50 protein-coding genes, 3 pseudogenes and 1 riboswitch (2 of these 54 only partly in view) are annotated in these 57,671 nt (G+C 69.2%); of the genes and pseudogenes, 35 read left to right on the top strand and 18 right to left on the bottom strand.

The window, feature by feature from the left end; genetic code table 11:
* A protein-coding gene (locus BLU62_RS14840; protein WP_074850249.1) for an LLM class flavin-dependent oxidoreductase crosses the window boundary here: on the bottom strand, nt 1-833 show its 5' portion. The gene continues 202 nt to the left of window position 1, outside the view; 833 of the gene's 1,035 nt are visible here — the first part of the coding sequence; it begins with the start codon at nt 831-833; the stop codon falls past the left edge of the window.
* 245 nt (nt 834-1,078) lie between these two features.
* Between BLU62_RS14840 and BLU62_RS14835 the strand changes: the two genes are divergently transcribed.
* The 6 genes from BLU62_RS14835 to BLU62_RS14810 all read left to right on the top strand — a co-directional run bounded on the left by BLU62_RS14835 (nt 1,079) and on the right by BLU62_RS14810 (nt 7,086).
* Complete coding sequence (locus BLU62_RS14835; RefSeq protein ID WP_074850248.1) at nt 1,079-1,441, top strand: hypothetical protein; 363 nt, start codon at nt 1,079-1,081, stop codon at nt 1,439-1,441.
* On the top strand, nt 1,438-2,421 hold the full coding sequence (locus BLU62_RS14830) for a hypothetical protein (protein ID WP_074850247.1): 984 nt from the start codon (nt 1,438-1,440) through the stop codon (nt 2,419-2,421). Before BLU62_RS14835 ends, BLU62_RS14830 begins: the two co-directional genes overlap by 4 nt.
* Complete coding sequence (locus tag BLU62_RS14825) at nt 2,418-2,678, top strand: hypothetical protein (RefSeq protein ID WP_074850246.1); 261 nt, start codon at nt 2,418-2,420, stop codon at nt 2,676-2,678. The genes BLU62_RS14830 and BLU62_RS14825 overlap by 4 nt, the downstream gene beginning before the upstream one ends.
* A 10-nt stretch (nt 2,679-2,688) precedes the next feature.
* A complete protein-coding gene (locus BLU62_RS14820; protein ID WP_074850245.1) occupies nt 2,689-3,678 on the top strand; it encodes a dienelactone hydrolase family protein in 990 nt (329 codons plus the stop codon).
* A 77-nt stretch (nt 3,679-3,755) separates the two neighbouring features.
* A complete protein-coding gene (gene glmS / locus BLU62_RS14815; protein WP_074850244.1) occupies nt 3,756-5,618 on the top strand; it encodes a glutamine--fructose-6-phosphate transaminase (isomerizing) in 1,863 nt (620 codons plus the stop codon).
* A gap of 10 nt (nt 5,619-5,628) precedes the next feature.
* Nucleotides 5,629-7,086, top strand: coding sequence for an NAD(P)H-hydrate dehydratase (locus BLU62_RS14810; protein WP_074850243.1), 1,458 nt, complete (start codon nt 5,629-5,631; stop codon nt 7,084-7,086).
* Here the strand turns inward: BLU62_RS14810 and BLU62_RS14805 are convergent.
* Nucleotides 7,043-7,354 (bottom strand): hypothetical protein, encoded by a 312-nt coding sequence (locus tag BLU62_RS14805; RefSeq protein WP_244278189.1) that lies wholly within the window; start codon nt 7,352-7,354, stop codon nt 7,043-7,045. The genes BLU62_RS14810 and BLU62_RS14805 overlap by 44 nt on opposite strands.
* Nucleotides 7,351-7,500, bottom strand: coding sequence for a hypothetical protein (locus tag BLU62_RS33845; RefSeq protein WP_244278187.1), 150 nt, complete (start codon nt 7,498-7,500; stop codon nt 7,351-7,353). The genes BLU62_RS14805 and BLU62_RS33845 overlap by 4 nt, the downstream gene beginning before the upstream one ends.
* Before the next feature lie 168 nt (nt 7,501-7,668).
* Here BLU62_RS33845 and alr point away from each other — a divergent pair.
* The 8 genes and pseudogenes from alr to groL all read left to right on the top strand — a co-directional run bounded on the left by alr (nt 7,669) and on the right by groL (nt 15,002).
* Nucleotides 7,669-8,825: pseudogene (gene alr / locus BLU62_RS14800) on the top strand (alanine racemase).
* Nucleotides 8,822-9,964: an alpha/beta fold hydrolase gene (locus BLU62_RS14795; protein ID WP_074850242.1), complete on the top strand. Its 1,143-nt coding sequence runs from the start codon at nt 8,822-8,824 to the stop codon at nt 9,962-9,964. Before alr ends, BLU62_RS14795 begins: the two are co-directional and overlap by 4 nt.
* Nucleotides 9,961-10,470 carry a tRNA (adenosine(37)-N6)-threonylcarbamoyltransferase complex ATPase subunit type 1 TsaE gene (tsaE, locus tag BLU62_RS14790; RefSeq protein WP_074850241.1) on the top strand — a complete coding sequence of 170 codons (510 nt, stop codon included), beginning with the start codon at nt 9,961-9,963 and terminating at the stop codon, nt 10,468-10,470. The genes BLU62_RS14795 and tsaE overlap by 4 nt, the downstream gene beginning before the upstream one ends.
* Nucleotides 10,467-11,204, top strand: a complete 738-nt coding sequence (gene tsaB / locus BLU62_RS14785; RefSeq protein WP_074850240.1) for a tRNA (adenosine(37)-N6)-threonylcarbamoyltransferase complex dimerization subunit type 1 TsaB — start codon at nt 10,467-10,469, stop codon at nt 11,202-11,204. Before tsaE ends, tsaB begins: the two co-directional genes overlap by 4 nt.
* Complete coding sequence (gene rimI / locus BLU62_RS14780; protein WP_074850239.1) at nt 11,201-11,710, top strand: ribosomal protein S18-alanine N-acetyltransferase; 510 nt, start codon at nt 11,201-11,203, stop codon at nt 11,708-11,710. Before tsaB ends, rimI begins: the two co-directional genes overlap by 4 nt.
* Entirely contained in the window at nt 11,707-12,753 is a 1,047-nt protein-coding gene (tsaD, locus tag BLU62_RS14775) for a tRNA (adenosine(37)-N6)-threonylcarbamoyltransferase complex transferase subunit TsaD (RefSeq protein WP_074850238.1), read from the top strand. Before rimI ends, tsaD begins: the two co-directional genes overlap by 4 nt.
* A gap of 212 nt (nt 12,754-12,965) precedes the next feature.
* Complete coding sequence (gene groES / locus BLU62_RS14770; protein WP_004019185.1) at nt 12,966-13,265, top strand: co-chaperone GroES; 300 nt, start codon at nt 12,966-12,968, stop codon at nt 13,263-13,265.
* Nucleotides 13,266-13,385: 120 nt separating this feature from the next.
* Nucleotides 13,386-15,002, top strand: coding sequence for a chaperonin GroEL (gene groL, locus BLU62_RS14765; protein WP_074850237.1), 1,617 nt, complete (start codon nt 13,386-13,388; stop codon nt 15,000-15,002).
* 115 nt (nt 15,003-15,117) lie between these two features.
* Here the strand turns inward: groL and BLU62_RS14760 are convergent, their stop codons facing one another.
* Nucleotides 15,118-15,414, bottom strand: coding sequence for a WhiB family transcriptional regulator (locus BLU62_RS14760; RefSeq protein ID WP_074850236.1), 297 nt, complete (start codon nt 15,412-15,414; stop codon nt 15,118-15,120).
* A gap of 417 nt (nt 15,415-15,831) precedes the next feature.
* On the opposite strand from BLU62_RS14760, the gene BLU62_RS14755 reads away from it, so the two are divergent.
* The 3 genes from BLU62_RS14755 to BLU62_RS14745 all read left to right on the top strand — a co-directional run bounded on the left by BLU62_RS14755 (nt 15,832) and on the right by BLU62_RS14745 (nt 18,420).
* A complete protein-coding gene (locus BLU62_RS14755; protein ID WP_074850235.1) occupies nt 15,832-16,707 on the top strand; it encodes a hypothetical protein in 876 nt (291 codons plus the stop codon).
* Nucleotides 16,708-16,826: 119 nt separating this feature from the next.
* A complete protein-coding gene (locus tag BLU62_RS14750) occupies nt 16,827-17,414 on the top strand; it encodes a sigma-70 family RNA polymerase sigma factor (RefSeq protein ID WP_074850234.1) in 588 nt (195 codons plus the stop codon).
* Nucleotides 17,398-18,420 (top strand): anti-sigma-D factor RsdA, encoded by a 1,023-nt coding sequence (locus tag BLU62_RS14745; protein ID WP_074850233.1) that lies wholly within the window; start codon nt 17,398-17,400, stop codon nt 18,418-18,420. The genes BLU62_RS14750 and BLU62_RS14745 overlap by 17 nt, the downstream gene beginning before the upstream one ends.
* Before the next feature lie 92 nt (nt 18,421-18,512).
* On the opposite strand, the gene BLU62_RS14740 is transcribed toward BLU62_RS14745, so the two are convergent.
* On the bottom strand, nt 18,513-18,902 hold the full coding sequence (locus BLU62_RS14740; RefSeq protein WP_074850232.1) for a DUF5319 domain-containing protein: 390 nt from the start codon (nt 18,900-18,902) through the stop codon (nt 18,513-18,515).
* A 145-nt stretch (nt 18,903-19,047) separates the two neighbouring features.
* Between BLU62_RS14740 and guaB the strand changes: the two genes are divergently transcribed.
* From guaB to BLU62_RS14725, 3 genes are all read left to right on the top strand, one after another.
* Complete coding sequence (guaB, locus tag BLU62_RS14735) at nt 19,048-20,559, top strand: IMP dehydrogenase (RefSeq protein ID WP_074850231.1); 1,512 nt, start codon at nt 19,048-19,050, stop codon at nt 20,557-20,559.
* 83 nt (nt 20,560-20,642) lie between these two features.
* Complete coding sequence (locus BLU62_RS14730) at nt 20,643-21,797, top strand: GuaB3 family IMP dehydrogenase-related protein (protein ID WP_074850230.1); 1,155 nt, start codon at nt 20,643-20,645, stop codon at nt 21,795-21,797.
* A gap of 142 nt (nt 21,798-21,939) precedes the next feature.
* Complete coding sequence (locus BLU62_RS14725; protein WP_244278181.1) at nt 21,940-23,781, top strand: GMC family oxidoreductase N-terminal domain-containing protein; 1,842 nt, start codon at nt 21,940-21,942, stop codon at nt 23,779-23,781.
* 92 nt (nt 23,782-23,873) lie between these two features.
* Here BLU62_RS14725 and BLU62_RS14720 read toward each other — a convergent pair whose 3' ends face one another.
* From BLU62_RS14720 to BLU62_RS14710, 3 genes are read right to left on the bottom strand one after another with little or no spacing between them, the layout of a single operon-like run.
* Nucleotides 23,874-24,476, bottom strand: coding sequence for an energy-coupling factor transporter transmembrane component T family protein (locus BLU62_RS14720; protein WP_074850229.1), 603 nt, complete (start codon nt 24,474-24,476; stop codon nt 23,874-23,876).
* Entirely contained in the window at nt 24,473-25,147 is a 675-nt protein-coding gene (locus BLU62_RS14715; RefSeq protein ID WP_074850228.1) for an energy-coupling factor ABC transporter ATP-binding protein, read from the bottom strand. Before BLU62_RS14715 ends, BLU62_RS14720 begins: the two co-directional genes overlap by 4 nt.
* Nucleotides 25,148-25,175: 28 nt before the next feature.
* Nucleotides 25,176-25,802 (bottom strand): biotin transporter BioY, encoded by a 627-nt coding sequence (locus tag BLU62_RS14710; protein ID WP_074852918.1) that lies wholly within the window; start codon nt 25,800-25,802, stop codon nt 25,176-25,178.
* A 49-nt stretch (nt 25,803-25,851) separates the two neighbouring features.
* Here BLU62_RS14710 and guaA point away from each other — a divergent pair, with 49 nt between their 5' ends.
* Complete coding sequence (gene guaA / locus BLU62_RS14705) at nt 25,852-27,444, top strand: glutamine-hydrolyzing GMP synthase (protein ID WP_074850227.1); 1,593 nt, start codon at nt 25,852-25,854, stop codon at nt 27,442-27,444.
* 60 nt (nt 27,445-27,504) lie between these two features.
* Here guaA and BLU62_RS14700 read toward each other — a convergent pair whose 3' ends face one another.
* Together BLU62_RS14700 and BLU62_RS14695 are read right to left on the bottom strand one after the other, a co-directional pair.
* Nucleotides 27,505-27,735 (bottom strand): hypothetical protein, encoded by a 231-nt coding sequence (locus BLU62_RS14700; RefSeq protein WP_074850226.1) that lies wholly within the window; start codon nt 27,733-27,735, stop codon nt 27,505-27,507.
* Nucleotides 27,732-29,114 (bottom strand): PspC domain-containing protein, encoded by a 1,383-nt coding sequence (locus BLU62_RS14695; protein ID WP_074850225.1) that lies wholly within the window; start codon nt 29,112-29,114, stop codon nt 27,732-27,734. Before BLU62_RS14695 ends, BLU62_RS14700 begins: the two co-directional genes overlap by 4 nt.
* Before the next feature lie 151 nt (nt 29,115-29,265).
* Here BLU62_RS14695 and BLU62_RS14690 point away from each other — a divergent pair, with 151 nt between their 5' ends.
* The 3 genes from BLU62_RS14690 to BLU62_RS14680 all read left to right on the top strand — a co-directional run bounded on the left by BLU62_RS14690 (nt 29,266) and on the right by BLU62_RS14680 (nt 33,194).
* Nucleotides 29,266-30,543 (top strand): ATP-binding protein, encoded by a 1,278-nt coding sequence (locus tag BLU62_RS14690; protein WP_074852917.1) that lies wholly within the window; start codon nt 29,266-29,268, stop codon nt 30,541-30,543.
* Entirely contained in the window at nt 30,540-31,268 is a 729-nt protein-coding gene (locus BLU62_RS14685) for a LuxR C-terminal-related transcriptional regulator (protein WP_074850224.1), read from the top strand. Before BLU62_RS14690 ends, BLU62_RS14685 begins: the two co-directional genes overlap by 4 nt.
* Nucleotides 31,269-31,424: 156 nt before the next feature.
* Nucleotides 31,425-33,194 carry an HNH endonuclease signature motif containing protein gene (locus tag BLU62_RS14680; RefSeq protein WP_074850223.1) on the top strand — a complete coding sequence of 590 codons (1,770 nt, stop codon included), beginning with the start codon at nt 31,425-31,427 and terminating at the stop codon, nt 33,192-33,194.
* A gap of 38 nt (nt 33,195-33,232) precedes the next feature.
* Here BLU62_RS14680 and BLU62_RS14675 read toward each other — a convergent pair whose 3' ends face one another.
* Complete coding sequence (locus BLU62_RS14675) at nt 33,233-34,507, bottom strand: serine/threonine-protein kinase (RefSeq protein WP_074850222.1); 1,275 nt, start codon at nt 34,505-34,507, stop codon at nt 33,233-33,235.
* Between the two features lie 79 nt (nt 34,508-34,586).
* Between BLU62_RS14675 and BLU62_RS14670 the strand changes: the two genes are divergently transcribed.
* The 4 genes from BLU62_RS14670 to BLU62_RS14655 all read left to right on the top strand — a co-directional run bounded on the left by BLU62_RS14670 (nt 34,587) and on the right by BLU62_RS14655 (nt 39,799).
* The gene (locus BLU62_RS14670) at nt 34,587-35,618 is read left to right on the top strand and encodes an Rv2578c family radical SAM protein (RefSeq protein ID WP_074850221.1); all 1,032 of its coding nucleotides are present in this window, start codon (nt 34,587-34,589) and stop codon (nt 35,616-35,618) included.
* 472 nt (nt 35,619-36,090) lie between these two features.
* Entirely contained in the window at nt 36,091-36,858 is a 768-nt protein-coding gene (locus BLU62_RS14665; RefSeq protein ID WP_074850220.1) for a hypothetical protein, read from the top strand.
* Entirely contained in the window at nt 36,858-38,495 is a 1,638-nt protein-coding gene (locus BLU62_RS14660; RefSeq protein WP_074850219.1) for a DNA polymerase Y family protein, read from the top strand. Before BLU62_RS14665 ends, BLU62_RS14660 begins: the two co-directional genes overlap by 1 nt.
* Nucleotides 38,496-38,542: 47 nt before the next feature.
* Nucleotides 38,543-39,799: an IS1096 element passenger TnpR family protein gene (locus tag BLU62_RS14655; protein WP_074852916.1), complete on the top strand. Its 1,257-nt coding sequence runs from the start codon at nt 38,543-38,545 to the stop codon at nt 39,797-39,799.
* A 4-nt stretch (nt 39,800-39,803) separates the two neighbouring features.
* Here BLU62_RS14655 and BLU62_RS14650 read toward each other — a convergent pair whose 3' ends face one another.
* Nucleotides 39,804-40,886 (bottom strand): alanine racemase, encoded by a 1,083-nt coding sequence (locus BLU62_RS14650; RefSeq protein WP_074850218.1) that lies wholly within the window; start codon nt 40,884-40,886, stop codon nt 39,804-39,806.
* Entirely contained in the window at nt 40,883-42,823 is a 1,941-nt protein-coding gene (locus BLU62_RS14645; protein ID WP_074850217.1) for an SDR family oxidoreductase, read from the bottom strand. The genes BLU62_RS14650 and BLU62_RS14645 overlap by 4 nt, the downstream gene beginning before the upstream one ends.
* A 177-nt stretch (nt 42,824-43,000) precedes the next feature.
* Here BLU62_RS14645 and BLU62_RS14640 point away from each other — a divergent pair.
* A pseudogene (locus BLU62_RS14640) lies at nt 43,001-46,284 on the top strand (error-prone DNA polymerase).
* A gap of 47 nt (nt 46,285-46,331) precedes the next feature.
* Nucleotides 46,332-46,559, top strand: a complete 228-nt coding sequence (locus BLU62_RS14635) for a DUF167 domain-containing protein (RefSeq protein ID WP_074850216.1) — start codon at nt 46,332-46,334, stop codon at nt 46,557-46,559.
* On the opposite strand, the gene BLU62_RS14630 is transcribed toward BLU62_RS14635, so the two are convergent.
* Nucleotides 46,556-47,020 (bottom strand): tRNA (cytidine(34)-2'-O)-methyltransferase, encoded by a 465-nt coding sequence (locus tag BLU62_RS14630; RefSeq protein ID WP_005195904.1) that lies wholly within the window; start codon nt 47,018-47,020, stop codon nt 46,556-46,558. The two genes, BLU62_RS14635 and BLU62_RS14630, sit on opposite strands and share 4 nt — an antisense overlap.
* Before the next feature lie 43 nt (nt 47,021-47,063).
* Nucleotides 47,064-48,002, bottom strand: coding sequence for a serine/threonine dehydratase (locus BLU62_RS14625; protein ID WP_074850215.1), 939 nt, complete (start codon nt 48,000-48,002; stop codon nt 47,064-47,066).
* Nucleotides 48,003-48,058: 56 nt separating this feature from the next.
* On the opposite strand from BLU62_RS14625, the gene BLU62_RS14620 reads away from it, so the two are divergent.
* From BLU62_RS14620 to BLU62_RS14610, 3 genes are all read left to right on the top strand, one after another.
* Entirely contained in the window at nt 48,059-48,964 is a 906-nt protein-coding gene (locus BLU62_RS14620) for a bifunctional methylenetetrahydrofolate dehydrogenase/methenyltetrahydrofolate cyclohydrolase (RefSeq protein ID WP_208863636.1), read from the top strand.
* 167 nt (nt 48,965-49,131) lie between these two features.
* Complete coding sequence (locus tag BLU62_RS14615) at nt 49,132-49,365, top strand: DUF3017 domain-containing protein (protein WP_244278367.1); 234 nt, start codon at nt 49,132-49,134, stop codon at nt 49,363-49,365.
* 166 nt (nt 49,366-49,531) lie between these two features.
* Complete coding sequence (locus BLU62_RS14610; protein WP_074852915.1) at nt 49,532-51,073, top strand: Hsp70 family protein; 1,542 nt, start codon at nt 49,532-49,534, stop codon at nt 51,071-51,073.
* 42 nt (nt 51,074-51,115) lie between these two features.
* On the opposite strand, the gene metX is transcribed toward BLU62_RS14610, so the two are convergent.
* Together metX and BLU62_RS14600 are read right to left on the bottom strand one after the other, a co-directional pair.
* Entirely contained in the window at nt 51,116-52,270 is a 1,155-nt protein-coding gene (metX, locus tag BLU62_RS14605) for a homoserine O-acetyltransferase MetX (protein WP_074850212.1), read from the bottom strand.
* A gap of 16 nt (nt 52,271-52,286) precedes the next feature.
* Nucleotides 52,287-53,623: pseudogene (locus BLU62_RS14600) on the bottom strand (bifunctional o-acetylhomoserine/o-acetylserine sulfhydrylase).
* Between the two features lie 63 nt (nt 53,624-53,686).
* Nucleotides 53,687-53,808: riboswitch (SAM riboswitch) on the bottom strand.
* 263 nt (nt 53,809-54,071) lie between these two features.
* On the opposite strand from BLU62_RS14600, the gene BLU62_RS14595 reads away from it, so the two are divergent.
* Nucleotides 54,072-55,913: a cutinase family protein gene (locus BLU62_RS14595; RefSeq protein WP_074852914.1), complete on the top strand. Its 1,842-nt coding sequence runs from the start codon at nt 54,072-54,074 to the stop codon at nt 55,911-55,913.
* Between the two features lie 88 nt (nt 55,914-56,001).
* Nucleotides 56,002-57,273, top strand: coding sequence for an MFS transporter (locus tag BLU62_RS14590; protein WP_074850211.1), 1,272 nt, complete (start codon nt 56,002-56,004; stop codon nt 57,271-57,273).
* 20 nt (nt 57,274-57,293) lie between these two features.
* On the opposite strand, the gene bfr is transcribed toward BLU62_RS14590, so the two are convergent.
* Nucleotides 57,294-57,671 carry the 3' portion of a bacterioferritin gene (gene bfr, locus BLU62_RS14585; RefSeq protein ID WP_074850210.1) on the bottom strand. The gene runs 108 nt beyond the window's last position, so only the last 378 of its 486 coding nucleotides appear in the window; its start codon lies off the right edge, out of view; it ends in the stop codon at nt 57,294-57,296.

Below are 57,671 nucleotides of genomic sequence, written 5' to 3'. Positions count from 1 at the left end.
AGGGTGAACGAGCCGGCGTCGACGAGCTGGCCGGGGTCGGTGAACTGCGGGATGGGACCGAACGCGCCCATCTCGATGTACTTGTTGATCTGGTAGAGCGCATGAGTGCCGATGCGCGACCACTCCTTCTCGGGGTCGTCGGCGATGATGGTCCACTGCCCGGCGAAGATCCGGCCCTCGTCACGCGACCGGCCGAGTCGTTCGAGCGCGTCGAGGTACGACGCGTGGTGCGCGTTCTGGGTGCTGAGGAATCCGTCGCCGATACGTGCGGCCCGCTCGATCGCCGGATCGGCCATCGCGCCGACCAGGATGTCGGGGGTGGTCTCGGGCGTCGGCGTGACGGGCAGGGCGGGCTTGCGCAGGCGTTTGCCGTCGAACGGTTCGGCCGACCCGGACCAGCAGCGTCGCACGATCTCCACGCCCTCCTCGAGCAGGCTCGGCCGGTTGATCAGCCGACGCCCGAAGGCCTCGAACTCCGGCTCCCAGTATCCCTGCCCGACGCCGAGGGAGAATCGTCCACCGGTGAGCAGCGAGAGGGTTGCCGAGTCCTCGGCGAGCCGGATCGGGTTGTGCAGCGGCGACACCACGAGGTTGGTGCCGATACGCATCGTCGTCGTCCGGTCGCCGATCGCGGAGGCGAGGAGGAACGGCGACGGCGTGTAGCCGTCTTCCATGAAGTGGTGCTCGGTCAGCCAGACCGAGTCGATCCCGATCGACTCCGCCCAGGCGATCTGATCGAGCGTCGTGCGATAGAAGTCGCCGAAACCGCGTGAGTGTCCGGGCGGGTTGCGGAAGTCATACCAGAGCCCGAAGCTCACGTCCGGAGTACTCATTGCATGGTCCTTTCGTCGACGAGTGTGGTCGGTGTCACTCTCGGGGATGGATGTGACGACCGGAAGGTGCGGCTGACGCGGGTGTTGTCGGAAATCCCAAGGACCCGGACGGGCGGATCGGGAGATGGAACCGGGTGGGGCCCGGGCGCGTCCAAGTTGGGCGGGCCGCCGACGGGAGACGGTGACCGACGGGGATGGGTACCATCAGGCATCGTCAGGGGTGAGGGGAAGGACGGGGTGAGGAGATGGACGGCACCGGATCGAACCGGATCGCGATGGATGTCGACCAGGTGTCCGCGGTGTCGGCCTATTACCGGCGGTCGTCCCTGGTCCTGAACGCGGTGGCCGATGACCTGGCCGCACACGACTTCGGGCGCTGGGCCCGCACCGATGCCGACACCGGCGCGGGGGCGTCGCTGGGTCCTTCGGCCGCGACCTACGCCGAGATGAGTGCCACGCTCTCCGCCCGACTCCGAACGCAATCCCGGGCGGCGGCCGTGCTCGCCGATGGTCTCCGCAACTCGGCGATCGTCCTGGCCGCGGGCGACGCGCACGCGGCGGGCGAGATCGCGCGTGCGACACCGGGATCGCCGGTGACGGCCGGATGAGACGGGGCGAGGATTCGCTCACGGCGCTGCGAAAGGATGCGCAGGACGGCGCCGGGGCACTGACCGAGCTGCTGGCGGCCGCGCGGCTGATGGGCGTACCCGTCCCCGCCGACGACACGATCCGCGCCGGCCTCCGTGCCGTGGACGCCTTCGACATCGCGGCGCTCTCGGCGGACAGCCGGGTACTGGTCTCCGCGCATCGCGCCGTCTCCGATCAGCTGCATCACCTGCCCGAGCAGCGGGTCCGGCTCGACGACGGCTGGCACGGCGAGTCCGCGTCGCTTGCGATCGACGCGGTCGTCGACCATCAGCGGCGCGCAGAATCCGACCTCTACCTGCTGCACACGATCACCGACGCCACCGCCGCCGCCGCATCGGGGATCGACCGGTTGCTGCGTACCTTCTACCTGGCCCTTGCGCGGCTGTCGGCGCCGACCGCCGCGGGCACACCACCCGCCGATCTCCCCCAGGCCGTGCTCTCCGGACGCGTGCCGCCGGACGTCGCCGTCGCGGACATCCGGTCACGTACAGAGCTGTTCACCACCTCCGTCGACGCCACGCTGGGCGGGATCTCCGGCATCCTCGACATCCTGAACCGGTCGCTGGACGGGATAGACGACGACCCCTATCCGGTCGAGCCCACGACCCGGCCCGGGCCGGCTCCCGCCGAGCCACCTCCTCCGCCGGTCGAGACGGTGCGGGCGGTGCGCGAGTCCGCCGAGCAGGAAGCCGACGAAGAGGACATCCCGTTCCGGCTGAGCGGCTCGTCGACCGCGGAAACCCACGTCGCGCAGACTGTCCCCGGAGCCGAACCGGCGGCCGCGGAGGGTCGGCCGGCGGCCGGTCCCGGCGGTGGCGTACCGACGCCGGCCCACGTCGTCGCCGACACCCGAGGCGGCCGCACCTCACCGGCCGACGCCGAACCGCAGTCCTCGCCCGAGCGGTCGGCGGGCGACCTGGCCCTGGCGGGTGACCAGTGAGTCTCGCCGATCAGATCGAGGCGCTCGCGCGCTCGGCCACCGCCGAGGTCGCCGATGTCTCCCGCCGTTTCTCCGCGGCCCAGCGAGATCTGGAACTCGCGATGGCCGAACATCGTCGTACCGCCGTGCAATCGGAGACCGAACGGCTCCGTGCCGAACTGGAACACGAGGCCGACGCCGCCGACGCACTGCCGGGCATCATGTTGCCCGCCGACATGGCCGACGCCAGTCCGCATCTGCCGCCGCCGAACGCATAGGCTGTCTGCTGTGCCAGGCAAGAAGCGTTCGAAACCGTCGCAGTCGCCCGCGAAGCTGATGACCGCGCTCGGCCGTCGGGGGCCGCATCGCGTCCTGCGCGGCGACCTCGGGATCGTCGGAACCCGCGGCGAGGTGTTCACCCCCGCGACCGGGGAACAGCTGCCCGCCATCGCCTTCGGGCACGGCTGGCTGTCCTCGCCGAACCGCTACCGCGACCTGTGCCAGCACCTGGCGTCGTGGGGCATCGTCGTGGCGGTCCCGGCCGGTCAGGGCGGCGTCCTGGTGTCCGACGACGCGATGGCCGCTCAGCTGCGGTCGGCGCTGTCGATCGTGACCCGGGTCCGGCTCGGCTTCGGGGAGATCACCGTCGACCCGGCCAAGGTGGGCTTCGCCGGCCACGGCTTCGGCGCGTCCGCGGCCGTCATCGCCGCGTCCGACGCCGTCCTGCACGGTCAGCCGCAGCCGGCGGTCCGGGGTGTCGCCGCGCTGTTCCCGGCCCCGACCACCGCAGGACTCCTGCCCGCGGCGCGCAGCGTGAGCGCGCCGGGGCTCATCGTCTCGTCGATCGGCGAGCTCGACACCATCGACGGCAACGCACTGCCGCTCGCGCAGGCGTATGGCGCCGACCACACCTCGGCCGACGAGCGTCGTGCGGTGCTGCGCACGCCGCCGGGCGCGACGTCACGCGGCCTCGTCGAACACCGGACGATCGGCGCCCTGTGGGGGAGCAACGGGGCCGACAAGAAGACGCATCGCGCCGTCCGTGCGCTGACCGCCGGATTCCTGTTGCACACGCTCACCCAGGACCCCGAGTACCAGGCGTTTTCCGACCCCGACACCGTTCTCGGCAAGGTTCCGGCGGTCGACCTGGACGACCCGCCGGAGGTGCAGGACCGCATCGCCAAACTGCTCGGTGCCAAGGAGCGCAAGCGTCGTCGGGCCGCGTCTCCGGTGCCTGCCGCCGCCCCGAATGTCGTGGTCCCCGAGACCCTGGAGTGACGACCGCACAAGCGGGCGCGTTCGTGGCGCACGTGTGAGGCGTGTCGATCGGTGGCGCGCAGGTACGCTGACTAGCTATGTGTGGAATCGTCGGATACGTGGGGCGTCGCGATGCCCTGGACATCGTCGTCGAGGCATTGCGGCGGATGGAATACCGCGGGTACGACTCGGCCGGCGTCGCGATCCTCGACGGCGCCGGTAACACCGCGATCCAGAAAAAGGCGCTCCGCATGGAGAACCTGGAGAAGCAGATCGCGACCGTCGGCCGCGAGTCGCTGTCGGGCACCACGGGTATGGGCCACACGCGGTGGGCCACGCACGGCAAGCCGACCGATCGCAACGCGCACCCGCATGCCAGCGACGACGGCAAGATCGCGGTCGTCCACAACGGCATCATCGAGAACTACGCCGAGCTGCGGGCCGAGCTGGAGGACGACGGCGTCGAGTTCGGCTCGGAGACCGACACCGAGACCGCCGTGCACCTGGTCTCGAAGTACTACGCCTTCGGGCCCACCGCCGGTGACTTCGTCGCCAGCGCGTACGCGGCGCTGCGCCGCCTCGACGGCGCGTTCACTCTCGTGTTCACCCACGCCGACCACCCGGACACCATCGTCGCCGCCCGCCGGTCGACCCCGCTCGTGGTGGGCGTCGGCCAGGGGGAGATGTTCGTCGGGTCCGACGTGACGGCGTTCATCGAGCACACCCGCGAGGCCGTCGAGCTCGGTCAGGACGAGGTGGTCGTGATCACCGCCGACACCTACACGATCACCGACTTCGACCGGAACGAGCGCCCGGGCAAGCCGTTCCACATCGACTGGGATCTCGCGGCGGCCGAGAAGGGCGGCTACGACTACTTCATGCTCAAGGAGATCGCCGAGCAGCCGCGCGCGATCGCCGACACCCTGCTGGGTCATCTCCAGAACGGACGCATCGTCCTCGACGAGCAGCGACTGACCGACGACGACCTGCGCGATGTCGACAAGGTCTTCGTCGTCGCGTGCGGCACCGCCTACCACGCCGGACTGCTGGCGAAGTACGCGATCGAGCACTGGACGCGACTGCCCGTCGAGATCGAGCTGGCCAGTGAGTTCCGCTACCGCGACCCGGTCCTCGACCGGTCGACGCTGGTGGTGGCCATCTCCCAGTCGGGTGAGACCGCCGACACCCTCGAGGCCGTGCGGCACGCCAAGGACCAGAAGGCCCGCGTCCTGGCGATCTGCAACACCAACGGTGCGCAGATCCCGCGCGAATCCGACGCAGTGCTCTACACGCACGCCGGCCCGGAGATCGGGGTGGCGTCGACCAAGTGTTTCCTCGCGCAGATCGTCGCGGCCTACCTGGTGGGCCTGGCTCTCGCGCAGGCGCGCGGCACCAAGTACGCCGACGAGGTCGCGCGGGAGTTCGCGGCGATCGAGGCGATGGTCGGTTCGGTCACCGAGGTCCTCGAGACCATGCAGCCGGTGCGCGAGCTCGCGCAGTCGCTGGCGCACCACAACACCGTGCTGTTCATCGGACGCCACGTCGGCTATCCGGTGGCCCTCGAGGGTGCGCTGAAGCTCAAGGAACTCGCGTACATGCACGCCGAGGGCTTTGCCGCCGGTGAGCTCAAGCACGGACCCATCGCCCTCATCGAGGACGGCCTGCCCGTCATCACGGTCATGCCGTCGGCGGAGGGCCGTGCGGTGCTGCACTCGAAGATGGTGAGCAACATCCGCGAGATCCAGGCCCGCGGTGCACGCACGATCGTCATCGCCGAACCCGACGACGCCGCAGCCCGTGCGGTCGCCGACGAGTTCATCCCGATCCCGAAGACGCCGACCCTCCTGCAGCCGCTGGTCTCCACGGTGCCGCTGCAGGTGTTCGCCGCCAGCGTCGCCCAGGCCCGCGGCTACGACGTCGACAAGCCGCGCAACCTGGCCAAGTCGGTGACCGTCGAGTAGGCCGGCACCCATGCCGACCAGGTACCTCACCGCCGACGAGGTCCGCGACGCCGAACGGGCGTCGGGGGACCTCCTCGCCGACGGGACCCTGATGCGCCGCGCCGCGCACGGCGTCGCGCAGGCCGTCGTGGGGGAGCTGAACCGGACGGGCGGTTGCTACGGCCGGACCGTGGGCGTGGTCGTCGGTGCCGGCGACAACGGGGGCGACGCGCTCTTCGCCGCCGCCGAACTCGCCCGGCGCGGGGTGGCCGCCCACGCGGTGCTGCTCGCACCCGACAAGGCGCACCCGGCCGGGCTACGGGCATTTCGGGCTGCCGGCGGGCGCGTCGACGACGCGTTGCCGGCCGAACCCGACATCGTCATCGACGGGGTCGTGGGTATCGGCGGACGCGGTCCGTTGCGCCCCGCGGCCGCGGCGGTCTTCGCCGGTCTCGGCCCCGAGACCACCGTCGTCGCAGTCGATCTGCCGTCCGGGGTCGACGCCGACACCGGTGCGGTCAACGACCCGGCGGTCCGTGCCGATGTCACCGTCACTTTCGGATTCCCCCGTCGCGCACACCTTCTCGCGGCGCCGCAGTGCGGTCGTGTGGTCGTCGTCGACATCGGTATCGGTGATCCCGTGGAACCGGATGCGCGGCAACTCATCTCGTACTCCGACGACGAGATCGACTGGCCCGTACCGGGTCCCGCTGACGACAAGTACACCCAGGGCGTCGTCGGGGTGATCGCCGGATCGCATCGCTACCCGGGTGCGGCGATCCTGGCCTCCGGGGCGGCGGTGACCGCGACCTCGGGTATGACGCGGTACGTCGGTTCGGCGCATGCCGAGGTGGTATCGCATTTCCCGGAGGTGGTCGCCGCTCCGGACCTCGCCGACGCCGGCCGCGCCCAGGCGTGGGTGGTCGGTCCCGGGATGGGCACCGATGCCGCGGCCGTGGCGATACTGCGCACCGTCCTCGACTCCGATCTACCGGTCCTCGTCGACGCCGACGCGCTCACCATCGTCTCGAACGAACCAGCACTCGTCGCCGGTCGTACGGCGCCGACGCTGCTGACCCCGCACGCCGGCGAGTTCGCGCGGCTGACGGGGACCGAGGTGGGGGCCGACCGGTTGACCGCGGTCGCCGACCTCGCCGCCCGCTGGGGTGTGACGGTGCTGCTGAAAGGCAGGATCACGCTCGTTGCCGACCCGTCGGGACGGGTCGTCGGCAACGACGCCGGATCATCGTGGGCGGCGACCGCCGGTGCCGGTGACCTGCTGGCCGGGATCGCCGGTTCGCTGCTCGCGGCAGGCCGTTCACCCCAGGAGGCGGGTGCCGCGGCGGCGCGCGTCCACGCCCACGCCGCTCAGCTGGCGAGCCGGGGAGCGCCGATCGGCGCCTCCGCGCTGCTCGCGGCACTGCGACCGGCGATCCGGGAGTTCGCTACAGGAAGAACACGAGCGGATACGCCGACGCCGCCACGCTGATCGTCGTGACGACCGCGAGCAACACCAGGTCGACGATCGGACCCGTCCGATGCAAGTCGTCGGCACCGAGTCGTCTGACGAGCGACATGATCGACGCGGCCGCTGCGCAGACGGTCGCGACGACACCCACCACATACAGGACCGCTGCCGCGAAGACCCAGCCGTCGGAGTCGTTCCCGCCCAGCGCCTGGAGGATCGCGACGAAGAACAGGACCGCGCACGTGAACAGGGAGACCCAGGCGACGCCGTTCGACACCCACGCGGTCACCGATGCGCGCAGGCCGGGCGTGCGGCGCGGGGGACCGGCGGAGACACCGGGGCGTACACGCCCGGACCGACGGGGGCGTACACGCCCGGGTCGACGGGGACGAAGTCATCGGGGAAGCCGGGCACGGGGTTCATGGTGGCGTACATGATCGCTTTCTGCGGAGGTGAGCAGCATCTCTCCTCCACACAACCGGGTCCACGGCGCCGCCGCATCGGTGTGATTACTCATACCCGGCCGGGTGAAATGGCTGGTCACGGCGCTCCGCGGGTCGGCGCGCACAAATCGGTCGCGACGATCTGGGAGAATGGTCGGCGATGACTTCACCTGCCCTGACCGCGACCGTCGACCTCGGCGCCATCGCGCACAACGTCGACGTGTTGCGTACCGCCTCGAATGCTGCCGTGATGGCGGTCGTGAAGGCCGACGCCTACGGCCACGGCGCCGTCCCGGTTGCGAAGGCCGCCCTGGCCGCGGGTGCCGCCGAGTTGGGCGTCGCGCACATCACCGAGGCCCGCGCACTGCGTGCGGCCGGTGTCGACGCCCCGATCACCGCCTGGCTGCACGCCCCGGGCGCGGACTTCGAGGGAGCGGTCACCGACCACATCGGGATCGCGCTGTCCTCGTCACGACAGCTCGACGCCGTGGTCGCCGCCGCTCGTGCGACCGGCGTCGCGGCGAGCGTCACGGCCAAGGTCGACACCGGACTCAACCGGAGCGGCATCGCCGCCGAAGAATGGGACGACTTCGCCGAGCAGGTCGCGAAGGCGCACGCCGAGGGCGCGGTCACCCTCCGTGCGGTGATGTGTCACCTCGCCCGCGGTGACGAACCCGACCATCCGCTCAACAGTGAACAGGCCGCCCGGCTCGACGCCGCGGCCGCCGACCTCGCCCGCCTCGGCGCCGCGCCCGAGATCATGCACATCGCGAATTCGCCTGCGGCGCTGACCCGTCCGGACCTGGCGCGCGACATGGTCCGGCCCGGGGTCGCTGTCTACGGCCGGACGCCGGTCCCCGAGCTCGGCGACTTCGGGCTCATTCCGGCGATGACGCTGTCCGCGCCGGTCGCCCTGGTCAAGAAGGTCGCCGCCGGAGCGGGCGTCTCCTACAGCCACACCTGGATCGCACCGCACGACACCGTCGTCGCGGTGATCCCGCGGGTTATGCCGACGGCGTGCCGCGACTGCTGTCGGGTCGCATCAAGGTCCGGATCGGCGACCGCCTCTTCGGCGGGATCGGCCGGATCTGCATGGATCAGCTGGTCATCGACCTCGGGCCGGACGGGGCCGGGGTCCGGGAGGGCGACGAGGTCGAACTCTTCGGCACCGGGGCCCGCGGCGGCCCCACCGCCAAGGACTGGGCCGACGCCATCGGCACGATCGACTACGAGATCGTGTCCCAGATCGGCAACCGCGTGGTCCGGCGCTACCTGAACGCGGGCTCGCCTCGCGGTGACGCGGTGGCCGACGAGTGAGCGGGGTGAGCGTGGTGGACGAATCCGAACGCATCGGGCTGCTGGCCGGGGTGGCCGGTGTCGCGGCGCTTGGCGGTATGGCGGCGATCGGCGCGGCGCGCAACATCGCGCGCAAGAGCGTCGTCGGCAAGGCCGATCCGCACGCCGACATCGACCTCACCGCGCTGTACGACGAGCAGGCGTGGACGGTGACCACCGACGACGGCCTCGACCTCGCGGTCCGGACCGTCGACCTCGGTGACGTCGCCGACGGCACACCTCCCGAGCTCACCGTCGTCTTCGTGCACGGATTCAGCCTGCGACTGGCGAGTTGGCATTTCCAGCGCGAGCAGCTCGCGGCGGACTGGGCCGATCGCAACTACCGGTTCGTCTTCTACGACCACCGCGGACACGGCGAGAGCGATCCCGCGCCGGCCGAGACCTGCACGATCGCGCAGCTCGCCGACGATGCCGCGGCGGTGATCCGTTCGACGGTGACCAGCGGACCCGTTGTGGTGGTGGGTCATTCGATGGGCGGGATGACGGTGATGGGTCTGGCGCGCCGTCACCCGGCGCTGTTCTCGTCCGCCGGTCCGGTCGCCGGCGTGGGTCTCGTCGCAACTGCGTCGCGCGGCCTCACCGAGGCGGGACTCGGTGAGGGACTGGGCAATCCGGTTGTCGATGCCTTCCGCCTGAGTGTCCGGCGCGCACCGCGTCTGGTCCAGGCCGGCCGCGGACTGACCCGCCAGGCGCTCGAGCCCGTGCTCGTCGCGGCCAGCTTCGGTCCGGCGTTCTTCAGCCCGGCACTCGGACGTGCCGTGGAGAAGATGATCCAGAACACGCCGATCGAGACCATTGTGAATTTCTTGCACGCCTTGGAGATCCACGACGAGTCGACGGCGCTGCCGGTGCTGGCGCAGGTGCCCACGACCGTCGTGTGCGGCGACAAGGACCGGTTGACGCCCCTGCCGAACTCGGTGCGCATGTACTCCCAGCTCGGTCCGGATTCCCGTCTGGTGGTGGTCAAGGGGGCCGGTCACATGGTTCAGATGGAGGAGCCCCGATTGGTCAGCGACGCGATCGTCGATCTCGTGGACCGCGCACGGATCGCCCTGCCGGCGCCCCGGCGGCGCTGGTGGAAGAAGCGGGCTAAGGCATGAGCGCCCACCCGACGCCGGTCACCGACCGGACCGGAACCCGCGAGCTGCCCGAGGTCGCCGACACCGAGGCGTTCGGCGCCGAACTCGCGACCGTGCTGTCACCCGGTGACCTGGTGATCCTCGACGGTCCGCTCGGTGCGGGCAAGACCGCCCTGGCGCGCGGTATCGGCGCAGGTCTGGGGATCGAGGGCCGCGTCACGTCGCCGACCTTCATCATCGCGCGCGAGCACCGGCCGGGCCGTCCCGGCGGTGCGGCGATGGTCCACGTCGACGCGTACCGGCTCGGGCTGGCGGGCGGCGACGGGGAAGGGGGACCGGCACGAGGCGGTCTCGACGAACTCGACGCCCTCGACCTGGACACCGAGCTGACCGACGCGGTCGTGGTGGTCGAATGGGGTGAGGGTGTGGCCGAGCGGCTGGCCGAGCGATACCTGGTCGTGCGGTTGCGTCGCGACGTGGACACCGATGTGCGACATGTGGAATGGGAGTGGGTGACCGACAAATGAGTTCGGCTGAACGGGGGGTCGACGCGGCGCGGACGGTGCTCGCGATCGACACCGCGACCGACTCGGTGGTCACCGGGGTCGTCGAACTGACCGGCGAGACGATCGCCGACGTGCGGGTGCTCGCCGAACGCGTGGTCACCGACCATCGCCGGCACGCGGAGCTGCTCACCACCCTCATCGCGGAATGCCTTGCCGAATCGGGGATCTCCCGCGACGCCCTGTCCGCGGTGGTCGTCGGCTGCGGACCCGGGCCGTTCACCGGCCTGCGCGTGGGCATGGCCACCGGCGCGGCCTTCGCCGACGCACTCGGCATCCCCGCGTACGGCGTCTGTTCGCTGGACGCGCTCGCCCTCGAGACGATTCCGCCCGCCGCGAGCCCGGATGTCCTCGTCGTCACCGACGCCCGACGCCGAGAGGTGTACTGGGCGTTGTACCGCGACGGGGCGCGGGTGCGCGGACCCGAGGTCACCGCGCCCGCGGCGGTCGCCGAGGAGCTGTCCGCGGTGTTCACCGCAGGCGAGGTCGGAGCGGTGTCCGGTTCGGCGGCGCATCTCGAGCTGGTCGGCTGGACCGGTGCGCCGCCGCAGGTGACCGTCCCGTCGGCCCGCGGACTCGTCGCCGCGGCCGCATCGGCGATCGAGGCCGGCGGGGTTCCCGAACCCCTTGTGCCGCTTTATCTCCGACGCCCCGACGCGGTCGAGCAGAGGGCCCGGAAGCTGGGGGCGGCACGATGACGGCCCCGGAGCTGATCATCGATGCGCTGACCTACGGCGACATCCCGCAGTGCGCCGCGCTGGAGAAGCAGATGTTCGCCGAGGACTCGCCGTGGCCGGCGTCGGCGTTCCGGGCCGAACTGAACGCGCCGTACAACACCTACTTCGCGGCGCGGGAACGCGCGGGCGGCGAGGTCATCGGCTATGCCGGGATCTCCACGCTCGGCCAGCCGGACGCCTATGAATGCGAGATCCACACGATCGCAGTCGATCCCGCCCACCGCGGGCGGGGCATCGGCAAGACGCTGCTGGAGGCGATGCTGACGGTGGCCGATGCGGTCGACGCCCCGGTCTTCCTCGAGGTCCGCACCGACAACGACGTCGCGATCACCCTGTACTCCCGGCATGGGTTCAGCACTGCCGGAATCCGCCGTAACTACTATCAGCCGTCCGGTGCGGATGCGTACACGATGTTGCGGGTCCCGAGTTCGGGACGGCCGCTCGAACCCGAGGAGGGCCCGGCGTGATCGTCATGGGCATCGAGAGTTCCTGCGACGAGACCGGAGTCGGCATCGTGCGCTGGACGCCGGTCGACGGTGACGCGCCGGGTCACGCGACGCTGCTCGCCGACGAGGTCGCCTCGAGCGTCGACGAACACGCGCGCTTCGGCGGCGTGGTCCCCGAGATCGCCTCGCGCGCACACCTCGAGGCCATCGTGCCGACGATGCGCCGTGCCCGCGAGGCCGCCGGCATCGACCGGCCCGACGCCATCGCGGTCACCATCGGACCCGGCCTCGCGGGCGCGCTGCTCGTCGGCGTCGCCGCGGCCAAGGCGTACGCCCTCGCCTGGGACGTCCCGCTGTACGCGATGAACCATCTCGGCGGACACGTCGCGGTGGACACCCTCGAACACGGACCGATGCCCGAGTGCGTCGCCCTGCTCGTCTCCGGCGGTCACACGCATCTGTTGCACGTCACCGATCTCGCGGAGCCGATCGTCGAACTCGGCACCACTGTCGACGACGCGGCGGGGGAGGCCTTCGACAAGATCGCCCGACTGCTCGACCTCGGTTTCCCGGGCGGCCCGGCTCTCGACCGTGCCGCACGTGACGGCGACCCGAAGGCCATCGCGTTCCCGCGCGGGATGACCGGACCGCGCGACGCCCGCAACGACTTCTCCTTCAGCGGCCTCAAGACCGCCGTCGCGCGGTATGTGGAGAAGTGCGAGCGCGACGGGGTCGCGGTTCCGGTGGCCGACGTCGCGGCGTCGTTCCAGGAGGCCGTCGCCGACGTGCTCACCATGAAAGCGGTCCGCGCGTGCGGTGACCTGGGTGTCGACACCCTCGTCCTCGGTGGCGGCGCGACCGCCAACTCGCGCATCCGCTCGCTCGCCGAGGAACGCTGTGCGGCCGCCGGGATCACGTTGCGCGTACCCAAGCCGCGACTGTGCACCGACAACGGGGTCATGATCGCGACCCTGGGCGCACATGTGATCGCCGGAGGGGCGGCGCCGTCGCCCCTGACGGTGGCTTCCGACCCGGCGATGTCGGTGCGGGTCAGTCAGCTCTGAGGCCTCCACCGGCGCCCGGGGCTCCGTGAGCTGCGATCGCTGCGAGCGAAACACCGGCATTTCGCACCCTCCACCCTTGAGTGCTGGCACTCGCACGTATAGAGTGCTAGTCGGCGCTGAACGAAGCCTCGGACACCCGCGACGACGAGGTTTTGTCCCAGGGCCATGAACGTGCAGATTCTTTCTCAGTACGAAAGTTGAGGACTCACATCGTGGCGAGCGTGAACATCAAGCCGCTTGAGGACAAGATCCTGGTGCAGGCCGTCGAGGCCGAGACGACCACCGCCTCGGGCCTGGTCATCCCGGACTCCGCCAAGGAGAAGCCGCAGGAAGGCACCGTCATCGCCGTCGGCGAGGGTCGGGTCACCGAGCAGGGCAACCGCGTCCCCGTGGACGTCAAGGAAGGTGACACCGTCATCTACAGCAAGTACGGCGGCACCGAGATCAAGTACGCCGGCGAGGAGTACCTGATCCTCTCGGCGCGCGACGTCCTCGCCGTCATCGGCAAGTAGGACTCGGGCTCTACAGACCCCGCGAGTCGTTCGCGACTCGACGCACCGCCCCGGCTCCCCGTGCAGGGGTACCGGGGCGGTGTGCGTTGTGTCGACCGACTCCCGTGAAGAAAGAGATTCATGGCCAAGCAGATTGAATTCAACGAAACCGCGCGGCGGGCGCTCGAGCGAGGCATCGATCAGCTCGCCGACACCGTGAAGGTCACCCTCGGCCCGCGCGGCCGGCACGTGGTGCTCGCCAAGGCATTCGGTGGCCCCAGCGTCACCAACGACGGCGTCACCATCGCCCGCGACATCGACCTCGAGGACCCCTTCGAGAACCTCGGTGCCCAGCTGGTGAAGTCGGTGGCGACCAAGACCAACGACGTCGCGGGCGACGGCACCACGACGGCGACCGTTCTCGCGCAGGCGATGGTCAAGGCCGGCATGCGCAACGTCGCCGCCGGTGCCAACCCGATCGCACTCGGTCAGGGCATCAGCAAGGCCGCCGACGCCCTGAGCGAGGCCCTGCTGGCCGCCGCGACCCCGGTCGCCGGCGAGCAGTCCATCGCCCAGATCGCGACCGTCTCCTCGCGCGACGAGGAGATCGGTGAGATGGTCGGCAAGGCGATGACCGTGGTCGGCGCCGACGGCGTCGTCACCGTCGAAGAGGGCTCGGGCCTGCAGACCGAACTCGAGATCACCGAGGGCGTGCAGTTCGACAAGGGCTTCCTCTCGCCGTACTTCGTCACCGACATCGACAGCCAGGAAGCGGTCCTCGAGGACGCGCTCGTCCTGCTGTACCGCGACAAGGTCAGCTCGCTGCCCGAGTTCCTGCCGCTGCTGGAGAAGGTCGTCGAGGCGGGCAAGTCGCTGCTGATCGTCGCCGAGGACGTCGAGGGGGAGCCGCTGTCGACGCTCGTGGTGAACTCGATCCGCAAGACGATCCGCGCCGTGGCGGTCAAGTCGCCGTTCTTCGGTGACCGCCGTAAGGCGTTCATGGAGGATCTGGCGGTCGTCACCGGCGGCACCGTGGTCACCTCGGACGTGGGCCTGAGCCTGTCGACCGTGGGCCTCGAGGTCCTCGGCTCGGCGCGTCGTGTCGTCGTCACCAAGGACGCCACCACCATCGTCGAGGGTGCGGGCACCAAGGAGGCCATCGCCGGCCGCGCCGCGCAGCTGCGTCGTGAGATCGAGGACTCGGACTCCGACTGGGACAAGGAGAAGCTCTCCGAGCGTCTGGCAAAGCTGGCCGGCGGCGTCGCGGTCATCCGCGTCGGTGCGGCCACCGAGACCTCGCTCAAGGAGCGCAAGCACCGCGTCGAAGATGCCGTCGCCGCAGCCAAGGCCGCGGTCGAGGAGGGCATCATCCCCGGTGGCGGTTCGGCCATCGTGCAGGCGTCGAAGGTGCTCGACGAGCTCGCCGCCTCGCTGACCGACGACGAGGCGCTGGGCGTCCGCGTGGTGCGCGACGCAGCCAAGGCCCCGCTGTTCTGGATCGCCTCCAACGCCGGTCTCGACGGTGCCGTGGTGGTCGACAAGGTGTCCAACCTCGGCCAGAACGAGGGCTTCAACGCCGCGAGCCTCACCTACGGTGATCTCGTCGGCGAGGGCATCATCGATCCGGTGAAGGTGACCCGTTCCGCGGTCGTCAACGCCGCGTCGGTCGCCCGCATGGTGCTGACCACCGAGACCGCGGTCACCGACAAGCCCGCTGAGGAGCCTGCCGGACACGCCGGTCACGGGCACGCCCACTGATCTGGCGGTAGCGGACACGACAGGAGCCGGGCATCCTCCGAGGATGCCCGGCTCCTTCTCGCGTTCGCGGTGGTCGCCGGCGGATCCCTCCTGCCCGCCGGCGGCTACGGACGTCTCAGCTCGCCATGCGGCGTCCGACTCCGCGCTTCATCAGGATGCTGCGCTCGGACTCCGAGAGTCCGCCCCAGATCCCGTAGGGCTCGGCGACGGCGAGCGCGTGCTCGCGGCACTGGGCGATGACGGGGCACTGATGGCACATCTCCTTGGCCCGACGTTCGCGCTGGGCGCGCGCACGGCCCCGTTCCCCGTCAGGATGGAAGAACATCGACGAGTCGATGCCGCGGCAGAGGCCGGACATCTGCCAGTCCCAGATGTCTGCGTTGGGGCCGGGGAGATGATTGGGCTGAGGCATGGCAGCTACTCCTTGTCTAGGGCCGCACCGAGGTGCTCGGTAGAGAAACGTCGATTTCCTGCAACGCTGAGGCTCACATTAAGCGGGCCTGAGAAATGCAGTCAATACCGTCGAAATCGGTCATCGGGAGAGCGAAAGTCTCGGAAATGTTAACGGGGCGTTAGATGAACGAAAGGTACTAGCACAGTGGTCACGAACCGTCGTCATACCCTCTGGTCGGACGAAAGATACATGACCTGAGCTGCGAATACCCAGAAGCCTTCTGATTGCCCGGCGGGCGGCTGCGCACTGACCACGGAAGTACGACCATGTCAACGGTTAACACCCAGGAAATCTGTACATTATCCGCCGGTGATCTGGTCTCAGGATTAACGTTTGGAATCGTTCGTTAAATTCATGCAAACCGGAAAAGAACTAGTGATCAAGACCACGTCGCAGGGCCTCGACAAGGCGTCTGAACAGCGTTGGGAGGCCGCAGTCGACTCCGGAGGCCGGGGTGAGTACGCCGCGGCGCTCACCATGCTGACGCGATTGGGCGAGGACGTGAGGTCCGCGCACGGGGGGACGCCCCACGGGCCGGACGCGGCGGTGCTGTCGCTGTGCCGGAGCACGACGGCCTCTCTGTTGCGGCAGGGCGGTCGCCATGACCTCGCGCACGGGCTCGACGGCCTCGCCTACGGGACCGTCGCCGGTGACGACGGCGCCGGCGTCGATCATGGACGGATCGATCCGGTGCGGGCCGCTCGGGCCGACGCCCTCATCGGGCTCGCCGCCGACAACCTCGGGCTTCTTCGTTTCCGTGCATCGGCGCGCCTTCTCGACCGTGCGCGGGCGCAGCTGTCCGGCCAGGATGGGCAGACCCCGGAGCGATGGGCCTCGGCCGAACCGGTGGACTGGCTCACGCACGGCCGGTGCCGGCTGCGCTGGGAATGGGTCGGCGCCGAACTCGGCCTGTACTCCGGAGACGCCGCGGCGGGGCTGGCGCACGCGGAGGCCGCCGACCTGCTCGTCCGTCATCTGGCGGACACCTCGGACGTGCCGGCTCGGTACCGGCTGAAGACCTCCCTCATCCATGCGGCGGCCCTCGCCGGGGTGGGGGAGACCGAGGAGTCCGCCGCGCGGGCACGTGGCGTCGTCGTCGACGCAGGTGAACACGGTCTGATGCCCCTGGAATGGGCGGCACTGAGCCTGCTCGCCGGTACGGGTGCGGCATCGGCATCGGAGGAGAAGAGGCATCGAGGCCTGCGCGCCACGCTCATCGGCAAGGGCATGGCGCTGACACGGGCTGAGTGATGGCTAAGGTGTTTGAGGGTCTGCCTCGGCGTTCACGTGACGTTCAGGGGTGTCGGGGCCCGTAACAGGGCCGGATCACAGCGGTCAACCGATCTGTAACACGGGGATTCCTACGCGCGATGAAGCTGTCAGGTGGTGAGTTGGACGACGCTGTCCGGGCCGCGGGCCAGGGCGATCGTGCGGCTCTCACGTCAGTCCTCGAAAGCGTGCAGGAACCGATCCTGCGCTATTGCCGAGGACGAATCGGAGTAGGAGAACGCCACCTGTTCTCCGCCGACGACATCGCGCAGGAGGCTTTGATGGCGGTGATGACCGCGCTGCCCCGTTATCGGGACCAGGGCAAGCCGTTCATGGCCTTCGTCTACGGCATCACCTCACACAAGGTCGCCGACGCCATGCGGGTGGCCGCCCGGGTCAAGTCCGATCCGGTGGAGGACGTACCCGAGGTGAGCCACGTCACCGGTGGGCCGGAGCAGTCCGCTCTGGACGCCGACGGCAGCAGGCGGATGCGCGCGTTACTCGAAATACTTCCGGACAAGCAACGCGAGGTGCTGGTCCTCCGGCTCGTCGTCGGCATGTCTGCCGAGGAGACGGCTCAGATGATCGGAAGCACCGCGGGTGCGGTTCGGGTCGCCCAGCATCGGGCGTTGGCAAAGCTGAAAGACGAACTGAAACGGGCAGGGGGTCACGATGAGCGAAGGATCTGACTGGCGTCATCGTCGCTCTGTCCACGGGCGCGAACACCTCGGCCGTCCGGGTCAGCCGCCGGCTGACGGTCGTGAACCCGGAGACGATCTCGAGCGCGAACTCGGCGCGCCCGGTGAGGAGTCGCTGGACCTCTCCGAGGTCGGTTTCGACGAGAACTTCCTCGACGCGCTGTCCCGTGACGTGCCCGTGCCCACGCGTGACGGCGCCGAGTACGAACTCGCAGAACTCCTCTCGGGCTGGCGCAACGAGGTCGTGTCGACCCCGACGCCGCAATTGGTGTCCGTCGACGACGTCGAGCGGGCGATCGAACGCACCGAACGCGCCAGTCGCGGCCGCCGCATGGTGCGCCATCTCCGCGTCGTGTCCGGTGCGGCCGCGATCGTCATCGTTGCCGCCGCCGGCCTGACCGTCCTGTCCGAGGGCTCGCAGCCCGGCGACCCGCTGTGGGGCGTCAAGCAGGTCGTGTTCGCCGAGGCGGCGTCGGAGACGCAAGCCGCGTACGACGTGCGCAACAACCTCGAGAGTGCCGAGGCGGCGATCGCCGCCGGCGACACCCGGGCCGCCGCGAGCTTCATCGCGAAGGCCCAGGGCAGCATGGGACCCATGCGCGACAAGGACACCCGCGAGGAGATGTCGGACTGGATGAACCGGCTCCGCGCCGGGGCCGGTCTGCCCACCACCCGCGCCACGACGTCGACGGCCGATCAGTCGGGGCCCGCGGTGACCGAACCGGGCGCACCCACCAGCCCGGACGTGCGCAACCGGACCGAGGGACCGTCGCCGTCCGACGTCTCGGTGACCACGACACCGACCACCGAGGTGCCCGGCCCCGTCGAGGAGCCGGGTCAGAGCGAGGAGCCGGTCCCGTCGAGCCCGCCGAGCGAGCCGACCGAGGAGACGGTCCCGCCGACGAGTTCCTCGATGTCGCGGACCCCGGCTGATTTCCCCGCCTTCCCGTGGACGCCGCCGCCCGGCGTCGACGCATCGGACGGTCGGCCCCGCTGATCACCCCGAACACATACGACTGCGCCCGTACCGAGAGATCGGTACGGGCGCAGTCGTATGAGAGGGAATGAGTGGTCTGAGGGGGCGGGGAGTCAGCGGCCTTCGTCGAGATGGTTGCGCGCGTCGGCGTAGCCGCGGCAGTAGTCCCAGGTGACGTAGGTGTCGGGGCGCGGGTCGACAGCCGGCTCATGTGGCCGCACGGTTCCGTCGATGAGGAGCTGGATCAGGTTGGCGCGGAGCATGTCCCAGTCGTGGTAGTGGTCCTCGTGGCAGTCGTCGCAGACGACGACGAGGCCGCGGATGCCGCGGTGGGCGAGCAGCGCCTCGTAGACCGCGAGATCGGCCAGGTCCTCCTCGACCGCCAGTCGCTCGTTCTCGTCCAGAGGGATACCCGGCTCCACACTGTCCAGTGCAGAAGCGGGGTCGCTCGGGTCGTCGGCGAACGGATCCGGCGGGAGGCCGGGTGGCAGGTGGTCACGCACACCCCCACGGTAGCCGATCCACAGGCGGTTCCGCCGTAGGCGTCTACAGTATTCGTCCGGTGGAACGCACCTGTCGAAGTGTCCCGTGGAGCCCGGAGTGCACGTGTGACGATCGCCGCATCGGTCGAGTGGATACGATGGACCGATGACGCATGTTCGTACCGGTGGAGACGATCCCGGCAAGGTCGCAATGCTCGGCCTGACCTTCGACGACGTCCTGTTGCTGCCCTCGGCCTCGGACGTGATCCCCAGTGAGGTCGACACCGCCTCGCGGGTGACCAAGAACGTGACGCTGCGCGTGCCGTTGGTGAGCTCCGCGATGGACACCGTGACCGAGTCTCGCATGGCGATCGCGATGGCGCGCGCCGGCGGCATGGGTGTGCTGCACCGCAACCTGTCCATCGAGGAACAGGCCGCCCAGGTCGAGACCGTCAAGCGGTCCGAGGCCGGCATGGTCACCGACCCGGTCACCTGTTCGCCGACCCACACTCTCGCCGAGGTCGACGCGATGTGCGCGCGGTACCGCATCTCCGGCCTGCCCGTCGTCGACGGCAAGGGTGAACTGGTCGGCATCATCACCAACCGCGACATGCGCTTCGAGGTCGACCAGAGCCGCCCGGTCGCCGAGGTCATGACCAAGGCCCCGCTGATCACCGCGCAGGAAGGCGTCTCCGCGGAGGCCGCACTGGGTCTGCTGCGTCGACACAAGATCGAGAAGCTGCCCATCGTGGACGGCAACGGACGCCTGACCGGTCTCATCACCGTGAAGGACTTCGTCAAGACCGAACAGCATCCCCTCGCGACCAAGGACTCCGACGGTCGCCTGCTCGTCGGAGCGGCGGTGGGTACCGGTGGCCCGCAGTGGGATCGCGCGATGGCACTCGCCGACGCGGGTGCGGACGTGATCATCGTCGACACCGCTCATGCCCACAACCGTCTCGTCCTCGACATGGTCGCCAAGCTGAAGGCCGAGGTCGGCGAACGTGTCGACGTCGTCGGCGGCAACGTGGCGACCCGCGAGGCCGCCCAGGCCCTCATCGACGCCGGTGCCGACGCGGTGAAGGTCGGCGTCGGACCGGGCTCGATCTGCACGACCCGCGTCGTCGCCGGTGTGGGCGCGCCGCAGATCACCGCGATCCTCGAGGCGGTCGCGGTGTGCCAGAAGGCCGGCGTGCCGGTCATCGCCGACGGCGGTCTGCAGTACTCGGGAGACATCGCCAAGGCGCTCGCGGCCGGTGCGTCGACCGCGATGCTCGGCTCGCTGCTCGCCGGAACCGCCGAAGCGCCCGGCGAACTCGTTCTCGTCAACGGCAAGCAGTTCAAGAGCTACCGCGGTATGGGCTCGCTCGGTGCCATGCAGGGACGCGGTCAGGCCAAGTCGTACTCCAAGGACCGCTACTTCCAGGACGACGTCCTCAAGGAGGAGAAGCTGGTCCCCGAGGGCATCGAGGGCCGGGTGCCGTTCCGCGGTCCGCTGTCCCAGGTGATCCACCAACTCGTGGGTGGCCTGCGTGCCGCGATGGGCTACACCGGGTCGTCGACGATCACCGATCTCCAGTCCGCGCGGTTCGTGCAGATCACCGCGGCCGGGCTCAAGGAATCGCATCCGCACGACATCACCTTGACCACCGAGGCACCCAACTACTATTCCCGCTGACATCCCACGTGTGTCCCCGGTCCGTTCGGGCCGGGGACACCGTAGGGTCTATGTGCAGCTGAACTCCCCAGAAAGGCGCACTGGTGCGTGACCTCGTCGAAATCGGCATGGGCCGGACGGCCCGACGGACCTACGAACTGGACGACATCAGCATCGTCCCGTCCCGTCGGACCCGTTCCTCCAAGGACGTCTCCACCGCGTGGCAGATCGATGCCTACCGGTTCGAGTCCCCGATCCTGAGTCACCCGACCGATGCGCTGGTGTCGCCGTCGGTGGCGATCGAGCTCGGCAAGCTCGGCGCGCTGGGCGTCATCAACGGTGAGGGGCTGTGGGCTCGTCATCGTGACGTCGACGCCAAGCTCGAGGAGCTGGCCGCCATCGCCGCCGGCGATCCCGATCCGTATGCGGCAGTACGTCATCTGCAGAAGCTGCATGCCGCGCCCCTCGACAGCGGTCTTCTCGCCGAGGCCGTGGCGCAGGTTCGCGACGCCGGTGTCACCACCGCTGTTCGCGTGAGCCCGCAGCACGCTCCGGAACTGACCCCGGCCCTGCTCAAGGCGGGTGTGGAGCTCCTCGTCGTGCACGGCACGATCATCTCCGCCGAGCACGTCGCCCAGGTCGATGGCGAGGGCGCCCGGGAACCGTTGAACCTCAAGACGTTCATCGCCGATCTCGACATCCCGGTGATCGCCGGTGGCGTGCACGATCACCGCACCGCCCTGCACCTCATGCGCACCGGGGCGGCCGGCGTGATCGTCGGCTACGGCTCGGCCGCCGGCGCGACCACCACCGGTGAGGTCCTGGGTATCGGCGTCCCGATGGCGACCGCCATCGCCGATGCGGCGGCAGCACGGCGCGACTACCTCGACGAGACCGGTGGACGCTACGTCCACGTCATCGCCGACGGCGACATCCACAACTCGGGTGACCTGATCAAGGCCATCGCCTGCGGTGCCGATGCCGCTGTGCTCGGCACGCCGCTCGCCGCCTCCGCGTCGGCGCCCGGTGGTGGCTGGTACTGGCCGTCGGCCGCCGCCCATCCCGACACTCCGCGCGGCGCACTGCTGCAGGTTGCCGGCACCGCCGACCGCCCGAGCCTCGAACGGGTCCTCAACGGCCCGTCCGACGACCCGTTCGGTGAGCTCAATCTCGTCGGCGCCCTGCGTCGTGCGATGGCCAAGGCCGGGTACTGCGACCTCAAGGAATTCCAGCGGGTCGGGTTGTCCGTCCACGCCTGACGCTCCCTGAGTAGCGTCCGGAGCTTGCGGAGGACCGTCCGTCCGCTCCCTGAGTAGCGTCCGGAGCTTGCGGAGGGCGCGTATCGAAGGGTAAGGGTGACCTGGGTCATCCCATGTGACAACGGCTATTAGCATGGTCTTCATGGGTTTCGACAAGCTCAACCAGCGAAAGAACGCGCTCAACCAGCGAAAGAACGCGCTCGACCAGCGAAAGAATGCGCTCCAGCGGAAAGCCGCAGCCAGTGGCGACACCGACTTCGATGTCCTGATCGTCGGCTCCGGCTTCGGTGGCAGCGTGAGCGCGCTGCGGCTGGTGGAGAAGGGGTACCGGGTCGGCGTCGTCGAGGCGGGTCGCCGCTTCTCCGACGACGAGTTCGCGAAGACCAGCTGGCGTCTCAACCGCTGGCTGTGGGCGCCGAAGCTGGGGCTGTACGGGATCCAGCGCATCCACGCCCTCAAGGACGTGATGATCCTGGCCGGCGCGGGTGTGGGCGGTGGCTCGCTGAACTACGCGAACACGCTGTACAAACCGCCGACGCCGTTCTTCACCGACCCCCAGTGGAACCACATCACCGACTGGGAGGGTGAGCTCACCCCGTATTACGAGCAGGCGCGGCGGATGCTGGGCGTGGTCACCAATCCGACCGTCACCGACTCCGACCGGATCGTCGCCGAGGTGGCAGAGGAGATGGGCGTCGGCCACACCGTGACCCCGACGCCCGTCGGTGTGTTCTTCGGCGCGAAGACCGGATTCGCCGGTGAACCCGGCGAGACCGTGCCCGACCCGTACTTCGGCGGCGCCGGACCCGAGCGCACCGCCTGCACCGAATGCGGCGCGTGCATGACAGGCTGTCGCGTCGGCGCCAAGAACACCCTGCTGAAGAACTACCTCGGACTCGCGGAACGCAACGGCGCCACCATCATCGACCGGACGACGGTCGACTCCCTCGTGCAGCGGGCCGACGGCTCGTGGGAGGTCGGGACGCACCATTCGTCGTCGTGGGGTCCGCTCGGCCGGCGCAGGCGCACCTTCACCGCCGGTCAGGTGATCCTCGCGGCGGGGACGTTCAACACCCAGCGACTGATGCATCATGCGAAAACCACCACGCTGCCGCAGATCTCGGATGCGATGGGGCGGTTGACCCGGACGAACTCGGAGTCGATCCTGGGCGCGATGGGTTCGCGGGTCGACCCCGAACACGACTACTCGCGCGGCGTCGCGATCACGTCGTCGTTCTACCCGGAACCGAACACCCACATCGAGCCGGTGCGATACGGCAAGGGCTCCAACGCGATTGCGTACCTGCAGACGTTGCTCACCGACGGCGGCACGCGCCGCAACCGGTTCGGGCAGTTCCTGAAGCAGGTCGCGAAGAACCCGTTCCTGCTGGTGCGGCTGCTCGTCGTACGGCAGTGGAGCGAGCGCACGGTGATCGCGCTGGTCATGCAGAACAACAACAACTCGCTGACGACCTTCGTACGCAAGCGGGGGCCGCTGCGTTACGTGACCAGCAAACAGGGCCACGGCGAACCGAACCCGACGTGGATTCCCAAGGGCAACGAGGCAACTCGACGGATGGCGGCCAAGCTGAACGGCGGGATCGCCGGCGGTACGTGGGGCGACATCCTCAACATGCCGCTGACCGCCCACTACCTCGGCGGGTGTGCGATCTCCGACGACCCGGACAACGGCGTCATCGATCCCTACCAGCGCGTGTGGAATTACCCGACGCTGCACGTCACCGACGGTGCGTCGGTCTCGGCGAACCTCGGTGTCAACCCGTCGCTGACGATCTGTGCCCAGGCCGAGCGGGCAGTCGCGTTGTGGCCCAACAAGGGTGAGGAAGACCGTCGGCCCGCGCAGGGGGAGTCGTACCAGCGGATCGACCCCACGGTCCCGGCCGCGCCGGTCGTGCCGGCGGACGCTCCCGGCGCGCTGCGGTTGCCGATCACGCCGGTGACCCGCCCGGGCGTCACCGCCTGACCGGATAAGGTTGCGTTGTGTCCCGGTAACCGCGACACATCGCAATCTGAATTCCACTGGCTCCCTGAGCGGCGAGCTCGCGCGCGTCGCGGCTAATCCAGGCCGCGCGCGGTGAGCGTGTCGGCGAAGCCGTCCGCGGTGCGGAGGGCGGCGAGCACCACCGGCGCGACGAGGATGCGCGGGCCGGGCCGGAGCCCGCGGGCCTTGCGCGCCTCGTCGACCTCGCGCACCACCTCGACCATCAGCGGGATCGCGCGGATCGTCAGTGCCAGCGCGATGCCGATCAGGTCGGTGCGCACCCCCACGTGTCGTAGCGGGCTCAGGCCGCGGACGATTGCGTCGAGCATGTCGGTGGTGCGGGTCGTCAACGTGACGACGGTGGCCAGGGCGACCGACAACGCCAGCACGCCACAGACCACCACCGCACGACGCCAGTCGGTGAAGATCACCTGAAAAGCGAAGATGAACAACAACATCCAGACCAGCGGCCGCAGCTGCTTCCAGGCTTCACGGGGGCCGATACCGGCCAGCGCGAAGGTCACCGCGACCGCGAGGGAGGCGATTCCCAGCGCCGGCAGCGTCCGCACGGTCAGTGACATGACGAGGATCGCCAGGGCCATGGCGACGAACTTGATCCCCGGGCCGAGCCGGTGCAGCAGGGTGTTCCCGGGGCGGTAGACGCCGAGGACGTTCACGACATCAGTGTCCGGTAGAAGGCGAGCGCGGGATCGGGCTCGTCGTCGGCGACGACCCGGCCGTCGTCGATCACGATGACGCGGTCGAAGCCGTCGAGGATGTCGAGGTCGTGACTGACGACGATGAGCTGTTCGTCGAGCGTCGCGAAGACGTCGGTGAGCATGCGGGTGTTGCGGAGATCGAGCAGTGTCGTCGGCTCGTCGGCGACGATGATCGCCGGGTCGGTCACGAAGATCGACGCGAGCGCGAGGAGCTGCTTCTGTCCGCCGGACAGCCGCTGGGCGGGATGATCGGCGTGCCGGCCCAGGCCGAAACGCTCGAGCACCTCGAGGGCGCGAGCGGCGCGCTGCTTCTTGTCGAGGTCGGTGCGACGCAGCGACAGCTCGATGTCCTCGATGACCGTCGGCATGATGATCTGCCGGTCGGGGTCGGAGAAGATGAACCCGACGCGGCGACGGACCTCACGTTTGTTGCGGGAGACGTCGACGCCGTCGACGGTGACTGTTCCCGACCCCGGCACGACGAGCGCGTTGATCATCCGCGCCAGCGTCGACTTCCCGCTGCCGTTCGCCCCGACGATGCCGATCCGGTCCTCGGTGAGCGTCAGCGAGACATCGCGCAGCACGACGCGGTCGTCGTAGGAGTGCGAGACATCCGTGAACTCGATCATCGAAACGGGTCGATCGCCGGCGAGCGGTTCAGCTGCCGGCGCCGGAGCGCCGGGACAACCGCAGCGGCTCGATGAGGCCGGGACGACCGCGATGGATCTGCGCGGCCACCAGCGCGGCGACGACGACCTTGAGGACATCGCCGATGATGAACGGGCCGTTCGACGTGATCGCCGCCCACACCGTCAGATCGGTGCGCAGGATCAGCCCGAGCACTCCGAACAGGTAGAGCACGAACATCCCGCCCAGCGCATTGATCCCGATGCCCCAGAGCACGCGGTAGCGCGGCTTGTCGCCGACGGACATCATCGCCGCCGTGAGCACGCCGATCACGATGACCGCGGGCAGGAAGCCGACGAAGTAGCCGGCGGTCGGGGAGGCCAGCGCGGTCAGACCGCTGCGCCCGCCGGACAGGATGGGGAGTCCGGCGATGGCCAGCACCATGAAGATGACGACCGCGAGGGTGCCCTTCCGGGGGCCGAGGACCGCGCCGGCGAGGATCACGCCCAGGGTCTGGAACGTGATCGGGACGCCGCTGCTGCCGATGTTGATGGTCCCGGGCAGGCCGAGCGCGGCGATCAAGGCGGCGAAGACGGCGGCCTGGGTGAGGTCGGAGATGCTCAACGACCATGCGGTGGTACGGGGAGATGCAGTCATGTCGGTGTCGAAGTATTTCACGTCGTGGTCGCACACTAGACTCGACCGGGTGACAGACTCTTCTGCTGAGGATTTCCTCGAGGGCCCGCGGCCCGTTCTCGTCGTCGACTTCGGAGCGCAGTACGCGCAGCTGATCGCACGGAGAGTGCGTGAGGCGCGCATCTACTCCGAGGTGATCTCCCACGACGCCCCGCTGGCGAAGATCCAGGAGAAGAATCCGGTCGCGATCATCCTCTCGGGCGGACCGGCGTCGGTGTACGCCGAGGACGCCCCGGAACTCGATCCCGGCGTCTTCGATCTCGACATCCCGGTCTTCGGCATCTGCTACGGCTTCCAGGCGATGGCCGCGAAGCTCGGTGGCGAGGTCGCCAACACCGGTGGCCGCGAGTTCGGTCGCACCACGCTGACGGTGAACGGCGAGGGCATCCTGCACCAGGGGCTCTCCGACACCCAGCCGGTGTGGATGAGCCACAACGACGCGGTGCAGCAGGCCCCGGAGGGCTTCACCGTCACCGGTTCGACGCCGGGTGCGCCCGTCGCGTCGTTCGAGAACCTCAAGCGCCGCATGGCCGGCGTCCAGTACCACCCCGAGGTGCTGCACACCCCGCACGGTCAGCAGATCCTGACGCGCTTCCTCTACGAGGTCGCCGGGCTCGAGGCCACGTGGACCGCGGCGAACATCGCCGACGCCCTCATCGACGCGGTGGCCGACCAGATCGGCGACGGCCGGGCCATCTGCGGTCTGTCCGGCGGTGTCGACTCCGCGGTCGCCGCCGCGCTGGTCCAGCGCGCCATCGGCGACCGCCTGACCTGTGTCTTCGTCGACCACGGACTGCTCCGCGCCGGTGAGCGCGAGCAGGTCCAGCACGACTTCGTCGGCGCGACGGGCGCGAAGCTCGTCACCGTCGACGCCGCCGAGGTGTTCCTGAAGGAACTGTCCGGCGTCAGCGACCCCGAGACCAAGCGCAAGATCATCGGCCGCGAGTTCATCCGCTCCTTCGAGGGCGCGGTGAGCGAGGTCCTCGGCGAGGAGGCCGAGGTGGGGGAGAAGGTCGACTTCCTGGTCCAGGGCACGCTCTACCCCGACGTCGTGGAATCCGGTGGCGGCAGCGGCACCGCGAACATCAAGAGCCACCACAACGTCGGCGGACTGCCCGACGACCTCGAGTTCAGCCTTGTCGAGCCCCTGCGTCTGCTGTTCAAGGACGAGGTCCGCGCGGTCGGCCGCGAGCTCGGCCTGCCCGAGGAGATCGTCGCGCGCCAGCCGTTCCCGGGTCCGGGCCTGGCGATCCGCATCGTGGGCGAGGTGACCGCCGACCGGCTCGAGATGCTGCGCAAGGCCGACCTGATCGCCCGCGAGGAGCTGACCGCCGCCGGACTCGACGCCCAGATCTGGCAGTGCCCGGTGGTGCTGCTGGCCGACGTCCGCAGCGTGGGCGTCCAGGGCGACGGCCGCACCTACGGTCACCCGATCGTGCTGCGTCCGGTCTCGAGCGAGGACGCGATGACCGCCGACTGGACGCGCGTGCCCTACGAGGTCCTCGAGGTCATCTCGACGCGCATCACCAACGAGGTCCCCGACGTCAACCGCGTCGTCCTCGACGTGACGAGCAAGCCGCCGGGCACCATCGAGTGGGAGTGACCTGAATGCAGCGGGCCGGTGTGATCATCACGCGGGCCCGCTGCATTCACCCCTCGTCTCTCACTTGCTGCGGCGGGTCCCGGAGATGATGAGGAGCAGGCCGATCAGCAGCCCGACGCCGACGGCGGCCCAGCCGAGGTCGGCGGCCTCGGGCAGTGCGGGTCCGCCGGCCAGACCCCATCCGGCCACGGCCAGCGCCGCGATGCCCACGATTCCCAATCCCGGTGCGCGGTGGGTTGATTCGGTGTACTCGTCCGGCGCGGTGGCGTCGCCGTTGAACTGCTCGTTCATCGCGTGACCCGAACCTCTCCCATGCCGGTGTGTGCGTCGACCTCGAGGACGGGCCCGTCGGTGCCGTCACGGCCACCGTCGAGTCCGGTGGGGCAGTCGATGTCGCCGATCCCGGTGTCGCAGGTGACCCGGACGTTCATGTTCTCGGGCAGCATGACCTCGATGAGGCCCACCCCGTTCCGCAGTTCCACCCGCCGGTCGGCGGTGAGGTCGACCTCGCGCAGGTCCAGGGTCATCTCACCCACTCCGAGGGAGTATTCGGACTGGATATCGTTCTCACTCAACGGCTTCCAGTTCCGATCTCCGGCCCCTCCGGAGGGGACCGTGATGCCGGAGGCCGTCGTGGTCACGATCGTCGCGACACCCAGGAGGATGGCGATGGGCAGCAGGCCGGTGCTGTGGTCGCCGGTTCGTCGGCGGCGGGTCGCGGCGAGCAGCAGGCCCGCACCGACGACCGCCAGACACAGCGACAGGATGCGCGGCACGGTGAACCAGTCCACCCCCGCCTGATTCAGGGCTGCCCCGGCTGCGCCGACGATGACCGCGAGTCCGAGGACGACCAGCGTCAGCGCTGACCGTCGACGCCGCGGCTGCACCGGCTTCACGGGGGCGGCGGGTTCGGGCAGATCCCAGGCGAACGGGGCCGCTCCCAACGGATCCCATGCGGGCGGAGCGGTGTCGATGTCGTCGGGTGCGGGCGCCGGGGTCGGCATCGGTGACCAGCGTTGCGCGCCGGCGGACTCGGCGTCGTTCTGATCAGTGCCGGTCTTCTGCAGGTCGACGGTCGGCGTGGTCGGCGAACTCGCGGGTCCGGTCGTCGCGACACCTGTCATCGCCCGCGGGACCCATCGTTCGAACTGCCCTGCCGTCGGCGGCGGCACCACGACGTCGGTGACGGCCACGGTGTCGATGCTGGTGCCGGGCGGGGCCGTCGGCGTGCGCAGGTAGAGCAGGTACCACCCGCCGAGCATCAGGATCGCGCCGACGAGTCCACCGGATCCCCAGGTGCGGTTGGGGCCGATCGAGGTGACGATGACGATGGCGAGGACGGCGAGCACGATGAACTGCGGGTTGCCCCAGCCGTGTCCCTCACCGTGGCGTCGGCCACTGTGTCCGGCGTGCGCCGCGCGAAGGGCCTCCGAGTGGGCCCGTTGCCGGCCCGGGAAGGCGATCCAGGCCGCCAGGTACAGGATCAGTCCGCTGCCGCCGAAGAAGGCGGAGACCACGAAGGCGACCTTCACGAGAGTGGGATCGACGCGGTAGCGGGCGGCGATGCCACTGCACACGCCGGCGATGGTCCGGTTCTCCGGACGACAGGGGCGTGTCGACCACAGCTCCCTGATCTGATTCTGGAACTCCTTGGTGTCCATGCCGATCATCGTGCTCCCCCGAACGCGGACAGCACATCGGGTGATTCCCTGATTTCCACCCGGTGGGACCCCGAAGCGCACCGGGCACCCCGAGACCGCGAATGGAGAAACGGGGGTGAACCCCGATGTCCGGTTCGGTTCGGCGTGGGAACATCGTGGGGTGAGTGGAACGGAGGTGGAGCCTGTCCCGCGGCTGGTGCGACGGGACGGTGGCCGGGTGGTCGCCGGGGTCGCCGGCGGGATAGCCGACCATCTGGGGGTCGACGTCTTCCGCGTCCGGATCGTGTTCGTGGTGCTCGCCGCGCTCGCTGGAGCCGGTGTCGCGGCCTACGGTCTGCTGTGGTTCTTCTGCCCGCCCGGCAAGGACACCACCCCGCCCGCGCCGGGCGAGCGCCGGCAGTCCCTGGGCCTGGCGGTGATCGGGCTCGTCGCGATGTCGGTGGTCGGCTTCGCGGCGTCAGGCACGCCCGCGGAGTACCTCGTACCCTTCGTCTTCATCGCCATCGGCGCCAGTCTGGTCTGGCGCGAGTTCGACACCTCCCACCGCGCGCCCCGCGCCCCGCTGCTGACCTGGACACGGCTGATCGGCGGTGTCCTGCTGGTGGTCGGCGGTCTCGTGGTGATCGTCCTCGCCGGAGACCGCAGCTTCGGTGGTCTCAATTCGACGATCCTCGCGGTGGTGGCGACGCTGATCGGCGTCGTGCTGCTGACGGTGCCGCTGTGGATGCGGATGTGGCGGACCCTCAACGAGGAACGCGCCGCGCGCATCCGTAACGCCGAACGCGAGGAGATCGCCTCGCACCTGCATGATTCGGTGTTGCAGACCCTCGCACTCATCCAGAAGAAGGCCCACCGTCCGGAGGAGGTCGCCCGCCTCGCTCGCAGCCAGGAGCGGGAGCTGCGTGCCTGGCTGTTCGGGGACCCCGCACAGGAACGCGGTTCGCTCGCCGCGGCGCTGCGCAGCGTCGGCGCGGAGGTCGAGGACGCCTACGGCGTCGACGTGGAGATCATCACCGTCGGCGACCTGCGACCCAACGATGCGCGGGATGCGAAACGATGGTCGGCGCTGGCCGGTGCGACGCGGGAAGCGCTGGTCAATGCGGCCAAGCATTCCGGGGAACGTACCGTCGACGTCTACGGCGAGGTGACCGAGGACCAGGTCGAGGTGTTCGTCCGCGACCGCGGCGTCGGCTTCGACCCCGCCGTCGTCGACGACGATCGCCAGGGCATCAGCCGGTCGATCCGGGCACGGATGGAACGGGTGGGTGGTCGGGTGTCGATCACGTCGACGCCCGGGCGCGGCACCAATGTCGCGCTGACGATGCCGCGCGGCGTCGGCGTGCCGGTGGTCGAGGAGGCGGCCGGCGAGGCCGGAGCGTCCCCGGCGGATCGGGACCAGGCAGACCGAGAACCCATGGACAACCGGAAGGTGCGATGACCCCCGAGCAGACCCCGAACCCGACGGACACGACGGCCTACAACGCCGACCCGCCGGCGTCGACCTACACCGTGTATCTCGTCGACGACCACGCCGTGTTCCGTTCCGGGGTGCGCGCCGAACTGGCCGACGAGCCGGGACTGCGGGTGGTCGGGGAGGCGGGCACCGTTCCCGAGGCGGTCGCCGGGATCGTCGCCACCACACCGGATGTGGTGCTCCTCGACGTCCACATGCCCGCCGGGGGCGGCGTCGCGGTGCTGCGGGGCGTGCTCGACCGGATGGGCGCCGATTCGGAGATGACGCCGGTCTTCCTCGCGCTGAGCGTGTCCGACGCCGCCGAGGACGTGATCGCGACGATCCGCGCCGGGGCCCGTGGCTACGTCACCAAGACGATCGACGGCGCCGAACTCGCCGACGCGGTCCGCCGGGTCGCAGAGGGTGACGCGGTGTTCAGCCCCCGGCTGGCCGGATTCGTGCTCGACTCGTTCACCGGTAAGTCGTCGGCACCCGAACCGCCGCTGGATCCCGAACTCGACTCCCTCACGCGGCGCGAACTCGAGGTGCTGCGGCTGCTGGCCCGCGGCTACACCTACCGGGAGATCGCCGAGGAACTCTTCATCTCGATCAAGACCGTGGAGACGCACGCGTCCAACGTGCTGCGCAAGACCCAGCAGTCCAACCGCAACGCGCTGACCCGCTGGGCGGCCACGCGCCACATCGGCTGATCCCGCGGGTCCATTTCCATCCCGCGGGCGATAGCGGGTAAGCGGGAAGGAATCGGTCACGCGGGAAGATCTACTACCGAAAGTCGTTGACACGTCCTGCGATTCGACGATCTCGTGCCGATCGGGATTGTCGGTGGCCGCTCGTATGGTGTTGTCATGGCTTTCGAGTTCGGCACCATCGACCCCGCCGGGGATCTCCCCGACCCGGGGTTTGATGTGGCGGGGTTCGATGTGTTCGGGCCTCTGGCGGGGCTCTCGCCGGAAGCGTTGATCGACTCCGCGCGGTATTCGGCGTCGATGAATGCGGTCAACACGTGCCGGATGTTGATGGCCGCGAGTCTGTTGCACGAGCATCGGGAAGAGGAGTATCTGCTGCGGCGTAGTCAACTCCGTTCGGGGCAGGCCGAGTCGGTCGAAGATCTGCTGAGGATGACCGCCGACGCGATGTCCGGCAGTGGCCCGTATGAGGAGTTCGGTCCGAACGGGTTCGAGCAGGCCGTCGCGGAGTTCGGTGCCGCGATGAACATGACTGCGGCTCAGGCGCGGGACATGATCCGCACCGGCGATGCGATGCGGTACCGACTGCCCCTGACCGGCACCACTTTGGCCTGTGCCCGTATCGATTTGGCCCGGTTCCAGATCGCGATGAAGCGCACCGATTTCGTCGACGACGCCGCCATGCCGGCCGTGGATGCGGCGTTGGCCGAGGCGATCCTGGCCCGTGACCCGATGTCCATCACGCGGTTGACCACGATGGTCGACCAGATCGTCCACACTCACGCCCCGGAGGCGGTGAAGCGCCGCAACGACCACGCCGCCCGCGACCGCGGTCTCTCGATTCGTCCGGACCGGCATCAGCCCGGGCAGTCGCGCATCGCCGGGCATGTGCCCGACATCGACGGCGCCGCGCTCAACGCCCGTCTGACCGCGATGGCCGCCGGTGTTCACAAGGGTGATGGGCGCACTATGAGCCAGCGCCGCGCTGACGCGCTACTAGCTTTGGCGCACGGCCACCAGGACCTGGACTGCCAGTGTGAGGACTGCGCACCCGAACCGGTTGCGCAGGAGCTCGACACCCCCGAGCCCGCCGTACAGGACTTCGACATCCCCGAGTCCGCCATACAGGAACTCGACGCCCCCGAGCCCGCCGTGCAGGACCTCGACGACCGCGAGGTCGACGATGTGGTCACCGAGAGTGGTGTACCGGTGGCCGAAGCCGCTGATGAAACCGTCACGGAAGCCTCAGAGTCGCCCGAGGAATGTACGTGCACGTGCGCCCGGTGCCGGGCTCCGCGTCCGACGTTTCACATTGTGGCCAACGAGACGACGTTGCAGGGTCGCGACAACGATCCCGGCATGCTCGACGGTTACGGGCTCATCGAGGCCGATGTCATGCGTGCTCTGTTCGCCGACGCCACCCACACCTACGTCACCACCGGTGTGCGCACCGAACCGGCCGAAGCGGATGCGGCGGCCGCTGCTGCAGCGAGCCGGTATGTGCCCAGCAGGAAACTGCAGGCACTGGTCCGGGCCGGGGAGTTGTGCTGTACCTTTCCGGGTTGTAACCAGCCGGTGTGGACTGTCGATCTCGACCACACTCACCCGTTCGACCACCGCAACCCCGACAGCGGCGGGAAGACCGCGCAACGGAATCTGAAGCCGTTGTGCCGGTTCCATCACCGGATCAAGACTTTCGGGGCGTGGCGGGATTCGCAGGACGAGTACCTGGCGACCTGGTTCGAAGCACCCACCGGCCATGTGTACCTGGGCAATCCGTTCACCGGACGGGACCTGTTCGCGTCACTGAAAACCCAACCGCCTGACCATCCGGCGAGGCGGCGACTCGACGACGAACGCGCCACTCGCACCGACACCCACCGTCAACGACAAGACGAGTGGGACCGAAACAACCCACCACCGTTCTGAGATACAACGCTGCGCTCACCTCCGGTGGAGGCGGGGTTCTAACGCAACAGCGCGATGGCGAGGACCACGAGAACCGCCAGCACCGCGAAGAACACGAACACCGACACCGCGAGGGCCGTGCTCGACGTGGCCGTGTTCCGGGAGGGTGGTCCGTAGCCGGGGTTCGTCGGCTGATGGGGTGAGGACGATTGGGTCGCAAACGAATACGGCTGCGGCGTCGACATCACCGTCGGGGAGAGGTGTTCCTGCCGGGTGTGCGGGACGTCGCGGGAGCCGCGATCGCCGGCCAGGGTCGGGGCGTACGGCGGCAGGGTAGCGCCGGCCACCGGGCGGTGGGGCCCCGTCGTCGTCGAGCCGGGTGTCGACGAGCGGTTGTTGCGTTGCGCCCACACCGGCGTACCGGCGCCGGGCCGGGTGATGAGGCCGGTGAGCACCTGATCCCTGGTGCCGCGGGAGCCGGCGGCGAAGGCGGTGAGGGCGTCGCGCGCCTCCGTCATCGAGGGTCGCTTCGTCGGGCTCGGTTCCAGTAGTCGCAGCAGTACCGGTTCGAGGTCGCCGGCTTTCGTCATCGGGTTGATCCGTGCCCGAGCGACCTTGTGCAGCAGCGCGATCGAGTTGTCGTCGACGCCGAACGGCGGCTGCCCCTCGACCATCGTGTAGATCGTGGCGCCCAGCGAGTAGACATCGGAGGCCTCCATCGGCTCCGCGCCGCGGGCGACCTCGGGCGCGAAATAGGCCGGGGTTCCGGTGATCACGCCGGTCTGGGTGAGTGTCACGTCGTCCTTCGCCCGCGAGATCCCGAAGTCGGTGATCTTGACGAGTCCGGCGTTGCGGCCGCCCTCGGCGATCAGGATGTTGCCGGGTTTGATGTCACGATGCACTATCCCTGCCGCGTGGGCCTCGACCATCGCGTCGGCCACCTGCGCGCCGATCTGGGCGGCCTCCTTCGGCTCGAGTGTCGTTGTCGCATGCAGGATCTGGGCGACGCTGCGCGACGGCAGGTATTCCATCACCAGCCACGGCTCACCGCGGTCGAGGGCGACGTCGTGCATCGCGATGGCGTTGCGGTGCGACAGCTTCGCCGCGATGCGGCCCTCGCGCATCGCCCGTTTGCGGACGTTGTCGGCGGAATCCTCGGTGAGGCCCTCGGTGGAGACGACCTGTTTGACGGCCACCTCGCGGTCGAGGAGCTGGTCGCGGGCCAGCCACACCGTGCCCATGCCGCCGCCGCCGATCCGCGACTTCAGGCGGTATCGGCCGGCCACCAGGTACTGGGGACCTGGGGCATGATGGGTTCCGACGGACGGTGGCATACGGCGATGATAGCGGCGAGGGCCCGTCGACGGGCACCGCACTTGACAGTGTGATCGCACATGTGTTCGACTCGCTGCCATGCGATGGTCCGAGCAGGCGGTCGAGGTCGACGACGGGGCACTCCCCGGGCTGAGCCGCTCCGGCCTGGTGCGGTCGGTGCGGACGCCCGACTTCGAGGGGGTCACCTTCCACGAGGTGCTGGCGAAGAGTGCCCTCAATCGCGTCCCGGAGGCGGCTCATCTCCCATTCCAGTTCACCGTCAACACTTTTCGCGGGTGTACCCACGCCTGCCGGTACTGCTTCGCCCGGCCGACCCATGAGTACCTCGATCTCGACGCGGGCAAGGACTTCGACTCCCAGGTGGTCGTGAAGCTCAATGTGGCCGCGGTGCTGCGCAAGGAGCTGAAGCGTCGCTCCTGGACGCGGGAGACCGTCGCGCTGGGCACCAACACCGACCCCTATCAGCGCGCGGAGGGCCGGTACAAGCTCATGCCGGGGGTGATCGCGGCGCTCGCGGAGTCCCGGACGCCGTTCTCCATCCTCACGAAGGGCACGCTGATCCGGCGCGATCTGCCGCTGTTGCGGCAGGCGGCGGGTCAGGTCCCGGTGAGTGTCGGAATCTCGCTGGCCATCATCGACCCGGATCTGCAGAAGAAGATCGAACCCGGCACACCGTCTCCGCAGGCCAGGCTGTCGCTGATCCGCGATCTCGCCGACGCCGGTCTCGCGCCGCACGTGATGGTCGCTCCGGTCATCCCGTATCTGACCGACGCCAAGTCTCATCTCGACGAGCTGCTCGGCGCTCTCGCCGACGCGGGGGCGTCGGGTGTGACCGCGTTCCCGATGCACCTGCGGTCGTCGACCAAGCCGTGGTTCCTGGAGTGGCTGGCCGAGGAGCATCCGGCGCTCATCCGCCGGTATCGCGGCCTCTACGGGCGCGGCGCCTACGTGACGCCCGAGTACTCGTCGTGGCTGCGGGAGCGGATGCAGCCCCTGGTGCAGCGCCACGGGCTGGCGGGCTCGGGCGGCCTGCGGCAGTCCGGCTCGGAGGCGGTCTCGTCCGATTCGGTGGCCGCGCCCGAACTTCAGCACGCACTCACTCTGTTCTGACCCCTGCTGCCTGAGGTGTAAGAGCGAATCCAGCGACCCCGCTGCCTGAGGTGGAAGGGCGAATCCGGCTACCCCCGCTGCCTGAGGTGCGAGCGAAGCGAGCCACGAAGGCCTGGTGAGATGACGTCACCAGGCCTTCGTGGCTCGCTTCGCTCGCACCTCGCACCTCAGGCGGCGGGGGTGGTGTTCGCACCTCAGGCGGCGGGGGTGGTGTTCGCACCTCGGGGAGCAGGTCTTTGCATTGTGTGACGAAAGATGCACCAGTTCAACGTGTTACGCCTGGTGGCAGGCTCTCGATGGTCGTCGGTTGACGCTTGTCGGTGGGTGGTTCTACTCTCTGGTTATCGAAACAATGTTCGAATGATCGGCGGACGAGATCGCTCTCGTGGTCATTCCTCACTGCGGTTCGAGAACCAGATGGCGCAGCAACTTCCCGGCTCGCTCGAGTACCACCACGCGACTGGAGAGTGTCATGGATGTGTCGTCCCGTACGGATGATTTGGCAGGGCTCCGCCGGCGCATGGCGGCGATGTCCGGGCGTCCCGACCGGCATTCGGTCCAGACGCGCGATCCGGCTGCCGGTGTGCTGCCGATTCCCGAGCCGTTGTCGGAGGTGCTGCCGCACAACGGTATTCCGCGTGGCACGGTCGCGCGGTTCGACGGTGCCAACTCGTTGCTGGTCGCGATGATCGCGTCGGTCACCCGTGCGGGTGGGCAGGTCGGGATCGTCGGGATGCCCCGTCTGAGCCTGTTGTCGGCGGTGGAGATGGGTGCGGACCTCTCGCGTATCGCCACCATCCCGGATCCGGGCATCGATCCGGTGGAGGTCGCCGCGGTACTGCTCGACGGCATGGATCTGGTGGTGCTCGGCCGGGTGGGGCCGGGCACGGCGGATGCGGTCGCCCCGTCGCGGGCGCGCGTGGTGATGGGGCGCGTCCGGAAACTGTCGTCGGTCCTGCTGGTCGCCGGTGGTGCCTGGCCGGGTGCGCAGCTGACCATCGAGGCGCGGGTGCTCACCTATCGGCACAGCCCGTTGTTGTCCGGCGCCACCGACCTGGACTCCGCACGTAGCGGTTACGGCCGCATCGGCGGGATGAGACTGCAGGTCACGGCGTCGGGACGCGGACGGCAGTCGCAGAGCACCGAGGTCGATCTCCTGGCACGAGGTCAGGGCGCCGACCGCACGGTGGAGCTGGTCTCGACGACGCGCGCCCGTCCGGTCCTCGCGGTGGCGAACTGATGAGCCGCCGGACTCTCGCACTCTGGTGCCCGGACTGGCCGGCGATGGCGGCTGCCGCCGAGGCCGACCTGCCGCCGCTGCATCCGGTGGCGGTGCTGTCGGCCAATCGGGTGGTGGCCTGTTCGTCGACCGCCCGGGCCGTCGGCGTCCGGCGCGGTATGCGCAAACGTCAGGCGCAGGCGCTGTGCCCGGAGATGACCGTCGTCGCGGCCGACGAGTCACGCGACGGCCGGCTGTTCGACCCGGTGGTGGCCGCGGTGGCCGAGGTGATCCCGACCCTCGAGGTGCTCCGGCCGGGTCTTCTGGTGATCCCCGGTGATCGGGCGGCGCGCTACTTCGGTGGCATGGAGGCGCTCGCCGAGGAGCTCGTCGACGTCGTGTCGGCCTGCGGCATCGAATCGCAGGTCGGCATCGCCGACGAGATCTTCACCGCCGTCCTCGCCGCGCGGCGCGGACATCAGGTGGAGCCGGGCGGGGATCGTGCCTACCTCGCCGGCCGGCCCGTCGCCGACCTCGCCCTCGAACCGAGCATGAGTGACCCGTCACGTGCCGAGCTGGTGGATCTCTTGCGGCGCCTGGGGATCGGCACCATCGGTGCCTTCGCCGAGATGGACATCGCCGACGTGGCGACCCGCTTCGCCCGGGATGCGGTACTCGCGCACCGGCTGGCCAATGCCTTGCCGGGTCGTGTGCCGTCGGGCAGGCACCTGCCTGCGGAACTGGACGTCGACCACACCTGCGACCCGCCCGTCGACCGCATCGACGTCGCGGCGTTCATCGGACGTACCCTCGCCGACAAACTGCATCATCGACTGCGGGACGCCGCGGTCGCCTGCACCCGACTCACCATCGAGGCGACCACCGAACGCGGCCAACGACATTCGCGGACGTGGCATTGTGCCCAGCCGCTGACCCCGGAGACGACCGCGGATCGCATCCGCTGGCAGTTGGAGGGTTGGCTGACCGGCGGTCGTCGGGCAAAAGGCCGGGGAGCGCAGGAGCGGGGCAAGGACACCCGCCCCGACTCGCCGATCGTGCGCCTGCGGTTGGAGCCGGTGGAGGTCGTCGAGGCCGGTGCGCTGCATTATCAGCTCTCCGACGGGCTCTCCGGTGGCACGGCGGTCGACCCCGACGTCGAGGAACGCGTCCGACGCTCGCTGGTCCGTATCCAGGGGCTGCTGGGTGGTGATGCGGTTCGTATCCCGGTGCTCAGCGGTGGTCGCGGGCCGGCCGAGCGGATCACGATGGTGTCCCTCGGTGATGAACGGACACCGCTCCGGGATCCGTCCGCACCGTGGCCGGGTCACCTGCCGCAACCCACTCCGACGGTGCTGGTGGAGACGGCGATCAGCGTGCTCGACGCCCTCGGCCGGCCGGTGCGGGTGACCGATCGGGGAGCGTTCACCGCCGAACCGGTGACCGTCCGGCTGTCGGAGTCGCCGGGTGGGGGAAAGGGCCGAAAGTCCAGCTGGGGGTTGTGCTGGTGGGCCGGGCCGTGGCCGGTCGGCATGGACCGTGCATCCGCGGCGGGGACCACCGAACTGATCGCGCGGGCGCAGGTGCTGCTCGACGACTCACGGGCACTGCTGCTGTGTTACCGCGGCGGCGAGTGGATGGTGGAAGGGGTCTACGAGTGAACCGATTGCGTCTGGCGAACGGAGAACAACATGGCATCCTCGGTCGCATGGCACCAACCTGGTTGTCGGTGACGGTCGAACTACTCGGTGGGCGTGGGCAGGAGCTGTGGCCCTGTCCGGGACGGATCTTCGCGGTCGGACCGGCGCACACCTTCACCGACCTCGCGAACGCCATCAACAGCGCCTTCGCCCGGTGGGACCTCGCCCATCTGTCGATGTTCACCCTCGACGACGGTCGAGTGGTCACCGCCCCGGAGGTCGGCGACGACCTGATCGCGGGAGGACCAGGCCCGTTGAGCGAGGCATTGGACATCGACTCGGCCAAGGTCCACCAGACCGTGAAACCCGGTGCCGAGTTCCAGTACACCTTCGATCTGGGCGACGACTGGACACACCGCTGTGTGGTGGCCCCCGAGAAGATCGATCCGAAGGAGACGCTCGGCGTCTCACCGCGAGCCCCACTCCCGTACTGGGGTTGGGGTGACATCCCCGACCAGTACGGACGTCGGTGGTCCGACGACGACGGTACGGGCCCGGTACCCGCGCGACCGCACGAGGCGCACCCGATGCTCACCGGGAAATGGCCGGGCCGACAACCGGTTCCCGAACTCGACCTGCGGGAGGTGCTCGTAGCGATCAGGTCCGGGGACGCGGACCGCTTCCTCGACGCGGTGAGCGGTCGCGACATCGACGATGTCCTCCAGCAGGTCGGGGCAGGCGTCCCCGCGGCACTGAAGGCCCGACCCCAGCGAGCCGAACAGGTGGCGGCGTCGATCGTCGAGCGGTTGCGCCGACGCGGCGATGCAGGTGATTCGGAACTGGCCGAGGACCTCCTCGCGCGTCTACGCGGAGAACCCCTACCCGGACGCGTGGCCAGTGTCGACCTCGAGATGCTCGCCGACGCGATGGAGGGGGATCCGAGCCTGTCTACCGGCGGCTACATCGACCTCGAGACCGGCATGCCCTACGACGACGAGATGATGGACCTCGTGGATCGGGACGAGCTCGGCATCGGCGAGGAGGACGACCTCGACCCCGACCGCTGGATCCGGTACGACTGCACCGGATCCCGTGAGGGATGGCGCGACATGGCCGACTTCGCCGTACGACAACGCGACCCGAAGGTGCGGGACCGGCTGGAACGGGCCATCGAAGGTCGCGGCGCGTTCCGCCGATTCCGCGACGCCGTCCACGAATTCGACCTCAACGACCAGTGGCACGCGTTCTCCAACGACCGCAAGATCGGTCGTGCACGCGAGTTCCTGGCGACCGAGGGAATTCGCGTGACGGGCGCTCCGGCCTGACGCCTCAGCTGTTCCGGCCCCGCGCGATGACCGGCCATCGGGTGTCCGACCCGTCGATCGCCACCAGCTCGTCGACGAGATTGACCGCGTTGCACACGTGGTTCGGGACCACCCGCACGAAACTGCCGATACCGGGGATTCCCTCTGCCGAGGACGCCGGAAAGTCCACCACCGCATGATGTTCCGACAACAACACGATGCGCGCGTCGTGGTGGTCGAGGAGTCTGCCGTACCCGGTTGCCCAGGAAGCGCGGTCGGCGCCGAGGATCTTGCTGCCCGCGTCGAGGACGATCCGGTGGGCGTCACGACGTACCACCGTCGCGACGGCGGTCAACGCGATGTCGTCGAAGCAGCAGGAGCCGATCTCCACCTGCTGGGCGTCGTTGAACGGGTACACGCCGGGCCGGATCTCGGTGAGGACGTCTGCCTGTTCGGCGTCGAGGAAACCGATCGTCGGGGTCGAGCCGCCGCTCCGTACCCGCGGTTCGATGCCGTTGGTGCGCAACCCGTCCGCCGCGGTCGCCAGCGCGGCGATCTCCTGGGTGGCGGCGGTGCGTCGGGTGTCCCCGGGGCCGTAGGAATGACCGGGAAAGGTGAACACGCCGATCACGTCGAGTCCCTCGGCGACACCCGCCGCGGCGACCGAGCCGGCCAGCTCCGGGGCGACACCGGTGCGGTGCTGACCGGAGTCGACCTCGACGAGCACCTGCAGACGGGCCGGACCGACCGCCGAGGCGAGATGCCGTGCGCCGGCCAGTGAATCGATCCCCACCCGCAGGGTGACCCGCTCGGCGAGAGCGCGCAGACGGGACGCCTGGCCGGAGGTGGGCCACAACGGGTAGGCGATGAAGATGTCGGTGCACCCGGTGACGTCCGCGGCGTCGGCGAAGGCCTCGGCCTCACCGATGGTCGCCACGGTCAGGCCGACCGCGCCGTGATCGATCTGCATCCGGGCGATCTCGGCGCACTTGTGGGTCTTGGCGTGCGGCCGGACGTCGACACCGACCTTCCGGGCCGCTCCGGCGAGGGTGGCGAGGTTACGGTCCAGGCGGTCGACGTCGACCTCCAGGTACGGGGTGTCGATCACGCGTCGCGACCACCGGAACGACGGGGACGACCCATGGCGGCTGCCGACTCGCCGAACAGCAGATACTCCTGGTGCAGGATGCGGGTGGTCAGGTCGGGGGAGAGGCGGTGCCCCATCTCGGCGATCGTCCCGACGACCGAGCTGACCCGCTTGGGCCGGTCGATGATGGCGTGCAACACCCGGGATGCGGCCTTGTCGACATCCCAGGTGCCGGGCTGGTTCTCGTAGGCCTCGGTGGGTGAGATCATCCGCGTCTTCACCAGCGGCAGACGCACATTGGAGAAGGTCACGTGGTCGGAGACGGTTTCGGTGCCGGTCACGTCGCTGAATGCCTCCAGCGCCGCCTTCGACGCCGCGTAGGCGCCGAAACGCGGACCGCGGGACTGCACCGCGATCGAGGTCACGTTGACCACATGCCCCGACCGCCGGGCGACCATGTGCGGCAGGAGTCCGAGGATGAGGTTGACCGCACCGAAGTAGTTGACCGCCATGACCCGGTGGTAGTCGTGGGAGCGTTGCACCGAGTTCACGGTGGCGCGCCGGATGGACCGGCCGGCGTTGTTGACCAGCACGTCGACGTGACCGTGCTCTGCCAGTACCGATTTGACCAGCGCGTTGACCGACTCCTCGTCGGTGATGTCGCACTGATACGCCACCGCGCGGCCGGGTGGGATGCCCTTCTTGCTGGTTGTCGAATTCAATTCGTCTGCGGCGGACTCGAGTTCGTCCGAAGACCGGGCCACGATGATCACGTTGGCGCCACGTGCGACGCACATCCGGGCGGTGGCCTTCCCGATGCCGCTCGATCCGCCGGTGATGAGGATGTTCTTGCCCACGAGAGGGCCGCGGGGGTCGCGACGCCGGTTGCGGGAGCGGTCGAGGTGTCGCGACCAGTACTGCCACAGGCGTGGTGCGTAGTCGGCGAAGTCGGGGACGCTGATCCCGTGCTCGTGGAGGACGGCGATGGTGGCGTCGGAGGAGAAGTCCACCGGCAACGACACCGCGTCGAGGACCGCGGACGGGATTCCCTGCTGGGCGGCCAGGAGATTGCGGCCGACGCGGGCGGGTCCCATGCCCGACAGCGCCAACACCGGCTCCACCAGGGTGTGGGGGACGGCGTCGAATCCCCGAGGTGCGCCGAACGACGGGGCGAGCGCGTTGTACATCTCGGTGGTGGTGAGCGAACGCCGGTCCCCGAGGTGGAAGACGAGTCCGCTGCGATCGGGCTCCACGGCGATGAGTGCCACCATCGCGGCGGCGACGAAATCGACGGGCACCATGTTGAGGGTGCCGAGGTCGGGCATCGGCAACCGCAGCGACGACGGCAGGCGTCCGAGCGCCGCGAGGTGACCGAAGAAGTAGTAGGGGCCGTCGATCTTGTCCATCTCGCCGGTGCGCGAGTCGCCGACCACGATCGAGGGCCGGTACACGCGCCACCGCAGGCCCTCACGTTCCCGGACGACCCGTTCGGCCTCGAACTTGGTCCGATGATAGGCCGTCGGAAAACCCTGTCCGACTTCGAAATCGGCTTCGGTGAACCGGCCGCGGAAGTCGCCGGCCACCGCGATCGAGGAGACGTGATGGAACAGGGCGTCGTGGGCGATGGCGAAATCGGCGACACGCGAGGTGCCGATGACGTTGGCCGTCCGCTGCGATTCGGCGTCGGCGGCCATGTCGTAGATCGCGGCGAGGTGGACCACGTGGTCGAAGTCCGGCAGGTCATTCGCGTCGAGACCGAGGCCCGGACTGGTCAGGTCGCCGACGACCGGGGTGACCCGCTCGGTGGCACCGAGGTCGTCGAGCAGGGCGGCGAACGCGGATCGCGAGGATTCGCGCACCAGCGCATGGATGGTCGCGTCGGGATCGACGGTCAGAAGACGATCGATGACGCGCCGGCCGATGAACCCGCTGCCTCCGGTGATGAAGTAGCTAGTCATGTAGGGATCCCATCATGTGAGCGGGCGTGTCGCCCGCTGGATGTTCTCGTCCCCCCGATGGGAGCTGGAATCTATCTGGTACTCAGAGTTGCACTTACCTCGGCCGAGCGCAATGATCCTTGCGGAATCAACGGGTTCCGGATGTCGCGTCGAACTGATGTTCGATAGACTGTCCGGGTGGGCTGGGATCAGGGACCACCGACGTGGTCGGAGATGGAGCGGGTGCTCTCCGGTCGGGCGCCCGGCGGCGGTCGCCCGGGCACCGCCTTCGGTCCCGATGACAGCGACCATGCGATGTTCCCGGGTGACGGCGGCGACAGCCCGGCCTGGTCGCGCAAACGTGGTGCGTACCAGGCGGATGGCGTCACGCGCGGCTCGTCGTCGGTGGCCTATGCCGAACTCCACACGCACAGCTCGTACAGCTTCCTCGACGGTGCGTCGATGCCGGAGGAGCTGGTCGAGGAGGCGGAGCGGCTCGGCCTGGCGGCGCTTGCCGTCACCGATCACGACGGCTTCTACGGCATCGTCCGGTTCGCCGAGGCCGCCCGCGAGTTCGACATGCCGACGGTCTTCGGTGCGGAGCTGTCGCTGCAACCCGACATCGCCCGGACCGGACACAACGACCCGCCAGGAGAACACCTGCTGGTTCTCGCCCGCGACGGCGAGGGTTACCGGCGGTTGTCGCGGACCATCGCCGATGCGCACATGGTCGCGGGCGAGAAGGGGCTGCTGCGCTATGACCGTGATGCCCTGGCCGGCGCCGGCGACGGGCACTGGCTGATCCTCACCGGCTGCCGGAAGGGTGCGGTCCGACGCGCGCTGGAACGCGGCGGTGTCCCGGCCGCGGAGATCGCGTTGCGGGAGATGATCGAGACCTACGGCCACGACAACGTCGTCCTGGAACTCACCGCACAGGCCATGCCCGACGACGACGAGCGCAACGCGGTGCTCGCGGGGCTCGCCGCACGCGCCGGGGTGCCGACGGTGGCCACCACGGGGGCGCATTTCGCCGCACCCCGCCGCCGCCGGCTGGCGATGGCGATGGCGGCGGTGCGGGCCCGGACCGACGTCGAGACCATCGCCGGCTGGATGCCGGGAGTGGCCGGCGCGCACCTGCGCAGCGGCGACGAGATGGCCAGGCTGATGCCCGCGCACCTCGACGCGATCGACAACGCCGCCGGTCTCGCCGCCGACTGCGCCTTCCGGCTGGGTCTCATCGCGCCCGAGTTACCGCCGTTCGACGTGCCGGAGGGCTACACCGAGGCCAGCTGGTTGCGCGAACTCACCATGACCCGCGCGCGGCGCCGCTACGGCACGCCTGCCGAACATCCGCAGGCCTACCGGCAGATCGAACACGAGCTCGCCATCATCGAGGCACTCACGTTCCCCGGCTATTTCCTCGTCGTCGCCGACATCGTCGACTTCTGCAAGGCCAACGACATCCTGTGTCAGGGCCGGGGGAGTGCGGCCAACTCGGCGGTCTGTTACGCGCTGGGGATCACCAACGTCGACCCGGTCGCCAACAAGCTGTTGTTCGAGCGGTTCCTGGCCCCGGAACGCGACGGGCCGCCCGACATCGACGTCGACATCGAGTCGGACCGTCGTGAGGAGGCCATCCAGTACGTCTACCGCCGGTACGGCCGGGATCGCAGCGCGCAGGTCGCCAACGTCATCACCTATCGCGGTAAGTCGGCCATCCGGGACATGGCGCGGGCACTGGGCTATGCGCCCGGTCAGCAGGACGCCTGGGCGAAATCCCCGGACACCGCACCATCGGACGTGACCGATCTGGCCGGTGAGATCCTCGGTATGCCACGGCATCTGGGTATCCACTCCGGTGGCATGGTGATCTGCGACCGGCCCATCGCCGACGTCTGCCCCACGGAGTGGGCGCGGATGGCGAACCGCAGCGTGCTGCAGTGGGACAAGGACGACTGCGCGGCCATCGGGCTGGTCAAGTTCGACCTGCTCGGTCTCGGCATGCTCTCGGCGCTGCACTATGCGATCGATCTGGTCGCCGAGCACAAGGGCGTCGAGGTCGACCTCGCCACGCTCGATCTCGCCGAACCCGCGGTCTACGAGATGCTCTGCCGCGCCGATTCGGTGGGCGTGTTCCAGGTGGAGTCGCGCGCCCAGATGGCGACCCTGCCGCGGCTGAAACCACGTTGTTTCTACGATCTGGTCGTCGAGGTGGCGCTGATCCGTCCCGGACCCATCCAGGGCGGCTCGGTGCATCCCTTCATCAAACGGCGCAACGGGGAAGAACCGGTCGCCGTCGAACACCCGTCGATGTTCAGGGCGCTCGAACGGACACTGGGTGTGCCGCTGTTCCAGGAGCAGCTGATGCAGCTGGCCGTCGACGTCGCGGGCTTCGACGCCTCCGAGGCCGACCAGTTGCGACGCGCAATGGGCTCCAAACGGTCGCCGGAGAAGATGGAGCGGCTGCGCAGGCGCTTCTACGCCGGCATGGAGCGTTTACACGGCATCACCGGCGACACCGCCGACCGCATCTTCGAGAAGATGGCCGCCTTCGCCAATTTCGGCTTCCCGGAGAGCCATTCGCAGAGTTTCGCGTCGCTGGTCTTCTACTCGTCGTGGTTCAAGCTGCACCATCCGGCCGCGTTCTGTGCGGCGCTGCTGCGGGCGCAGCCGATGGGTTTCTACTCGCCGCAGTCGCTGGTCGCCGACGCCCGCCGGCACGGGGTGGCCGTCCATCGGCCCGACATCAACGCCTCCCTCGCGCACGCGACGCTGGAGAACGACGGCCTCGACGTCCGGCTGGGACTCGACGAGGTGCGCGGGGTCGGTGAGGAGGTCGCCCAACGCATCGTCGACCGTCGAGCGGCCGGGCCGTACACCGACATCACCGATCTGTCCCGGCGTGCCGCGTTGAGTGCCAAGGAGCTCGAGGGACTCGCCGGGGCCGGGGCTTTCGACGGTTTCGGCCTCAGTAGACGGCAGGCGCTCTGGGAGGCCGGGGCCGCCGCGACCGTCCGCGACGATCAGCTGGAACTGCGATCGGCGGGTGCCACGCCGACGCTGCCCGGCCTGTCCGACATCGAGCTGGCGGCCACCGACGCGTGGGCCACCGGCATCACCCCGACGTCGTATCCGACGCAGTTCCTGCGTCCACGGCTGGATGCGATGGGGGTGGTGGCCGCGGACCGGTTGCTGTCGGTGCCCGATGGTGCGCGTGTGCTGATCGGTGGTGCGGTGACCCACCGCCAACGACCTGCGACGGCCTCGGGGTGACCTTCATCAACCTCGAGGACGAGACGGGGATGGTCAATGTGGTGTGTTCGGTGGGCCTGTGGGCGCGGTACCGTGTACTGGCACAGACAGCACCGGCTCTGCTGGTGCGCGGTCGGGTACAGAACGCCGAGGGGGCCGTGACCGTCGTCGCAGATCGTTTGCAGCGCATGGATCTTCGGGTGGGAACCAGATCCAGGGACTGGCAGTAGCCCGCGGGGGCCTGCCAGATCGAGAAGACGAGGAATCGGGGACATCGATGTCGCAGCTGGTCGTGGTGACCGTCAAACCGAAGAGCAGCAAGGGGCCGCTGGTGGAAACCGGACCCGACGGTGCCGTCACCATCTATGTTCGCGAGCCCGCCACCGAGGGTCGTGCCAACAAGGCCGTCGCCGAAGTGCTCGCCTCACATCTCGGAGTGCCCAAGAGCAAGGTCGCGCTCATCGGCGGGGCGACCGCCCGCACCAAACGGTTCCGAGTGGGTTAGACGGCCCCGGCGAAACCGTTCTGCCGCCACGCCTCGTAGACGACGATGCTCGCCGCGTTGGCGAGGTTGTGCGATCGACGGCCGGCGAGCATCGGGATACGCACGCGGTCGGTGACCTCGGGTTCGGCAAGGACCTCGTCGGGCAGTCCCGTGGGTTCCGGACCGAACAGCAGCACGTCGCCGGGGCGATAGTCGACGTCGGTGTGATAGCGCTCCGCGTGCGCGGTGAACGCGAACACCCGCTCGGGCTTCAGGGTGGTCCACGCCGTCACCAGGTTGGGATGCACGGTCACGGTGGCCATCTCGTGGTAGTCCAGACCCGCCCGCTTGACCTGGGCGTCGGACATCGAGAACCCCAGCGGTTCGATGAGGTGTAGTTCGCATCCGGTGTTGGCGGCCAGCCGGATCGCGTTTCCGGTGTTCGGCGGGATGCAGGGTTGATAGAACATGATCCGGAACATGATGTGCCCAGCGTAGTCGCAGGGCGGTGCCGCGTTCCGATCGCTACAGCTCGAACCCCGTGTTCGCCCCGCACAGCACGATGCACAGCGTCGAATCCGGTTCGGGCCGAACCGCTCCCGTGGTCACCGCGGCGACCGCAGCGGCGGTGCCGTGTTCGACGAGGATGCGGTGGGAGTCCCACAGCATCCGTCGGGCGGCGATGAGCTGGTCGTCGGTCACCAGCACGCTGTCGACGGCCGGGTGCTGTGCCGCGGTCTCCCAGCAGATGTCGCCGATGCGTGTCGCGCCGAGGGAGTCGGCGGCGATGCTCTCGAGTTCGACCGGGACGGGTGCACCCGCCGCCCGCGCCTGGTGAAAACACGACGATCCGAGGGGTTCGGCACCGACCAGACGGTCGCCGGGACGCAGCGTCGCCGCGAGTCCGGCCAGGAGTCCACCGCCGCCGACGCAGGCCACGGTGGTGAGCGGACCCGCGATGTCCCCGGCGATCTCGAGGCCGATCGTGCCCGCACCCGCGACGATGTCGGGTAGGTCGTAGGCATGCAGCGCCAGGGCGCCCGTGGCCTCGGCGATGTCCACCGCGGCGTCGGCGGCCTCCTGATAGCGCAGTCCGACGAGGTGGACCTGGGCACCCAGGGTCCGCAGAGTCGCGACCTTGACCTCGGGAGCTGTCTCCGGGACCACCACGGTGCAGGGCACGCCGGCGATGCGTGCGGCCCAGGCCGCGCCGATCGCGGCGTTGCCTCCCGACGCGACGAGGACCCCGGCGTCGGTCAGTGTTCCCCCGGCGCGCGCGTGCAGCGTCGCCCAAAGGCTGCCACGAACCTTGAAACAGCCGCCGAGCTGGAGATACTCGAGTTTGAACACGACATCCCGCGGGCCGTCGACGGTCTGGATGGTGCTGCGCAGGACCGGTGTCCGCCGCAGGTGCGGCGAGATGGTCGCAGCGGCTCCGTAGACATCGATCGACACTGCTGTCACGGCATCGACAGTAGTGCGCTCACATCGTCGCCCGTGCGAATGGAAGAATGTCGGTCGTGACCGCGATACGACTGGATGGCAAGACCACGCGCGACGAGATCTTCGCAGATCTCACCGAACGGGTGAACAAGCTCCGCGAGGCGGGCATCACCCCGGGTCTGGGCACGGTGCTCGTCGGCGACGACCCCGGTTCGCATTCCTACGTGAAGGGCAAGCACGCGGACTGCGCCCGTATCGGTGTCGAGTCCATCCGCAAGGACCTGCCGGCCGACGCCACCACAGAGCAGCTCAACGCGGCGATCGACGAGCTGAACGCCGACCCGGCCTGCACCGGCTACATCGTGCAGTTGCCGCTGCCGAAGCACCTCGACGAGAACGCGGCGCTCGAGCGGATCGATCCGCTCAAGGACGCCGATGGACTGCACCCGATCAACCTCGGTCGACTGGTGCTGGGCAAGGAGTCGACGCTGCCCTGCACGCCGCGCGGCGTCATCCACCTCCTCCGCCGCTATGACGTCCCGATCGCGGGTGCCCGGGTCACCGTCGTGGGTCGCGGTGTCACCATCGGCCGGCCGATCGGTCTGCTGCTGACCCGTCGCAGTGAGAACGCCACGGTCACCCTCTGCCACACCGGTACCGCCGACCTCAAGGCCGAGATCGAGCGCGCCGACATCGTCGTCGCGGCTGCAGGAGTACCGCATCTGATCACCAAGGACATGGTGAAGCCGGGTGCCGCGGTCATCGACGTGGGCGTCAGCCGGACCGACGACGGCCTGGTCGGCGACGTTCATCCCGATGTGTGGGAGGTCGCCGGACACGTGTCGCCGAACCCCGGTGGCGTCGGCCCGCTGACCCGTGCGTTCCTGCTCGTCAACGTCGTCGAACGGGCCGAGCAGCAGCTCGCCGCCCAGCAATCCGCTGCCGGAGTCGTCGCCGGGGTTGAGGGCGGCGGCACGGCGTGAGCCCGGACGAGCCGCACGCCGGGCCTTCCCCTGCGGATCTGCCCTCGTCGGATCCGAATCGGCCGCGACCGCTGCCCGTGGACGACGGCCGGCACGACGCCGAGCCCGCTCCAGAACAGGTGCAGGGTCTGCGTGCGGTCCTCGTCCAGATCCCGTACCTGCTGGTCATGCTCGGTGTGCTCGCGGCAGCGTTGCTCGTGATGTTCGACCGCTGGCGACGCGGATCCTTCGTCTTCGGCGCGGCGCTTCTCGTCGGAGCATTGCTACGCGCCTTCATCCCGTCATCGCGAGCCGGATTGTTGCAGGTCAGAGGAAAATTGTTCGACGTCTCGGTGATGGCGACGGTCGGTGGTGTGATGCTCTGGCTCGCCACCTCGATCGACTCTTTGGGCACGGATTGATTACAATAGAGACCTGAGCGTGACCTTTAGGACGAGTGGTCGCGCCTGACCAGGCAACTCTCTCTGCCCAGCAGCACTGAGTACGACGCTGGGGCAGACGCAACCAACCGCTGGAGTACGTATCACTGCAACACCGACCGATGACCACGTGAACGAAATGACGTCGATGGGCGTGTCGGCAGGCGCCGGCATGATCCACTACGTCCTGCTGACGCGTGACGATCTCGGCCGTAGCGTGGTGGATTCCCGCGTGATCGACGTCGACCCGACCGACGGTCTCGACGGTGCCGGTCGTGTCAACGCCGGTATCGACGTCATGCTCACCGCCGCCCGCGAGGCCGACACGCGTGTCGGACCGATCGGCGTGGCCGCCCGGACCGCCGCCCAACGACGCCACCTGCGGTCGCGGGGGAGCGGCCCCCGCCGCCAGATCCATCTGGTCGCCGAGGACGAGGCCGTCGTCGCCTACCTCGCCGACACCGGTGAGATCGACCGGTTCTCCACCGCTGTCGTCGTCGACTGCGGTGACACCGGAATGACGATGTACACCGTCGACCCGCGCGACCGCCGGATCACCGCCGTCGAACGGTCGACGGTCATCAGCGGCCGGCGCCTCGACCGTGCCATCGCCGCTAACCTCACCGCCGACAACCCCGCACTCGGCGAAGCGTCGCGCACCCGCGCCGGACGCAGCGAGCTGCTCAGCGCCTGTCGGACGGCGAAGGAGGAGATCGCGTACGGGCCTTCGGGATCCGGGGTCGCCGAGGGGTCCTCGGTGACGCTTCCGGGCGGCTCGGGTCGGGTGTCGCTGACCGAGACCCATGTGGCGGATGCGGTCGCACCGATGGTCCGCGAGGCGCGCGAGGTGTTCGACCGGTACATCGCGGATGCGGCCGCCCGAGGTGTCAGCCCGGACGCGGTGGTCTTCGTCGGCGGTCTCGCCAACCTGCCCGCGGTCCGCGAGATGGCGCGGGGACACGAATTCGACACGGTGTGTCCGTCCACCCCCGAACTGGTGGCGGCGACGGGAGCGGCGCTGCTGGCCGGCGAGAGTTTCTCGGGCACCACCCGACTCGCCTTCATCGGGGGCCAGCGGCAGCGTGAGTGGTTGTCGGCCACACCGCTCGCGGTCGCGGGCGCGATCATCGCCGCGGCACTGATCACCGTCTACGCGGTCAGCTCGTCGTTCGCCGAACGTCAGAACCCTGAGCCGTCGCCGACGGTCGGCAGCGTGCCGGCGGTCGCGACGACGAGCGAGGACCGGCCCGACCCGGTCCCGACGACGTCGGCTCCGGTGACGCAGGTCCCGGACCAGCCGATCGAGCAGACCTACGAGCAGCCCGTCTACCCGCCGCAGCCTGTTCCGCCCCCGAGCTGGGGCGGACCACCGGGCTGGGCCACCACCGAGTTGCCGCCGACCTTGCCGTCGACCGGTACGAGCACGCGTACGTTGTCGCCGTTCCCGTGGCCGACCCTCCCGTTCGCACCGGGTACGACTCCGTCGATCCCGCCGGATCTGTTGCCGCCGGACCTGCGGCCGCGGAGTTCCACGCCGACTCCTCCGCAGCTCAACCGGACTCCCTCGCCGCCGCGATCGACCACCGACAGCGGTCGGGGGGCATCGCCGAACGGAGTGGAGTCGGGAGCGCCCGTGCCGTCGGCGCCCGGCGCGTCGACGCCGAGCACACCGGTACCCATCCCGCGCTGAGGCGTTCGGGAGGAAGTACCGGTGTCGTGGGCCGAGAACGGCTCAGGCGTCGCGGCGCGCCAGTTCGACCGTGCGCTTGAGCAGGTCGCTGATGGCGTCGAACTCGGTGAGGAAGCCGTCGTGCCCGGTGTCGGAGCGCACGACCTGCAGGCCGCCGACGCAGTTGCCCAGTTCTTCGGCGAGTTCGGCCTGTAACCGCAACGGGTACAGGCGATCCGAGTCGATACCGCCGACGATGACGGGGACCCGGCACTCGTTGAGTGCCTTCTTCACGCCACCGCGGTTGCGGCCGACGTCGTGGTGGTTGAGGACCTCGGTGAGCACGACGTAGCTGCTCGGGTCGAAGCGCTGCATCAGCTTCGACGCCTGGTGCTCGAGGTAGCTCTGCACGGCGTACCGGCCACCGAGCAACGGCTGCTCGTCGCCCTGCGGCTTGTTCTCGAACCGTTCGTCGAGTTCGTGTTCGGTGCGGTACGTCAGGTGGGCGATCTGCCGGGCGATGCCCATGCCGGCCAACGGGATCTGTCCGGTGGCGTGGTAGTCGCCGTCGTGCCATGCCGGGTCGGCCTTGATGGCGGCGATCTGCGTGTTCTGGATGCCGATCTGGTCGGCGGTGGCGCGGGCGCCCACGGCCAGCACCAGTGCACTGCGGACACGCTCCGGGTATTCGATGGCCCATTCGAGTGCGCGGGCTCCACCCATCGAGCCGCCGAGAACTGCTCCGACGCTGCGGATTCCGAGACGGTCGAGGAGGGCGACCTCGGCGCGGACCTGGTCGAGCACGGTGATCTGCGGGAAGCGCGAACCCCACGGCCGGCCGTCGGAGGCGAGGGAGCCGGGGCCGGTCGATCCCTTGCAGCCGCCGAGGACGTTGGCCGAGATGACGCACCACTCGTCGGTGTCGATGGCCATGCCGGGGCCGATGAGGCCGTCCCACCAGCCGGGCGCCTCGTGCTCGTCGTCGGCGGGACCGGTGACGTGGGAGTCGCCGGTGAGTGCGTGCAGGGTGAGGATGACGTTGTCGCGGGACGGCGACAACGTCCCCCAGCGCTGGAACGCCAGGGTGACGTTGTCGATCCGTTCGCCGCTGTCGAGAGGCAGCGAGCCGATGCCCATGCCGACGAGCTTCCCGTCCGGGACCGATTCCCAGTCGGGCTGATCAGACGCTTGCGCGTTCAGGTCGATACTCACCGACAAAACTGCCTCACCTGTCTCACTTGGCGGCTGCGAAGCCCTGTTCGAGGTCCGCCAGGATGTCGTCGATTCCCTCGATACCCACGGCCAGGCGCACCAGGCCCGGGTGACACCTGCGGCGAGCTGCTCCTCGGGGGTCAGCTGGCTGTGGGTGGTCGAGGCCGGATGGATGACCAGCGAACGGACGTCGCCGATGTTGGCCACATGGCTGTGCAGACTCAGGGCGTCCACGAACTTCTTGCCCGCGTCGACACCGCCGTTGATCTCGAAGGCGATGATCGCACCCTGGCCCTTGGGGGCGAGCTCCTGGCCGCGCTGGTACCACGGCGAGGACTCGAGACCGGCGTAGGCGACGGACTCGACCTGGGCGTGACCCTCCAGGAACTTCGCGACCTTCTGTGCGTTGGCGACGTGACGCTCGACGCGCAGGCTCAGGGTCTCGAGGCCCTGGGCGAGCAGGAACGCGTTGAACGGGGCGATCGCGGCGCCGGTGTCGCGCAACCACTGGACGCGAGCCTTGAGTGCGTAGGCCGGGGCGCCCAGGTCGGCGAAGACCGCGCCGTGGTAGCTGGGGTCCGGGGTGGTGAAGCCGGGGAACAGGTCGGTCTTGGTTCCATCTGGGCCGTCCCGCTGGACGCGCCAGTCGAAGGTGCCGCCGTCGACGATGACGCCGCCGACCGCGGTGCCGTGTCCGCCGATGTACTTGGTGGCCGAGTGGACGACGATGTCGGCGCCGTGGGCCAGCGGGTTGATCAGGTACGGGGTGGCGACGGTGTTGTCGATGATCAACGGCACGCCGTTGCGGTGCGCGACCTCGGAGATGCCCTTGATGTCGAGGATCTCGTTGTTCGGGTTGGAGATCGACTCACCGAAGAACGCACGGGTGTTGTCACGGACGGCGGCCTGCCACGACGCGGGATCCTCGGGATCCTCCACGAAGCTCACCTCGATGCCGAGCTTCGGCAGGGTGTAGTGGAAGAGGTTGTAGGTGCCGCCGTAGAGACGCGGGCTCGACACCACGTGACCGCCGGTCTCGACGATGTTGAGGATCGAGTAGGTCTCGGCAGCCTGGCCCGAGGACACGAGCAGAGCGGCGACGCCGCCTTCGAGGGCGGCGATGCGCTGCTCGACCGCGTCCTGCGTCGGGTTCATGATGCGGGTGTAGATGTTGCCCGGCTCCGCGAGACCGAAGAGGTTCGCCGCATGCTGCGTGTCGTTGAAGACGTAGGAGGTGGTCTGGTAGATCGGCAGCGCCCGGGCATTCGTGGCCGCGTCGGCGGCCTGGCCGGCGTGGATCTGCTTGGTCTCGAAGCTCCAGCTGTCGGCTGGATTGGTGCCCTCGTTGGCATCAGACATGACGATTGATCACTTTCTACGGTCGGCAGGGCCAAACTCGACCCTGTTGGGGTCCGACCTTCGGACCCGCGCTTGCCGGGGCGTCGCTTCTGCGATCCCACAACCCGGTCATCACCCGGAGCACCCCACCGCGGTTGGAGGGTTGCCGATCAGCAAGCCGGGGCTTGACGCTGATACTCATGACCTGGCGACAAGGATATAACACGGATGTGAGTGCCAGAGAACCCTCCCGGTCACCGCGAATCGAACCCCTCGAAAGGCGCCGGAAACGTGTATCGAATGTGTAGTCCGACCGGTTGAAATCGCGGAATGTGCAGTGTGAATCGCCAGTACACGATCATTAGCGTTTCTCAGCATCGTGTCAGGTTCGTCGGAGCCGAATAGGGTTCGGGCAACCCCGGCGGACGGCTCCACCATGTGGTCCGGGCTCATCGAGGAGAACGACCTCATGGCTGCGATGGCGCACCTCCGGTCCCGTCGGACCTCATTGCTGATCGCTTCGATCACCGGTTTCGCCGTCGCCGCGGCGATGTGTCTTCCGGGCGAGGCGCTCGCCGATGACTCGGCTTCCTGCGGCGCGGGCGCCGTCGTGATCGCGGCGGGCACCAACGACCCCGAGGGACGACACCTCGTCGGCGTCACACAGCGTTATACGGGCCTCGGACCGAACGGACAGCCCGATCCGAATTCGCAGTACGCGGGCGACGCCGGTTACAAGGTCATCTACGCCGACTATCCGACGACGCTGTGGCCGCTGGGCGCGGCCGGCTACGACGACAGCGTCGCACAGGGGAACGCGGCGACCAAGTCCGCGATCGCCGGCTACCAGTCACGGTGTTCGGGCAGACCGGTCGTCGTGGCCGGGTACTCCCAGGGCGCCCGGGTCGCCGGCGATGTCCTCGCCGACATCGGCTCGGGTGCTCCCGTCGAGGTAGTGGCGACCGACGAGAACGGCGACCCGATTCTCGACGACGAGGGCAACCCGGTCACCGTCGTCATCGACCCGGACGGGGTCAGCGGCGAGCTCTACTCCGACCCACGGCGGGCCGGGGACAAGACCGGACGCGGAATCGAACTCTCCTTGATCGGCGTGATCCCGGGGCTGACGATGTCCGGTCCGCGCGGGGCCACCGGGACCGACAGCGGTTTCGGTGAGCTCGAGGGCCGCGTGGTGTCGGTGTGTATCGAGGGCGACCCCATCTGCGACCTGCCCGATCCCATCTACGACCCGATCGGTGCGATCGACGGGCTTCTCGGATATCAGGTCAAGCACTTCCTCTACCCGTTCGCGATGTACCGGGACCCCACGTCCCAGTGGGCGACGCGACCGGTCTCGTGCAACGCCGCGGGCACGGTCTGCATGGTCGGGGCGAAGTCCGCATTCGCCGAGCTCGTCCAGGGCTGGGCGTCCGACCTCGGATACACCGGCGAGATCGGCGACTTCCTGTCCGGCCGTCCGACGATCGGCCTGCCGCTCGGCATCACCCTGGCGAACCTGCAGCCCGTCGTCCGCCTCGTCCAGGGTTTGCTGCCGCCGCTGCCGCAGCTGGGTTACGGCGGCTACCTTCCCGACCTCTTCGTCTTCGAGGACATCCTGCAGGGCATCGTCAGCCTGTCCCCGGCGCGTCTCATGCGCGGTGTGACCGCGCTGGCCGCCAGCGTGCGCAGCATCGTGCTGCTGCCGGTGAACTTCGTCCGGTACTGGGCGGGTGAGATCGTCGGGCCGACGGTCACGTCGCAGCCGACGACCCCTGCGGTGCTCGCATACGACGACGCCGGCGGCTCCCGCGCGTCGGTGGCCCTCGCGCGGTTCGTCGCCACCGTCGACGACGAGTCCGGGACCGGCGCGCCGGTGGTCGAGGCGACCGACCGCGGTTCCGACGGGCCGGCCGTCACCGACGTGGCCGGTCCGTCGGGTGACGACTCCGCCACGGGCCCGGACGCAGCGGCGACCGTGCCGGCGGCCGAACCCGACCGCACCCCGACCGGCGGTGGAGACGGCACCGTCCCCTCGGCCGGTGGCAGCGATCCCGGCGTCACGCGCTCCGAAGGCGACCCCGCGGATGCGCCGTCGTCCGACGATGGGACCTCGGGCGGTCCGGACGGCGGCTCCGGGGGTTCGGAGAGCTCGAACTCGGACAGCTCGAACTCGGACAGCTCGAACTCGGACAGCTCGAACTCGGACAGCTCGAACTCGAACAGCGGCAGTGGCGCGGACAGCAGCAGCTCGAACTCGGACAGCAGCAGCGACTCCGACGGCTCGTCGAGCAGCGGCTCGGGCGCCGAGTAGGTCCGCCGGGCAGGAGCAGTCGAACTCTGTGAATCAACTCACCGGGTGTAGGGGAATGGCGCGCTCCGGGGGCCGGTTGGCATGAGGCGTGCCTGACGCTCCCACGACGACCTCCGGTGCACCGGACGATCTCGCTCTGAACGTGCTCGACGACGCGTCGTCGACGGTGCGGGGGCGTCCCTCGACGATCTCGGGTCGTGCCCGCCGGCTGACGATCCTCGCGCTCGCCCTCGGCGGTTTCGGTATCGGGACCACCGAGTTCGTCGCGATGGGGCTGCTCCCCAACATCGCCGGCTCGCTCGACGTCTCCGAACCGACCGCCGGTCACGTCATCTCCGCGTATGCGCTCGGCGTCGTGGTGGGTGCCCCGCTGATCGCGGCGCTGACGGCCCGGATGTCGCGGCGGACGCTGCTGATCGCCCTGATGGTGGCGTTCACCATCGGCAACCTGGCGACCGTGCTCGCGCCGTCGTACGGACTTCTCCTGGTGGCGCGGTTCGTCGCCGGTCTGCCGCACGGTGCGTACTTCGGGGTGGCGGCGCTGGTGGCTGCGCACCTCGCCGGCCCGGGGAATCGGGCCAAGGCGGTCGGGCAGGTGATGCTCGGTCTGTCGGTCGCGAACGTCGTCGGCGTGCCGGCGGCCGCCTGGCTGGGGGAGACGTTCGGCTGGCGCTCTGCATTCGCGATCGTCGTCGTCATCGGTGTGGCGACCGTCGTCGCACTGGTCCGCGCGTTGCCGAGCCTGTCGGGTATGACGATCACCGACCCGCTGACCGAGCTCGGGGCCCTCAAGCGGTCGCAGGTGTGGTTCACCCTGGTGATCGGCGTCGTCGGATTCGGCGGGATGTTCGCCTTCTACACGTACCTGAACTCGGCACTCACCTCGGTGACGGGATTATCGGTCTCGGTCGTGCCCTTCGCCCTGATGCTGTACGGCCTGGGCATGGTGACCGGCAACTTCGTCGGCGGTTACGCCGCCGACCGCAGTGTGTCCATCGCCATCCTCGCCGGGCTGTTCACCAGTGCCGTCACGCTCGCAGCCTTCGCGGTCCTTGCCCAGAATGCCTGGGCGGCACTGATTCTCACGTATTTCGTCGCACTGACCGGGTCGACGATGCTCCCGGCGCTACAGACGCGCCTGATGGACGTCGCGGCCGACGCACAGACGCTGGCCGCCGCGCTCAACCACTCGGCGCTCAACATCGCCAACGCCGCGGGCGCCTTTCTCGGCGGCGTCGTGGTCGGTGCCGGCTGGGGATTCCTGTCGCCCTCGGCGATCGGTGCGCTCCTGGCCGTCGGTGGCCTCGCCGTCGCCGGAGTCGCGATCCTGACGGCCCGACGCCGGCCTGCCGGCGCCTGAGTGGTGGAGGGTGCGGCCGGTCAGCCGTTGGACGGGGGAGTCGCGATCGTCTTCGACAGGTAGAGCGGCTCGCCGAGCTTGTTGATCAGCTCGAGCTGTGTCTCGAGGTAGTCGATGTGCTCTTCCTCGTCGGCGAGGATCTTCTCGAGGAGATTCGCGCTCGTGATGTCGCCCTTCTCGCGGCACATCGCGATGCCCGGGCGCAGTCGCTCGACGACCTCGACCTCGATGGCCATGTCCGACTCGAACTGCTCGCGGATCGACTGTCCGATGCGCAGCGGCAGCAGACGCTGGTAGTTCGGCAGTGCCTCGAGGAACAGGATGCGGTCGGTGAGGATCTCCGCGTGCGTCATCTCCTCGATGGACTCCGCGCGGGTCTTGGCCGCGATCTCGGTGAG

It is taken from the genome of Gordonia westfalica (assembly GCF_900105725.1).
Classification (GTDB): domain Bacteria; phylum Actinomycetota; class Actinomycetes; order Mycobacteriales; family Mycobacteriaceae; genus Gordonia; species Gordonia westfalica.
The sequence above is the reverse complement of the archived record's forward strand: the minus strand, read 5'-3'. Positions and strand labels throughout refer to the sequence as shown.

What these genes read in the sequence shown, in the direction of transcription:
- BLU62_RS14725 (WP_244278181.1), top strand. Translation starts at nt 21,940, where the DNA reads ATGGGTTTCGACAAGCTCAACCAGCGAAAGAACGCGCTCAACCAGCGA.
- BLU62_RS14645 (WP_074850217.1), bottom strand. Translation starts at nt 42,823, where the DNA reads ATGACTAGCTACTTCATCACCGGAGGCAGCGGGTTCATCGGCCGGCGC.
- BLU62_RS14635 (WP_074850216.1), top strand. Translation starts at nt 46,332, where the DNA reads ATGTCGCAGCTGGTCGTGGTGACCGTCAAACCGAAGAGCAGCAAGGGG.
- tsaE (WP_074850241.1), top strand. Translation starts at nt 9,961, where the DNA reads ATGAGCGCCCACCCGACGCCGGTCACCGACCGGACCGGAACCCGCGAG.
- BLU62_RS14830 (WP_074850247.1), top strand. Translation starts at nt 1,438, where the DNA reads ATGAGACGGGGCGAGGATTCGCTCACGGCGCTGCGAAAGGATGCGCAG.
- BLU62_RS14750 (WP_074850234.1), top strand. Translation starts at nt 16,827, where the DNA reads ATGAAGCTGTCAGGTGGTGAGTTGGACGACGCTGTCCGGGCCGCGGGC.
- BLU62_RS14615 (WP_244278367.1), top strand. Translation starts at nt 49,132, where the DNA reads ATGCTCGGTGTGCTCGCGGCAGCGTTGCTCGTGATGTTCGACCGCTGG.
- BLU62_RS14685 (WP_074850224.1), top strand. Translation starts at nt 30,540, where the DNA reads ATGACCCCCGAGCAGACCCCGAACCCGACGGACACGACGGCCTACAAC.
- BLU62_RS14710 (WP_074852918.1), bottom strand. Translation starts at nt 25,802, where the DNA reads ATGACTGCATCTCCCCGTACCACCGCATGGTCGTTGAGCATCTCCGAC.
- BLU62_RS14660 (WP_074850219.1), top strand. Translation starts at nt 36,858, where the DNA reads ATGAGCCGCCGGACTCTCGCACTCTGGTGCCCGGACTGGCCGGCGATG.
- BLU62_RS14760 (WP_074850236.1), bottom strand. Translation starts at nt 15,414, where the DNA reads ATGCCTCAGCCCAATCATCTCCCCGGCCCCAACGCAGACATCTGGGAC.
- groL (WP_074850237.1), top strand. Translation starts at nt 13,386, where the DNA reads ATGGCCAAGCAGATTGAATTCAACGAAACCGCGCGGCGGGCGCTCGAG.
- glmS (WP_074850244.1), top strand. Translation starts at nt 3,756, where the DNA reads ATGTGTGGAATCGTCGGATACGTGGGGCGTCGCGATGCCCTGGACATC.
- BLU62_RS14835 (WP_074850248.1), top strand. Translation starts at nt 1,079, where the DNA reads ATGGACGGCACCGGATCGAACCGGATCGCGATGGATGTCGACCAGGTG.
- BLU62_RS14665 (WP_074850220.1), top strand. Translation starts at nt 36,091, where the DNA reads ATGGATGTGTCGTCCCGTACGGATGATTTGGCAGGGCTCCGCCGGCGC.
- BLU62_RS14810 (WP_074850243.1), top strand. Translation starts at nt 5,629, where the DNA reads ATGCCGACCAGGTACCTCACCGCCGACGAGGTCCGCGACGCCGAACGG.
- BLU62_RS33845 (WP_244278187.1), bottom strand. Translation starts at nt 7,500, where the DNA reads ATGTACGCCACCATGAACCCCGTGCCCGGCTTCCCCGATGACTTCGTC.
- BLU62_RS14670 (WP_074850221.1), top strand. Translation starts at nt 34,587, where the DNA reads ATGCGATGGTCCGAGCAGGCGGTCGAGGTCGACGACGGGGCACTCCCC.
- rimI (WP_074850239.1), top strand. Translation starts at nt 11,201, where the DNA reads ATGACGGCCCCGGAGCTGATCATCGATGCGCTGACCTACGGCGACATC.
- BLU62_RS14630 (WP_005195904.1), bottom strand. Translation starts at nt 47,020, where the DNA reads ATGTTCCGGATCATGTTCTATCAACCCTGCATCCCGCCGAACACCGGA.
- BLU62_RS14655 (WP_074852916.1), top strand. Translation starts at nt 38,543, where the DNA reads ATGGCACCAACCTGGTTGTCGGTGACGGTCGAACTACTCGGTGGGCGT.
- BLU62_RS14700 (WP_074850226.1), bottom strand. Translation starts at nt 27,735, where the DNA reads ATGAACGAGCAGTTCAACGGCGACGCCACCGCGCCGGACGAGTACACC.
- BLU62_RS14745 (WP_074850233.1), top strand. Translation starts at nt 17,398, where the DNA reads ATGAGCGAAGGATCTGACTGGCGTCATCGTCGCTCTGTCCACGGGCGC.
- BLU62_RS14675 (WP_074850222.1), bottom strand. Translation starts at nt 34,507, where the DNA reads ATGCCACCGTCCGTCGGAACCCATCATGCCCCAGGTCCCCAGTACCTG.
- tsaB (WP_074850240.1), top strand. Translation starts at nt 10,467, where the DNA reads ATGAGTTCGGCTGAACGGGGGGTCGACGCGGCGCGGACGGTGCTCGCG.
- BLU62_RS14695 (WP_074850225.1), bottom strand. Translation starts at nt 29,114, where the DNA reads ATGATCGGCATGGACACCAAGGAGTTCCAGAATCAGATCAGGGAGCTG.
- BLU62_RS14595 (WP_074852914.1), top strand. Translation starts at nt 54,072, where the DNA reads ATGGCTGCGATGGCGCACCTCCGGTCCCGTCGGACCTCATTGCTGATC.
- BLU62_RS14715 (WP_074850228.1), bottom strand. Translation starts at nt 25,147, where the DNA reads ATGATCGAGTTCACGGATGTCTCGCACTCCTACGACGACCGCGTCGTG.
- BLU62_RS14680 (WP_074850223.1), top strand. Translation starts at nt 31,425, where the DNA reads ATGGCTTTCGAGTTCGGCACCATCGACCCCGCCGGGGATCTCCCCGAC.
- BLU62_RS14610 (WP_074852915.1), top strand. Translation starts at nt 49,532, where the DNA reads ATGGGCGTGTCGGCAGGCGCCGGCATGATCCACTACGTCCTGCTGACG.
- guaB (WP_074850231.1), top strand. Translation starts at nt 19,048, where the DNA reads ATGACGCATGTTCGTACCGGTGGAGACGATCCCGGCAAGGTCGCAATG.